This window comes from Streptosporangium sp. NPDC051023 (genome assembly GCF_040689595.1).
Lineage (GTDB): Bacteria > Actinomycetota > Actinomycetes > Streptosporangiales > Streptosporangiaceae > Streptosporangium.
On sequence record NZ_JBFBCE010000031.1, the window covers coordinates 1 to 55203 of the forward strand.

Genomic DNA, 55203 nt, shown 5'->3' on the forward strand with positions numbered 1-55203 from the left:
GTATTCCACCTCCACACGGACCACAGCGCCTCGTGGCGCACTCAACAAATGTGACAGCAACCCCGGTTCACCGGACGATTCCTACTCGGGGGCCATTGTTACGCGTGGTCTCCCTCCGGGGCACCCGGCCCACCCGTCGCGTTGTCCGGGTCTGCGAGCGGGACCGGCAAGTTTGGACGCCAGTCGGTCCACGAGCAGGAGACGGCGTTAGTTCGGAAGCAGGAGTCGGACGAGCCAATCGGCGCGGGTTCGGCGGGCCGTGGCCGAGATGTGTGCATGCGGGTACAGGGCGTCGAACCCATGAAAGCCTCCCGCCCAGACGTGGAGTTCGGCCTGGCCGCCGGCCGCCCAGATGCGGGTGGCGTAGTCGGTGTCCTCGTCGCGGAAGACTTCGGCGGAGCCGGTGTCGATGTAGGTGGTCGGCAGGCCCGAAAGGTCGTCGGCCAGCGCGGGCGAAACGTACTCGGATACCTCGTCGCCGGTGAGGTCACCGAGGACGGCACGCCATCCGAACTCATTCATCTCGCGGGTCCAGACGCCGGGCCCGCCGGAGTACTGGCGGCTGGAGGTGCTGGTGTTGCGGTGATCGAGCATGGGGCAGATCAGTATCTGCGCGGCGATCGCCGGGGCGCCGAGGTCGCGGGCCAGCAGGGTGACACCGGCGGCGAGGCCGCCGCCAGCGCTGGCGCCCGCGACGACGATCCGAGCAGGGTCGATGCCCAGTTCCTCGGAGTGTTCGGCGATCCAGAGCAGTCCCTGATAGCAGTCGTCGACGAGGGCGGTGCCGGTGGCCTCGGGTGCGAGCCGGTAGTCCACGGAGACGACGACCGCGCCGAACTCGTCGAGCCACTCCAGCGGAATGTCGATCTGCGAGAAGCGGTCGCCCATGACCATCCCGCCGCCGTGCATCCAGTAGACGCAGGGGGCGGCGGTGGTGCGATCGGTACTCGCGGGGCTGAAGACCGACAGGGGAATCGGGGCACCGTCCTTGGCGGGCACGGTGATCTCGCGCCGGTCGACCTGTCGGTGTGCGAGCAGGGACTCGATAGGTGTCGAGGGAAGCTGACGCAGTTGCGCGAGTACCTCCGAGCTGAGCTGGGACATCAGCGGCATGTCGGCCAGCAGTTCTCGCAGTTCGGGGTCCAGGTCGGGGCGTGCCGTGGTCATAGTCGTTGCCTTTCGTGGGGTGGTGCCGACGGTCGGACGAGGACGGGGGCGCCGCGGCGGCAGGCCGGGGTTCAGAAGGTGGTCTTGCCGCGGACCGGGACGTAGTCGGTGTATTCGGACTCCTTGGCCAGAAGCCCGTCGATCTGCGCCACGATGGCCTGGGCGGCCTCGCCAGCGAAGATCTGGTGGTGGTCCTCCTCTCTGGTCCATCCCTCGGTGACGTGGATGACGTCGGGGGCGGACGCGGAACGGGATACGAGGTAGACGATGCAGTGTTCGCTCGCGCCGGGGCTGCCCTCGTTCAGGCCGGTCAGCAGCAGGGCGACCAGCCGGTCGCCCATTCCGGGCTTGGCGGTCAAGGTGGCGTTGAAGCCGTAGTTTACGATCATGGATATCTTCTTCCAGGTGATGGAGTGAGGTGATTCCATTCAACCGGGATGACCTGCAGAAATGTTAGAACGATGCTCGCTTGTACTTGCACAATCCTCGTAACTGTGGGAGTTATAGCGCTGAATGGTGTTGCAATGGACGCATGTACTTCGAAGAGCTCCGCACCCTGCTGGCCCGGCACGCCCGCCCTGACTGGACCACTGCTATCGACGGCGTCCTGATCTCGAAGGTCGACCGACCGGATCCGCCGGCGCCCTCTATGTCTGGCACGGTGCTCGCAGTCATCGCCCAGGGCGCCAAACGCCTCGCGCTGGGCGAGCGGGTCTACGAGTACGGCCCCGGGCAGTACCTGGTCGCATCCGTCGACCTGCCCGTCACCGGACAGTTCACCCAGGCCGAACCCGAGCAGCCGGCCCTTGGCTTCGGTCTTACGCTGGAACCGTCCGCCGTCGCCGAACTGCTGCTGCAGGCCGGTCCCGGAGACACCCCCCGCGTCGGCGGAGGCACGCCGTCGGGGATCGCCGTCAGCGACGCCCCGCCCGCGCTGCTCGACGCGGTGGTCCGGCTGCTGCGCCTGCTCGACGAACCCCGCGACCGCGCCGTACTGGTCCCGCTGGTCAAACGCGAGATCCTGTGGCGCCTGATCACCAGCGAGCAGGGCGCGGCGGTGCGCCAGCTCGGCCTCGCCGACAGCGGCCTCAGCCATGTCTCCCGGGCCGTGCGTTGGATCCGCGAGCACTATGCGGAACCCTTCCGGGTCGAAGACGTGGCACGCCTGTCGGGCATGAGCGTCTCCGCCTTCTACCGCAACTTTCAGGCGGTGACCGCGATGAGCCCCATCCAGTTCCAGAAACAGATCCGGCTCCAGGAGGCCCGGCTGCTGCTCGCCACCCACCCGGGCGACGTCACCGGAGTCGGTCACCGCGTCGGCTACGACAACCCGTCGCAGTTCAGCCGCGAGTACCGTCGCCAGTTCGGCGCACCTCCGAGCCGGGACGCGGCCCGCCTGCGGAAGACCGTACGCACCCCCGTTGGCGTCCTTCCCTGAGCGGGCTGGATCGCAAAGGAGGATCATGCAAGAGGAAGCGAGGATAGTTCTACTGTTTCCGCAGTTCAGAGCGATTCAATGGGATCACCGGTTCTCCCGCTGAGCGGGAAAATGCCTGTCCAACCGCGGATCCCATCACATCGCAAAGGTCACAGCATGAAGACAGTTCTGATCACTGGTACCTCATCCGGATATGGGCGGGAGATCGCCCTCTACTTCCACTCGCAGGGGTGGAACGTCATCGCCACGATGCGGACGCCGCGTGCAGGTCTCCTGCCTGAGTCGGATCGGCTCCGCATCGTCGAGCTCGATGTGACCAAGCCCGAGAGCATCACCAGCGCGTTCGAGGCAGCGGGGCCCATCGACGTCCTGGTCAACAACGCGGGCGTCCCATCGATCAGCGTGTTCGAAGGCACCCCCATGGCCCGAGTGCGGGAAGTTTTCGAGATCAACACGTTCGGCGTCATGGCGACGACACAGGCGGTGCTTCCCCGGTTTCGCGAGCGCGGCTCCGGTGTAGTGGTCAATGTGACCTCCAGCGTGGTGCTGGGCCACATGCCGCTCTCGGCCGTTTACAAGGCGAGCAAGATGGCCGTTGAGGGGTTCACCGCATCTCTTGCCCTCGAGCTCGCACCCTTTGGTGTGCAGGCGAAAACGGTTGAGCCGGGCGCCTGCCTGACGACGAACTTCGCAGCCAAAGCGACGAACAGCGGGTCGCTGGAGGAGTTGGTCCCGGCGCCCTACGCACCATGGGCGAAGAAGGCCATGGACGACTTCACAGGCCAGGACCTGTTCACCAAGGAAAGCGACGTCGCCGAGACAGTGTGGCGAGCCGTACACGACACGACCGGCCAGCTGCGATTCCCGGCCGGCCCCGACGCGGTCTGGCTCGCCCAGACGAAGTAATAAACCAGCAGGTAAAGGGACGACGTACTGATGCCATGAGCTGGCCCCGCGCGCACGCGCGGGGCCAGTTCGCTGTCCGGTGCTCACCCGACGAGTAGGAACCTGACAACGACCCAGGACACGCTGATGAGCGCCGCATCCTCGCGAAACGATGAGCGGAGGGCTTCTTCGCGGCGCACAGGGACTGCTTCCTGCAACGGCCACGCCCTAACGTTCTACGTGACCACCGACACCGAGTGCCCAGTGCTGAAGCTCTCCCAGACGGGAGAGTTTCAAGCCGAGTCGTGTTTGCGGCTCGCCGTGACGTGCCCGGTCAGTTTTTCCCAGTTGCCGGATCCGATCGCGGCCTTTTCCTCGTGGGTGAAGGGTGCCTGTTCAAGGAACGAGCGAGCGACCCCGTTGGCGGTGTCGAGGAAGGGGAATCCGCCAGGTCGGGTCCCGAAGGTGTAGGGGTAGTCGGTCGAGTACATCATGCGCTCGGTTCCGACGACCTCCGACGTCCACCTCATATAGCGCTCACTGACTGTGCCGCTGCCGCAGACCCAGAAGTTCTGCATGAAGTAGTCAGCGAGCGGGCGCTCCAGCTTGGCGTTGTGCGCCATGATCCCGGTGTGGTCGAGGTAGAACAGGACGACCTCGCCCCAGTGTCCTGCGATCACCTGCAATCCGGGGTGCCGGTCGAAAACACCAGAGAAGATCATCCGCAGATACTGGATGCCCAGGTCGTAGTACCAGCCCAGGCCGGCCGTCGCGAGGCCCATCCCGGTGCTGCGTGCCAGCCCGACTCCGTCGTCGAAGCCCGAGTAGTAGGCCTTGAGGACCTCGGGGACTGGAGTTTGAGGATGGAAGTGCAGCGGCGCTTGGAGGCGTTCGGCTGCGGCGTACAGGTCATCGAACTCCGGGGCGTCGGCCAGCTTGTCCCCTGTGCGTCCGTACAGCATCGCACCGGGGAAGCCGAGCTGGGTCACCGCGCGTTCCAGTTCGGCCGCAGCGGCTTCGGGCGCCGCGGTGGGGATGGCGGCAAAGGCCTGAAACCGGTCGGGTCGCCCGGCGACGATCTCAGCTAGCGTGTCGTTGGTCTCACGGGCCACGCTGACGGCGTCTTCGGCTGCGAGGTTCTGTACACCCGGTGAGGCCAGGGACAGGACTGCGACGTCGATGCCCTGGTCGTCCATGTCGGCGAGGCGCGCCTCGCCGAAGTCCCGCAGCCGCCGCGCGAAAGGCTCGTCGCCGAAGCCGAGCTGCGGGATCTGCGGCACGCCCGCCTTGGTCCACGCATCGAGCAGCGAGGGCGGAGCGATGTGTTCCTCGAGTGCCACGATCTTGATCTTGTCTGGCATTTCATCCTCCTTCGTCCTGCTAATTCCACCGGAAACGTCGATACCGTATCACTGGAACTATCACTGGAACCATAAAAGCAGTACCGTTGGAAAATGGCATCAAGTTCACACGGCAGGGACGGCGCAGCCGCCGTCGAATCCGACACCGCAGCCATAGGCCGCGACCAGCTCCGGCAGCGGGTCATCGAGGCTGCCGCCGACCTGCTGGTGCACGAGGGGCGCGACGCAGTCACCACTCGCGCGGTCGCGGTCGCGGCAGGAGTACAACCACCGGCCATTTACCGCCTCTTCGGCGACAAGGACGGATTGCTCGACGCGATGGCCGAGTACGGCTTTGCCAGGTTTCTCGAGGCCAAGCACGTCGCCCCCGATCCGCAGCACCCCGTCGAGGATCTGAGGGCCGGCTGGGACCTAGCGGTCGAGTTCGGTCTGGCCAATCCCGCGCTGTACACACTGATGTACAGCGAGCCCACGAAAGAGACATCGGCCGCTTTCAAGGCCGGCATGAAGATCCTGATGGGCCGTATCCGGAACCTCGCCGTTGGCGGCTGGCTCCGCGTCGACGAGGAACTTGCGGCCATGCTCATCCACGCCACGGCACGCGGTGCCGTACTCACCTGGCTGACCCTGCCCAAAGACCGGCGCAACCCGGCCCTGTTGACCACGCTTCGGGAATCCATGATCGCCGCCGTAACCAACCAAGAGCCCGCCGTGCAGGACTCAGGCCCGGCCGGCGCAGCCCGCGCCTTGCGCGCCGCGCTGCCCGAACAGACAACCCTCAGTAGCGCGGAACAGCATCTGCTGACAGAGTGGCTGGACCGCCTCGCCGCCGACGGCTGAGGCGCCGTTCCTCGTGCGTTCTCACCAGTCCACCCTCTGACGGCACCGCGCCGAGGTACGACCGCAGGAGGAGTCCCGAGACCCCACCTTCCGCGGTTGCAAAGCGGCCGTTCACCTGGCGTGCTCGATTGCGACTCCGGTTGCACAGGCGAGATGCCTGGGTGCGACCCTGGTCGCACAGAGGACATGCCTCGGATTGCGACTCCGGTTGCACGCGATGGAGCCGCGGGACCGATGTGGCATCGCGTGCCCCGCCCTGAGGATGGCCGGGTGACCGAGATTATCGCGGGGCTGTACATGTCCCCTCTAGAATTTCTTGCCTTGCTAGGTGCCGTCGCGCTGGTGGTGGCGCGCTGGCTTCCCCCCGCTGCCCGCCCACGCGTCACGATTACGGCAGGGGCGGTTCTCGCGCTGTCCGCGATCGTGCTGAGTGTGGTGGGGATCCGCTGGCAGATGCTGCTGGTACTCGCAGGCGCTGCCGTCGCGTTGCCATTCGCCCTCTCTCCCCTGCTGCGACGCCGTACCGGCCAGCCGGCGTGGCGGGCCCGATGGTGGCTGGCGTTGCCGGGGTCGGTGGCCTGCGTCGGCCTGATTGCCATGGGTCCAGTGACCGCCTGGGCCTTTCCTGTACCCGTGTTCCCCGAGCCGTCGGGCCGTTTCGCGGTCGGCACCCACGTGGTGCAGTGGACCGACCAACACCGCCCCGAGAGCTTCACCGCCGATCCGCACGACCGGCGCACGGTCGTGGTCCAGCTCTGGTATCCCGCGCAGAAGAGCCCCGCAGGCGCGCAGCGGGCCCAGTACCTCGGACGCACGGAGCACGAGGCACGCACCGTTTCCGCTGCCCTCGCCCGCGAGGTTGGCCTGCCTGACTTCCTGGTCGACGGCGTCCCGCGTGCCCACACCCATTCGGTCTTCAACGCCCCAGTGGCTGGTGGGGGCGAACGGTTCCCGGTCGTGCTGTTCTCTCCCGGGTCGGGCGGAGTGCGTACCCAGAACACCGCCTGGGCGGAGGAAGTAGCCAGCCACGGCTATGTGGTCGTCGCCCTCGACCACCCGTACGACTCCGCCGCCGTCGTCCTCGCCGACGGCCGAACGATTCACGCCAAGATCGCCTCCACTGGAGACCGGGACAAGGACGACAAGCTGGCGGTTGACTGGACGGCTGTTCGGGCCGCCGACCTCGGCTTCGTCCTCACCCAGCTGGACCATCTAGACCGAGGTGAGATTACCGGCCCGCTGACCGGACGCCTGGACACCAGTCGGGTCGCGGTCACCGGCCACTCCATGGGGGGTGCCGCCGCTCTGCAGGCAGCCCGGCAGGACCGCCGGTTCGGCGCCGTCATCGATCTGGACGGCTACCCCCACGGCCCCACCTCCCCCTCCCTCCAGCAGTCGACGCTCGCGCTCACCCAGGCCATCACCCCCGGAACCGACCCGCGTTACATACCCCGCCTCACCGAGGCCCTCAAGCTCAGCACCGCGACGAGCTACCGGCTCACCATCCCCGGCGCCGCACACCTCACCTTCATAGACGGCCCCCTGTACCTGCCGCCTGTGCCCTCGATAGTCGGCTCCCTGGGCCGCACCGAGAGCCCGCACGTCGTCGCCGCAACCACTCTCGCCTTCCTGGACACCACCCTGCGGCACAAACCCGGTGACCTGGCCAGCGTTCTGTCGGCCTACGGCGACCTCAGCGTCTACCACCCGGACAACAGCCGCTGATCAGCTGTGCCGCGGCAGCCGACGGCGCTACCTGACCCCACAAATCGCCACCGACATCGCGATCGCCATTGCGAACGCGACCTTCACCGCCCGTAACGTGGAGCTGTGGGGCGAGGGGACGACCACCGTCGCTTCCGACTCCACGCACGTGCGCGCCTACGACCAGAATATTTTCACCGAGTGGCACTCCCGGTACGGAGGCCGCGGCATCCTCATCTACTGGCACATCGAGCGCGGGTCCATGGTCGTGCACTCCCAGCCCCTGCGCGGTCACCACCTCGGCGCCGATCCAGGCCTCGTCCACGTCCGGCCCGACCGACTCCACGACGCCGGCCACCTCTCCCCCGAAAATCGCCGGAAGTTCGGGAAGCGGCGGACCGATCTCCAGCCCTTGCCACATCGCGGTCTCGATCTGGTGGACCCCCGCGGCCCTCACCGAGACGCGGACCTCGCCCGGCCCCGGTACGGGATCGGGCACGGTCTCATAGCGAAGGTTTTCAGCGGGCCCGAACACATGCAGAACGACGGCACGCATGACCGTTCCTTCCGGTAGATCTACTGAAGAACACCCACCCTGCGGCCTCTACTTAACTTGAGGTCAAGTCCCGCATTCGAGCACCACGCCCCGGCGGGGATGCCCCTACGCGCCGTTTGTGACGGGGCTGCTGGTGCCCGACTGCGTCTACAGCTACGCCCGCCACGAGAGCGGTACGTCCGTGGCGTGGCTGTACAGCCTGGCGGACCGGTCGTGGGCTACGGTGTGTTTCTGGCGTACTCCGGCTGCCCCCCGGCGAGGCGGCGTCCGGGGCTGCCGTCGTGGACGAGGACGGGGTGTGAGGCGCCCGCCCCCCAGCAATGGCCTCCTCGTATTGGCGCGCTATGCGCAAGATGGTGGCCGCCGACACGGGTATCGGCCTCAGGTCAGCAGGCCGCGCAGGCCTTTGGCCAGGAACAGCATGCCGAACATCAGGATCAGCAGCAGGGAGAGGGCGCCGTTGTGCCGGATGAGCCAGCCGCGCATCCGCTGCAGACGCCGCGGGCCGTCCTTGCTGAGCGCGGTGACGTAGGGGGCGAGCACCCCGAGACTGCCGATGACGACGAACACGGCCGCGAGGACCAGCTCCCGCCCCACGGGCAGCGGCGCCCGGCCCGCGGCGATGGCGCCGCCGACCAGAAAGGCGAGGTTGACCGGGTTGGCCACGATGAGCAGGGCCGCCACACCGGCGATTTTGGGTTTGGTCATGGTGTCCATCGCGGCGATCCAGCCGGGCGCCTTCGGGCTCGTGCCCTCCTTGCGGCGTACGGCCCTGCGGATGCCGACGAAGGCCGTCAGGAACAGGAGCACACCGATGATCAGGCTGATCCAACCGGTCCAGGCGGGAGCCTCACGGCCGCCCGCACTGGCGGCGCCCAGCAGCGTCATGAGGACCAGCAGCACGACCCAGCTCATGATCAGCCAGGTGATCTCGAACAGCAGGGCCTTGGCTCGGCCGTTGGCACTGATCAGCAACGCGATGACGGCGACGACCGGGAACGGTGAGACGATCAGGCCCATCGTGTAGGGCAGCATGTCGGCGAACGCCTCACCCATGGTCGCCTTCCTGATAGGCGGCGGCCGCGGCTTCGTTGGAGTCGTAGTAGGTGAGCCCGGTCAGGCCGTAGTGGTCAAGCAGACGGCGCAGGGAGGCGGTGGCGCGGGAGACGGCGAACACGACGCCGCGTTCGCGCAGCGTGTCGGTGGTCTCGCGGAGGGCCTGGGCGCCGGTGGTGTCGACGTCGGTGATGGCCTCGGCGTCCAAGACGATCCACCGGGCGCCCTGGTCGGCCAGGTGGGTGATCTCGGAGGTGAAGGTGCCGGCATTGGCGAAGAACAGCTGGCTCTCGAAGCGGTAGACGGTGAGCGGGCCCTCGGCCTGGCCCCCGACGTAGCGGCCGTGGCCACCTGGCCGCAGGACGGCGGTGCTGGGCTGGGAGGCACGCCGTACGACGTCGACGGCCGACAGCAGGAAGGCGATGACGACCGCGGTGAGTGAGCCGAGCACGGGAACACCGAGCAGGCACACCACTGCGATGCAGAACTCCGAGCGGCGCAGCCGCCACAGTTCGGCCAGTTTGCGCACGTCGATGAGCCGGATGACGGCCACGGCGACGATACCGGCCAGGGCCGTGTTCGGCAGGTAGGCGAGCAGGTCGCTGAAGAAGGCGACCAGGACGGCGACCACGAGCGCGCAGACGACGCTGGGGATCTGGGAACGCGAACCGGTGGCGTCCATGGCGGCGGTGCGTGAGGCGCTTGAGCCGACGGTCATCGACTGGGTGAACCCGGCGGCGATGTTGGCCAGGCCGAAGGCGCGCAGTTCGGTGTTGGCGTCGAGCGGGTAGTGGTGCTGCTCGGCGTAGCGGCGGGCCGTCAGCAGGCCGTCGGCCAGGGTGACGGCGCAGATGGCGATGGCGCCGGGGATGAGCGCGGCCCACTGGCCGAGGGTGACCGACGGCCAGTGCGGAACCGGCAGCCCCGAGGGGACGTGGCCGAGCACCGAGACGCCCCGGCTGTCGAGGCCCGTCCAGGCCACCACCGCGGTCGCGGCCACCAGGGCGATCAGCGGGCCAGGCAACGCGGGGGCGATCCTGCGCAGCGCGACGATCACCAGCATGGTCGCGACCCCTACGACGACGCTCCACCTCGCGGCGTTGTCGCTGTGGGCGGTGCTGGTACCGCAGGCGTTCGCGTACGCGCAGCTGGCCGGGATGTCCTCGGCGACGGGCCTGTACACCGCGCTCGGCGCGATGATCGGGTAGCGTTCTTCGGCGGGATCCGCCTGCTGAACGTCGGGCCCGAGTCATCGGTCGCGATCGTGGTGGCCGGCACCCTCGCTTCCGTCCCCGGCTCCACACATCCGGCCTTGGCGGCGCAACTCGCCCTGCTGGTCGCCGCCTTCCTGGTGATCGGGTACGTGGCGCGCGCCGGTGTGCTGATGCGGCTGCTGTCCACTCCCGTGCTGACCTGCTACCTGGCCGGTTCCGGCGCGGTGATCATCATCAGCCAGCTGGAGAAGGTGCTCGGCGTCAAGGTCGGTGGCCGGCACCTCGGCAAGGTCACCGCCGTGCTGCGCGACCTCGCGGACCTGAACGTGTGGGCCGCGGCGGCCGTGGCGCTCACCCTGCTGGCGCTGATGCCGCTGATCGGCGACATGCCTCAGGCCGCGCTCGGCGCGATCATCATCGTCACCGCCGCCCGCCTGGTGGACCTGGCGGCCTTGCGCAGGCTGTGGCGGATTCGCCGCGCCGACTTCGCGCTCGCGGCCGTCACCGCGCTGGGCGTGCTGGGCGTGCTGGCCTTCGGCGTGCTTCAGGGCATCGCGGTCGGCGTGATCGTCTCGCTGCTGGAAGTGCTGCGCCGCGCGGTGATGCCCTACACGGCGGTGCTCGGCCGTACCGGTGAGGAACATGCCTATCGCGACGTCGCGAACTACCGCGACGCCGAGACGCTGCCCGGGCTCGTCGTGTACCGCTTCGACGCGCCACTGTTCTTCGCCAACGCCGACGTGCTCCGCACCGAACTGCGCCGCCTGATGACCGTCGGTGAGCCGCCCGTGCGGCAGATCGTGCTCGACGCCGAAGCCGTCTACGACATGGACACCACCGGCGTCGAGACTCTGCACCGCGTCGTCGACGACTGCGACCAAGCCGGTGTGCGCCTGGCGCTCGCCCGCGCCCGCACCCCGGTACGGAACCTCATGCGCGACACCGGCCTGGACCAGCGCGTCCAGTTCTTCCACCGGGTGGCCGACGCGGTCGCGGCCTACCGCGCCGACCATCCCGGCCTCCAACCGGCGCCACAACCGGCACGACCACACCGCCGCAGCCCCCTCGACCGGCTGCGCGCCCTGCTGGCCAGGCGACGCTCAGGCGTCTGACACCCTGGCCTCGCGGTCATGCAATGATCAGGGCATACAGCACCAGTACGTTTCATCGCGGTGACTGTCGGCGATCACACGGGTTCAACGTCAATCCAGTTCAGCAAGGACCACCCGTCACGCCCCCGGCGCCTGCGCCTGGGCCGTGTCATCGTTGTCGGCGCGGAGCGCAGCAGGCCGAGTGCACGGCAGGCCAAAGCTCGCCGATCATGACAAAGTTCGCCCGATATGTCGTTACTTGAGGCTTTCCTTGCCTTAGTGGTGGTGGTTGCGGGCAGCACGGTTTCATGGCAGACCTTCCCTTTCACGATCGGACCGACTTCGACAACGCGGAGCGGGGTTTCGTCGCGAAACTCACCCCCGCGCTGATCAAAGGGGCCGACGGCGAAGTCGTCTGGGACAACGACTCCTACGACTTCCTCGGCGGTGAGTGCCCGAAGGAGGCGCATCCGAGCCTGTGGCGCCAAGCGCAGCTGTGTGCCAAGCAGGGGTTGTTCGAGGTGACGAGCGGCATCTATCAGGTGCGCGGCCTGGACCTGTCCAACATGACCCTCGTCGAGGGCGAGACCGGGGTCGTCGTCATTGACCCGCTGGTCTCCACCGAGTGCGCCGCCGCAGCGCTGCGGCTCTACCGCGACCACCGGGGCGAGCGTCCGGTGACCGGTCTGATCTACACCCACTCCCACGTCGACCATTTCGGTGGCGTCCGCGGTGTCACCGACGGCGCCGGCATCCCCATCCTGGCCCCGGCCCATTTCATGGAGCATGCCGTCTCCGAGAACGTCTACGCGGGCACCGCGATGAACCGCCGCGCCCTGTACATGTTCGGCCAGCTCCTGCCGCGCTCCCCGGAGGGGCAGCTCGGCTGCGGTCTGGGCATGGGCACCTCGGCCGGCACCGTCTCCCTCATCCCGCCCACCGTCGAGGTCACCCGTACCGGGCAGGAGGAGACGATCGACGGGGTGCGCATCGTCTTCCAGCTCACCCCCGGCACCGAGGCCCCGGCGGAGATGAACTTCCTGTTCCCCGATCACCGCGCCCTGTGCATGGCCGAGAACGCCACCCACAACCTGCACAACGTGCTCACCCTGCGCGGCGCGCTGGTCCGGGACACGCGTATTTGGGCCCGCTACCTCACCGAGGCGATCACGCTGTTCGCCGACAAGGCGGACGTGGCCTTCGCCTCTCACCACTGGCCCACCTGGGGCAGGGACGACATCGTCACCTTCCTGTCCCAGCAGCGCGACATGTACGCCTACCTGCACGACCAGACCCTACGCATGCTGAATCGCGGCCTGACCGGAGCCGAGATCGCCGAGGCCATGCAGATGCCGCCCGCCCTGGAGGCGGCCTGGCACACCCACGGCTACTACGGGTCGGTCAGCCACAACGTCAAAGCGATCTACCAGCGTTACCTGGGCTGGTTCGACGGCAACCCGGCCCACCTGTGGGAGCACCCGCCCGCCCAGCAGGCCAGGCGGTACGTCGAGTGTCTCGGCGGTTCCCCGGCCGTGCGCGCCCTGGCCGAGCGGTACGTCCGGGAGGGCGACCTGCGTTTCGCGGTGACCCTGCTCAACCACGCGGTGTTCGCCGACGAGAGCGATTCGGCGGCCCGCGGGCTCTTGGCCGAGGTGTACACCCGGCTTGGCCGCGGCGCCGAGAACGCCACCTGGCGCAACTTCTACCTGACCGGCGCCACCGAGCTGACCGGCCACCCCTCGGCGGGCACGGCCGAGACCACCTCACCGGACATGCTCAGCGCGCTCACCGCGGAACAGATCTTCGGCTCCCTGGCCATCCGTGTTCACGGCCCCAACGCCTGGAACGAACGCTTCGTCATCGACTGGCACCTCACCGACCTGGACGAACACCACCGCACCACGATGTCCAACGGCGCCCTGATCCACGAGCGGACGACGCCCGGCGACAGATCCGGCGACGGAGCGGACCTGAGGCTACGGCTGACGAAACAGCGCCTGCTCGGCCTGCTCGCCGGCAGCGGCGTCGACGGCATCGATCACGACGGCGACCTCGACGTCCTGCGGCGGCTGCTCGCCGTGCTGGAGGAGCCCACACCGGATTTCGCCATCGTCACGCCCTGACCTGCCCCCGCGAGACGACAACGCTTCGGCTGGCTGGTTCCGGCTCCACGACGGGGCCCGCTTCCACCGGATGGCGCCGGTGAGGGTGAGGGCGTCGACGCGGCCGGCGGGCCTGCTGTCAGGGGTCCAGGCCATGGCCAGCACACCCCCCAGCAGGCCCGAGATCATGCCGATCAGGAAACCGCCCAGGTTGGAGTAGACGAAGGAGGCCATGGACAGCACCACGGCGACCAGGCCGAGGAAGATCCGCTGGCCGGGCTGCAGCCAGACGAGCACCCCCGCGAGCGTCAGGACCAGGGCGATCAGATAGCCCGCTCCCACCGTGCCGAACAGGACGGCCACCGGCAGAATGTTGATCGCCAGCGAGATGGACAGCAACTCCACCCCCGCCGCCACGATGAACAGGCCACCCCAGAACGGCCGCGAACGCCGCCACGACTTCATGATCCCCCGTTCGTGCCGCGCCCGGCCCCGTCGACCGGGGCCGGGCGCGCGCTAGAAGCACTCGTGCTCGCCGCGCAGCACCTTCAGCCCGAGGTCGGGCAGGCTCAACGTCGCGGCCGTCACCGCCCACGCGCTCAGCCTGGTGTTGCGCAGCGTGAACGTGCTGCTCTGGCCGCCGAAGCTGCCGGCCGGCCCGCGAGCGGCGGGAACCCCGTCCAGGGTGCTGGCGTCGCGGCCCAGCTCGACGTCTCGCAGGGTGGCCGCGCTCTGCGCCGCCGCCACGTCGATCACCAGGTCCTCGATCGTCACCTCGTTGCCGTCCCGGCCGCCGGTGATCCTGATCGTGATCGTGCCCGCGGGGGTCCTCACCAGCGCGCTCGTGCACAGGTCGGTGGCCACCGCGCGCCGGACGCCGGTCACGATGACCGGGATGACCTGGCCTTTCTTGGTGCGCACCACGCCGCCGGCCAGGGTGAAGTCCTGGCCGCGCAGCTCGCCGGTGAAAAGTTTGAAGGTGTCGCCGGAGACCACGAACGTGGCGCCGATGACTCCCTGGGCGGTGGCGCCGACCAGCAGCGACGTCACCACCGCGACGGGGGTGAAGATCAGGAAGAAGCGCTTCCAACGCACTCGTCCCCGCTCGGCCATGACCGCCTCCTGCAGCACTTCGCGCCCGGATGGGCCAGCGATTTGTTACGGAAAGCGACAGGCTGGCCTGGTGTCGATCATGGGTGGCTTCCGTGACATTTGTCGACGCACGCGCCGGGCCTGGCAGCACTTATGGCCCGTGGCTGGACAATCTTGCCGAAGACCAGAAAGACAGCCCCGCGCAGATCGATCGGATGCTCAGCGGCGCATGCACGTTGGGGGTCTGGTGATCTTGTGGCGTGACCACACTTGACCTTGACACGGTGACAAGGTCTTCACTGTTGCCGAGGAGGTGGTCCCGATGGCCATGCCGAAACAGGACACGGATACGATTCGAGCTTTCCAGGGGCTGGAGGACAGCAGCTCGTCAGTGCGGCTGAGGGCAGCGCTGGCGGTCGGCACGACCCCTGACTCGCGGTTCATCGACAAGCTCATCGAACGATGCGCGATCGAGCCCGAGTTCTATGTGCGCGACATGCTGACGTGGGCACTCACTCGCCACTCGGCATCAATGACGATCCCAAAGCTTCTCAAGGAAGTCCGCTCGGAGCGTGCGCAGGCACGAAGCCAGGCATTGCACACGCTGTCCAAGATCGGGGATCGGCAAGCGTGGCCGGCGATCACACGGGCGCTTCTGTCCGACGCCGACGATGAGGTGGCGCGGAGCGCTTGGCGGGCAGCGGTCGTGCTCGTGCCCGAAGGTGAAGAGCCCGAGTTGGCCGCGGTGTTGTCGACACAGCTCGGGCGCGGCGAACGTGAGATGCAGCTGAGTCTCAGCCGGGCGCTGATCGCGCTCGGTGAGGTGATTGTGCCAACGCTGCACGCTGCGATGATGGATCTTGACCCACGGGTGCGCGCGCACGCGATCGCCACGGAACGGCTGTCGCGCGACCCGGATGCCGGGTTCGGGTTCGCGATCGAGGAGGCGAAGCGCGTCGTGGCCCTCGGCAGCACCAGCGAGAAGGAGGAGTGATGGGCAGTGTTGATCGGTGATGTGGCACGGCGGTCCGGGGTCAGCGCCCGCATGCTCAGGCATTACGACTCGCTCGGCCTGGTGCGGCCAACGGGTCGTAGCAATGCCGGCTATCGGGAGTACTCCAGCGAGGACATCCGGCGGATCTTCCATATCGAGAGCCTGCGGTCATTGGGGCTGTCGCTGCGTGAAGTCAGGCGCGCTTTTGAGGATCCTGACTTCACGCCCTCAGAGCTCGTCGACGACCTCATCCGCCAGACACGAGAACGCATCGCAGCTGAGACGGAGCTGCTCACGCGACTGCGTCGGATCGGTGCCGCGGAACCCGCAGGTTGGCAGGACGTCCTCCAGATCGTCGCACTTCTGCAGGCGTTGGGGTCAAAAAGCGCTGGCAAGCGCCAGCGAGCGGCCTTGTCCTCAGTCGAAGAGGTTCCGGTGCCGGTAGAAGCACTGGTCGAGGCAGCGCTGAGCGAGACGGACCCGAACGTCGCCGGAGCTCTTCGATGGGCTTTGGCACAATCAGGCGATGACGGATTGGCACTGCTGGCGGAGGGCCTCGGCTCATCAATAGCCGAGGTGCGCAAACGTGCCGTCCAGTCCATCGCCGAAATTCCGAACGGTGAGGCGACCGCGCTGCTGCGGGACGCCCTCACGAACCCCGACATCGTGGTCCGCAGGTATGCGGCTTTGGCACTCGGGGGACGTGGAGTAGCCGACGCGGTCCCGACGCTCATCGATATGGTCGTCGAGGGGATGAATGACGTCGATGCAGCCGATGCACTGAGCGCGCTGGCGAGTCGTTCCGCGTTGGCGGATCAGATCGCTGCCAAGCTCGTTGACCGCCTTGCCCACGGCACCGTCGAATCGTCTGCACGTCGACGGCTGACACAGGCGCTCGCGGATATCCCGGGAACCACAGCGTCACAAGCCCTCGCGGACCTGTCACATGACGAAGACCGTGCCATTGCGCTTACTGCGACATACATTCTCGGGATCCGCGACGCGCACTATTGACTGACTACAGCTGACCGGTCCAGCCCGAGCGAAGAAGAGGGATCAGAAACATCGCATCAGGCCGCCTTCCGGCGCCGGATGCGGATGTTTCATCGTTTCATCGAGATCGAGGGCACACCCGAGAGGCGGGAAGCCCCGCGCCGAGCGGGAGACCGGCTGGGAGCAGTGGAGCGATGCTCAGCAGGTGACGGTGCCCTTGCGCAGGGCATGACCACCGGTGTTGCTGTCGTCGGCCCAGTAGACAGGCTTGGAGCCGCCGATACACTCACTGGCTCCGGCCACGGAGAAGCCCTCGTTGTTGAGGTTGCTCATGCCACTCGGGCGGTTATAGATCGCAGTGGTGGCCAAGACGCCGGATGCGTTGATCTGCATGGTCCTGTGCTGACCTCCACAGGTGTCGTCGCAGACCACCCACAGGCGCGAAGCCTGCGGCTCCCACTGCAGCTCCATGACGCCGGCCATCCCGCTGCTGATGGATGCGACGCGTGTGAAGGTGCCCGCATCCTGGAGGACGTAGCCGTAGACCATGCCGGTGCCTTCGACGCCGACGAAGAACACTCCGCCCGTGTGTGCGCCGTACCGGTTCGGGTCGTAGGCCGAGCCGGTCGACTCGTCCTCGAACCCGGTGGCGGTCAGGTAGGTGTCGGGAACCCAGGTGACTGCCTCGAAGCCGAGGTTGGAGCCGACGGACGGCAGGCCAGCGGTCAGGTTCCACTCCTTCGTAGCGGTCAGTGTGGTGCCCGTTCCACTGACGTCATACCTCAGGACGGAGAGGCGACTGGTGCCGGACGCGTCACCGTTGCGCTCGCTCGCGACGAACACGCCCCCCGCGGAACCGGCGCCGGTGAGCGTGACGCCCTCGCTGTCAGGGCTGCCGGAGCCGCCCGGGAAGCGAAGCGTCTTGCCGGAGGTCCATCCGCTGGCGGTGTCGGGCTTCCAGCCACCGGAGCCGTTGGGGACCATTCGCCAGAGCTTCCCGCTGTTCTGCGCCCCCCACATCACACTCCCCTCCTGGTAGAGGCCGCTGAGATCCGTGCCAAAGACGTTCGAGGCGTCGGCGGTCACGACGGAGCCGCTGCCGGGCCACGCCACCGGTGAGATGCCCCCGCCCCCGCCGCAGTCGTTCGGAGCGCCAAGAGTCACCTCGGCCGTGCCGAACGCGCCGGTGCCGTCGGGGCAGCGCGACCACGACGGGGCGGAGTGGTCATTCCAGCTGAAGCTGTCGACCAGGGTGCTGCCGTCCGGAAGGTACAGGCGTGCCTTGTCGGCGGAGCCCAGACCGAACTTGTCGTGAACGTCGAAGGCGCCGAACGCGCCGGGGGCCAGCGTGGTCCCGGAGACAATCTTGTACTTCGAACTGTTGTTGTCGTCCTTGAGGATCCAGCCCGAGATGTCGACGGTGGTGGTGCCCTTGTTGTAGAGCTCGATCGAGTCGTTGACGTTTCCGGTGGTCACCACCTCGTTGATCCGGATGTCGTCGGTCGGGGCGGCGTGGGCCGGGGGTGCGGCCAGAGCGCCAACGGCCAGAGTCGAGCCGGCAATGGAGACGAGGAGAAGAACGCGGCTACGATGCCACCGGAGTGCGCGCGATACGGTCACGATGTCCGCCCTGGGGTCGTTCTGACAGGCCAGCACCACGCTCCCGATACGGACCCAACGGGCGCCTTCCGATAGGTGAGTGCCTTGTGAACGGTGAACGAACCCGAGCGCACAGTAACGAATCAGGAGCCGCGCGTGGTTACGATTCGCCGTTGACGTCCCTCGTGGCGGAATGCACGGCGTGGGGAGCCTGATACTCGGCGTCGGTAACCTTGTCGCCCCACACGGTCTCGGGGCCTCCGTCCGGACCCAAGCCCTCCCACAGGGCCAGGTGCTCCATGAAACTGTCGGGGGCGGCACCGTGCCAGTGCTCCTCGCCGGGCGGAGTGTGGACCGTGTCGCCGGGCCGCGCCTCAATGATCCGGCCACCGCGCGATTGGATCAGCGCGACACCCGAGACGATGTGCAGGGTCTGCCCCATTGCGTGGGAGTGCCAATCGGTGCGGGCGCACGGCGAGAACCGCACCAGGTTGACACGCATCCGGGACGGCTCCTGCCCGGCGTAGACGACGTCCCACCACACATCCCCGGTGAACCAGTCGGCCGGCGCCTTACTGGTGGGCTGCCGCTGGAGGATCTCCATGACTTCTCTCCCTTGACGATCACGTGTGAATCACGACCCGGCACGACGGTCCCGGCCGCATGGCGACATGGACCGGCCAGGCCGCGAGCGTCCTACAGGCGGACGAGGACCTTGAGAGCCTCGCGGCGGTCCATGGCGCGGTAACCGTCGGGCACCTGCTCCAGGCCGATCTCGCGGTCGAACACCTTGCCCGGCTGGACCAAGCCGTCCAGAACGGCGGGCATGAGCTCCTCGATGTAGGCGCGCACCGGGGCGGGGCCGCCGGTCAGGGTGATGTTCGGGCCGAACAGGGCGGCGAACCCGACCGGTGCCTTCTCGTACTGCGGCACCCCGACCCGCGAGATCACCCCACCAGCCCGGACCACGCCGATCGCCTGCTCGTAGGCGGGCATGTGGCCGACCGCTTCCAGCACCTTGCGCGCGCCGTAGCCTCCGGTCAGCTCCCGAACCTTCGCGATCCCCTCCTCGCCGCGCTCGGCGACCACGTCGGTGGCGCCGAACTCCCGGCCCAGGTCGGTGCGGTCCTTGTGCCGCCCCATCAGCACGATCCGCCCGGCGCCCAGCTGCTTCGCCGACAGCACCGCCAGCAGGCCCACCGCGCCGTCACCGATCACCACGACCGAATCACCCGGACCGACGTTCGCCCGCCTGGCGGCGTGATAGCCCGTCCCGTACACATCCGACAGCGTCAGCAGTCCGGGAAGGAGTTCGGAATCCTCGCCGACGGGGGCCTTGACCAGCGTCCCGTCCGCCAGCGGCACCCGGACGGCCTCGGCCTGGCCGCCGCCGATCCCGCCCACGGCCCAGAAACCGCCGTGGAGGCAAGAGGTCTGCAGGCCTTCCCGACAGAACTCGCACGTGCCGTCCGACCACGCGAACGGCGCGATCACCAGATCGCCCCGCCTCACGGTTGTGACATCACTGCCGGTCTCCTCCACCACGCCGATGAACTCGTGTCCCATCGGGGTGGCCTCGCCGACGGGCATCGAGTGGTAGGGATGCAGGTCCGACCCGCAGATGCAGGCTGTCACCACCCGCACCAGCGCGTCCGCCGGCTGCTGGAGCGCCGGGTCACGAACCGTGTCGATCCGCACATCCCCCGCCCCGTACATGAACGCTGCTCGCATATCGCTATCCCCGTGTCGTTGTCGCTGCTGTTCAGAGCCCTGCCCCGGCCAAGACAGCGCGAGGCTTTCCAGTGGCTCATCTCCAGCAAACGCCCTTTCGCCCGGCGGCGACAGTGCCTGTCGTTCCAGGTAACGCCAGCACCTGCTTCATCGCTGGGGCGTCATACCGTGCCGATCATTGGGACGGCGTTGCGGCAGGCCGAGCAGGCACAGACCGCGCAGATCACCGGCCGGCGCCGTATCGTCGTCTATGCCGACCGTGGCACCCACGCCGCCGAGATCAACGCCACCTACTTCACCGATGGAAGGCCGTCAAGTCCGCTCTCGCCTACATCCCCCACACACCGAAAATCCCAACACCATGAAACGCTCATCCGAAGCACTCGTCGGCTACTGGGACCGGCAAGCGGCCACCTACGATAGAAGATCAGCCGGAGCCGAACGCCGCTTCCTGGCGGACAGTCGCCGCTGGGTCTGCAGCCGGGCCCACGGCGCCACCCTGGAGATCGCCATCGGCACCGGCGCCAACCTTCCCCACTACCCCGACGCCGTCGACCTGACCGGCATCGACTGGAGCACCGCCATGCTCCACGCCGCACACCGGCAGGCAGACCGGATCCACCGAGCTGTCAAGCTCCACCGAGCGGACGCGACCGCGCTGCCCTTCCCCGCGGCGACGTTCGACACCGTCGTCAGCACCTTCGCCCTGTGCTGCGTCCCCGACGAACGCGCCACTCTCATTGAGACGCTCCGCGTGCTACGGCCCGGGGGACGCCTGCTGCTGGCCGACCACGTCGCAGCGTCCTTCTGGCCACTGCGCGCACTCCAGCACGCCGCGGACGTGATCAGCATCCCCCTGCAGGGCGAGCACTACACCCGCCGCCCCATCACCACCCTGCGCGGCCTCGGTGCCACCATCGAGGAGACCGAACGCCTGACCATGGGTGCGATCGAACGCGTCAACGCCCGTAAATCCCACTGACTCGAACTCGGGCACCGACCACAGTGCCTCGGCCTCAAGGACGCGGTGCGCCACCGTACACGGCCGCCAGCGCGACATCAGACCCGGCGCAGGCCACGGATCGGCGCGATGAGCAGAAGAGCGGCGCAGACGGCGGCGGTGACGCCGGTCGAGACGAACAGCAGGTCCCGGGGCTCGACGATTGAGGAGACCGGACCGACGAGCGCCTGGCCAACAGCCACGCCCGAGACCGAGCCCGCGATCTCGTAGGCGCTCACCCGGTTGAGCACGTCCGGCGCCACCTGCGTCTGGACACTCGTCGACCACATCACCGACCAGAACGCCCAGGAGGCGCCACCGACCAGATGACCCGCCATCAACAGAGGAAACGGAAACTCCAGGGCGACCGACAGCGGAATGAAGACGAAACCAATCAGAGCACCCGCGCCCGCAGCCAGAGGGCGGACAGGCCGGAAACGAATCGCGACCAGGCCGCCGACCACAGTGCCGGTACCAAGGGCAGCCATCGCCCAGCCGTAGGCGGCCTCGCCCAAGCGGTCACCGATCAGCCGGGAGCCAAGCGGGATGAGCGGACCGAACACGAACATGCCGAAGAAGACCCAAACAAGGATCACCGACCACATCCAGCTACGGGAACGGAACTCCACCCAGCCGCGTCGCAGATCGAGCAGGACCGTCGAGGGCTCCTCGGCCTTGACCGCGGGAGCGAGCCTGATCAAAGCCAGACAGAGACCGCTGACCAGGAAGGTACCCGCATCGAAGGCATAGACGGCGCCCGCACCCGTCAGCGCCATCAGGAGCCCGGCCAGGACTGGGCCTCCCAGCTGAGTGGCCGCATCAGCGACCTTGAGAGTGCCGTTGGCCCGCTGAGGGTCCTTCGCGACCAGCGGGACCATCCCGTTGACACCGGGCTGGAACATCGCCGCGGCCGTCCCGGACAGCGCGGAGCCGACCATCAGCAGCCACAGCGGAGGGGTTCCGGCGAAGAACGCGACGGCGAGCACGCCCTGGGTGAGGATCCGAACCAGGTCAGCACTGACCATCATGGTGCGCGCGCCGATCCGATCGGCGAAGACACCCCCGAACAGAACGAACAACACGAAGGGCGCCGTCCAGACGGCAAGAACGTACCCCACGCCCGCGACCCCGTAGACGGCCCCGACCGCCAGCGCCGCCGCGACCGGCATCATGGCGTCACCCAGCAGCGACACCACCCGAGCCGCGAAATAGAGCGAGAAATCCCTGGTCCAGAGCGCCTCCGGGACGCTCGGGACAGCTTCACGATCAAGAATCGTGGTCATGCGACGAACTCCATGACCACTCATTCTGGATATCCGCGCACATCCCCACCGGCGTCCAGAATGACATCATTGAGTACATTCATGCCATGAAGCATCGCGTAGTCGCCCTGGTCGGCCCCTCACAAGAGATGTACCCGGTGACCTGCGCATCCGCCGTATTCGGCGACCACGGCCCCGACATTCCCCAGCTCTACGACTTCCGCCTCTGCACCGAACACCCCGGCCCGATCACCACCACAATAGGTGCCGACATCATCGTCAACAACGGACTGGAAACCCTCGCAGAAGCCGACACCATCCTCATCGCGGGCTGGTGCCCCGAACCGGAAATCTCCACCAAGCTCAGCGAAGCGATCCTGACCGCCCACCACCGAGGCGCCCGAATCATCGCAATCTGCTCAGGCATCCACATCCCGGCAAGCCTGGGCCTGCTAGACGGCCGTAACGCCGCAACCCACTGGGAACTCACCGGCGAACTCGGCCGACGCTACCCACGGATCCACGCCGACGCCACCGTCCTGTACGTCGACCACGGCGACGTCGCGACAGCGGGCGCCTCAGCCACCACCGTTGACCTATGCCTCAACCAAGTCAGACGCGACCACGGCGCGGCCCTCGCCATGCGAATCGGCCGCCAACTGTCAACGGCCCCACACCGGGAAGGCCGCCAGCGCCAATACCCCGCGCTACCAACAACCGGACCGATCCCCGACTCCCTCGCCCCGCTACTCGACTGGATCACCGCCAACCTCAACCAGCGACTGACCCTGGAAGACATGGCGACCCGATCCGGAATGTCACCACGCACCCTCAGCCGCCACTTCGCCGAACAACTCGGCATCTCCCCCGGCCGCTGGCTCCTCGACCGGCGCATCGCCACCACCCGCGCCCTCCTGGAGGAAACCGACCTCCCCATCGAGACGATCGCCCAGCGTGTCGGCCTCTCCTCCGCGATCAACCTACGCCGCCGCTTCCACAACGCCCTCAACACCACCCCCGCCGCCTACCGACGTTCATTCCGCTGACCATGGCAGAGCAGAAGACGACTTCGGGCTCGCCTTCCTCGGGTATGACCTCACCGTCGGCGATGGCATAGAGGTGCCCCACGCGGGTCTTCTTCGCGGCGTAGTCCGGGTCGCGGGAGGTCTTCCAGGTCTTCATGCGTTGAAACGACACGCCCTCCTCGCGGAGCAGGGCCCGAAGGCCTCTTCCCAGAACCCCGTCGAACTGGCAAATCATCACGAATCGGGCGTCAGGCGACTACGACGAACCCCCGCCCTTCGGCGCTGGAAGGACGGGGGATTTCGATGGGAGGTCACGTTCGCAGGTCGCGATCGTCGACCAAGACGGTGCGGTGCAAGTCAACCGGAATCTACCCGACGAGATCGGGACGGTTCTGGGGCACGTCATCCGCCCGCGGCGTCCTCGGCCTCCCAGCGCAGCAGGTCGCCCGGCTGGCACTTGAGCACCTCGCAGAGCGCGGCGAGCGTCGCGAAGCGCACCGCCCTGGCGCGGCCGTTCTTGAGTACCGCCAGGTTGGCGGGCGTGATCCCCACGCGGTCCGCGAGGTCGCCCACGGACATCTTCCGCCTGGCCAGCATCACGTCGATGTCGACGACGATCGGCATCAGATCACCTCGTCCAACTCGGCCCGCATCTGCGTCGCTTCGACGTCGCGCGCGACGGCCTGGGCGAGCAGCATCCGCAGCACGAGCACGATGAGCGCGACCCCCAGGATGGCCACGCCAATCCCGCCCATGATGACGGTGACGCCCGGGTCGTCCCGCTGGCCCGGCGCGTTGAGGGCCGTGACCGCGAACCACAGGAGGGCGGCCGCCACGATCGCGCCGATCACGGCGTCCACGTACCGGAAGGCGGCGTGGGAGAACACGGTTCCGCGTCGCACCATCGTCACCAGCCGCCATACGCTGACCAGGGCGACCTGGCCCGACACCATGCCCAGGATCGTGATCACGCGCAGCGGGGTCAGCGGGAGCGACCCGTCCTCCGGGTCGCTCCCGCTGACCAACACCCACACCATCGACGCCTGTACGAACACGGTGCCGGCGAGCACCACCACGAGCACGGCGCGAAGCGCACGCACTGCCAGCTTTCCCATGCCCCATCCTTCCATCGAGTTACGATGAGAATCTATCGAATTTCGATAGGTTAAGCAACGGACTGGGACGGAGGGTGGGCGGCGGTTTCGCACCATGGCGGGAGGCCGGGGTCTGAGGAACATCGGAACCGGATCGTGCGCTAAGCCGTCTCCGCGCAGGTCATCGCTGTGCAGTTTCGCGTCGTGCCTCTTCGAGCATGATTGACCGCAGATACTTGGCGAATATCTGCGGTAGTGTCGATGTCGTCCTGGAGGGATGCCCTCGCTCGGCAGGGGCCAGACTCCATGGTTATCTGCGATAGAGCGCGGAGGCGGTCGTGGGAGTGGTCCACCGGATCGGGGCCGAACGGCCTGCGCCGGTGCTCAAGGACGCGGTCAAGGGCTTCCTGGCCGGAGTGTCCAACCCCAACACCGCCCGGTCCTACGCCATGGCGCTTCGTGCCCTCACCGAGAAGTTCGGCTCCTACACCCCGGTGGGTTCGCTGGAGGGGGAAGGGGCGGCCGACCGGGTCGCCGCCTGGTTCAACGAGCAGTGGGGGGCGCGCTCGGCGGCCACCATCAACGCCCGGCTGAACGCGTTGTCCTCGGCGAGTCGGTGGTGGCGGGATCAGGGCTGGATCACCGAGGACCCGTTGCGTCGGCTCAAGCGCCGCCCGGTCGAGGTCGACCGCACGCGGTCGCTGGACCGTGCCGAGGTCGCCGAGTTGCTCGGCCGGGAAGGGATTGCGCTTCGTGAGCGGACCTTGTGGCGGCTGCTGTACGAGTCCGCGGCACGGGCGTCCGAAGTCCTGGCGCTCGATGTCGAGGAACTGGACTTGCGTAACCGAAAGGCCAGGGTGCGGCGGAAAGGCGGCGCGGTGGACGTGATCGTGTGGCGCACCGGCACCGCCCGGCTGTTGCCCCGTCTGCTGGGCGGGCGCAGGTCGGGGCCGGTGTTCACCACCGACCGGCGGGCCCGGGTGGAGTTGCCGCCGGCCGACATCGACAGTGGCGGCGGGAAGGCGCGACTGTCGTATCGGCGGGCAGCCGAGCTGTTCGAGGCGGCCACCGGCGGCTGGACGCTTCATCAACTACGGCATTCGGCGCTGACCCACGCCGCCGAGGATGGGGCCAACACCTCCACCTTGCTCGCCTTCTCCGGACACACCTCGGTCGTTTCGCTAGCCCGCTATGCCCGGGCCTCGAGCGAAGCTCTCGGGCGCTGGCAGGCTGGACGCGATCCTGCCGCCCGCAAGCGGTGAGAGCGGACCTTCGAGGAAACTGAGTGCAAGGGGATCGATATGCCTGATGGATGGCAGTGGGACAGCACCCTGTTCCAGGGACGTGCGGCCTACTACGAGCGCGGCCGGCTGCCGTATGCTCCGGGCTTTGCCGAAACGCTGGCCACGGCCCTCGGCCTGGACGGCCGGGGCAGGCTCCTCGATGTGGGCTGCGGGCCAGGCACCGTGACACTCGCCCTGGCGCGGTTCTTCACTGAGGCGGTCGGCGTTGACCCAGATGAAGAGGCCTTCGAGGAGGCTGGGTGCAGAAATCAGCGGTAGGGAGTTGATCTTCGTACCGGTTCGATGACGGCCCTCGTTCGGGTGGGTCGTGGGGCCTACGTTCCTGGGCCATGCCCTTCGGATTTCTCTCTGATGAGCAGATCGCCCGCCATGGCCGCTTCCCCGAGGAGCCATCGTCTGCGGAGCTGGAGCTGTTCTTCCGGCTGGATCGCAGTGCCTTGGATGAGCTGGCGTCGAAGCGGCGTCCGGCCACGAAGCTCGGCGGGGCCGTGCAGTGGGGCACAGTACGCATGCTGGTGGTGTTCCTGACCGACCCGCTGGCCGTTCCGCCTGAGGCGGTGGGTTCGTCGCCGAGCAGCTCGGCCTGGATCCGGCGCACTCGGCCGGCCGCGTTCGTGCTGTGCGCGCTCATGCGCTTGCACACCGCGCTGCGCCGGCGCGATGTGTTCGCCGGGGGCTCGGAGCGGTGGAGCGATCCGCGAGCCCGGCTGCTGGACGGCCAGGCGTGGGAGCAGGCGCGGCCACGTGGTGTACGGGCCAGGTCTCGCGCCCGCGCTGGACACACCTGCGGCCCCTGTCTTGGTCTCAGTTGTCAGCTACGTGGTCAGCTTCACGGGAAGGGCCTTCGGCCGGCACCGCGGAGAGTGTCGGCAGAGGCGAGGCGATCCGAGTGGCGACGGCTGCCAGGATCGCGCCTGCCACGGCTGCGACGGCGGCGGCGACGAAGGCGGAGGCGCCGGTGTCATGGGGACCGGTGAGCCGGCCGGCTACGGCGGTGCCCAGGCCGTAGCCGGCCCACATGAAGGTGTTGAGCCAGGCGAAGACCTCGGTGCGGTACTGGGCGGGGGGGTGGTCGGCGAGCAGGGCCGGCACGACCGCGTCGCGCGGCCCGGTCACCAGCCCGATCAGAGTGATCAGTACGGCGAGCGTCACGAAGCCGGGCGCCCACGCGCCGCCGAGCAGGATGGCAGCCTCGGCGAGCGAGAGCAGGACGAGCAGGCGCCGGCCGGTGATGGGCCAGGTCCGTGCTCCGTAGCCGAGGGTGCCGAGGAGGGCGCCGGCCGACAGCAGGCCCATCAGCACACCGGCGGCGGCGGCGGCTGAGCCGAAGGTGGTGGCCGAGGCGACCGTGGCGATGCGCAGGCAGCCGAAGGCGAAAGTGCCGAAGGCGGTGATGGTCAGCAGCAGGACGGTAGGCCGGTGGGTGAGCGGCCCGGCCAGGCGGAGCCTGCCCGGTGGGGTGGGCGCTGCTTGCCGTACCGCGGGGGAGGCCAGGAGGAGTGCGGTGCCGAGCAGGACGGCGGCGCCGGCGGCGGTCACCACGCCCTGGGCCGGAACGGCCAGGGTCAGGACCGGCACAAGCAGGGGGCCGGCGATGAACGTCACCTCGTTGACGGCGTTGTCCACCGCATAGGCGGCGGGCAGGGAGACGGCGGGGACGAGGTGTGGCCAAGTGCCTCTGATGACCGATCCGGCGGGTGGGGTGGTGGCGCCGAGCAGTACCGCGGCGCCGATCATCAACGCAGGCGAAGCCAGGAGAAGGAGGCCGTAGGCGAGGGCATGGGCGGCCAGGTAGCCGGTCAGGGCCGGACGGGGGCCGTACCGGTCGGCGATGCGCCCGCCGAGTGGCGCACACAGGGCCAGGGCCAGCGCGTGGCCGGTGAGTACGAGCCCGGCGTCGGCGTAGGAGCCGAGCCGGTCGACGGCGGCCAGCAGCAGGGCGAGGCTGAGCACGGGCGTGCCCAGCTTGACGACGAACCCGGTGACGAGCAGGTGAGGGACGCCAGGCTGGGCGAGCAGGCGTCGATAGAGCGCGAACATGACTGGCGGCTCCGTTACCATCTAACTGGATTACGCCTATGACACACAGAGGGGATGTTACTAGTCAAGTGCAAATAGCCTGTAACGTAACCCGGCAGGCTCCGCTGATCGCCGAGCTGGTCAACCTGGCCACGGCGCGCTGGCGGGGCGGCGCCGCGGTGCAGCCGCTGGCAGACGAGGACCTGGCCACGACGTTCGCCGCCCAGCTCGGCGATCACGCGAGTGCGGCCCTGCGCGCGATCCCGGACTCAGGACGGCGCCTAGCCGAGCTGGGCACCGAACTGCGGCAGGCGCTGCTGGCCGAGCATCCAGCGGACCAGGCGGCACGTATCAACGCCATGATCCGCAGGTACGGCGCGCAACCGTACCTGGCCGAGGATGTCGGCCAGCCGTTCCATCTGCACTTCCACGGTTCGGGCGGCACCCCGGTGGAGGCCCTGGGCGGCGAGTTCGCCACGGCGCTCGCCCTCATCGTGGACGGCTACGGCCCAGATCGCTTCGGACAGTGCGCGGCGCACCAGTGCGAGGCGGTCTACATCGACCTGACCCGCAACGCCTCGCGCCGCTACTGCAGCGCGGCATGTACGGCTCGCGCCAAGACCGCCGCCTACCGCAGTCGCCGCCAGCCCTGATCAAGTCTGGTCGTGCTCGCGCATGAGACGGCACGCCCACGCCGGATGCCGGTCGGCGGGCGCGAATTCGGCCAGGTACGGCTTGATGTCCAGGGGGTTGAGGGGGCATGGCCCCGCGGTGGGCGGAGACGCCCATGCGCGGACCTGCTGGTGGGGTTACGGCTGCTCACTACCCCAGCTCTCAAGACCGTCAACCGGTCCCCGGCCAGGAAGGGCTTCGCCTCCTGTCAGCCCGGCATGGTGTGCGGGAGGATGCCGTGTGCGGCCAGCTGCTCGGGGATGCCGGCCAGGGCCGGTAGCTGGTCGATGTGGTGGACGCCGGTGGGCAGCGTGCCGGCGAGGACTGTGCGGGTGACGTGTGCGGCGACGAGGGCGGTGGCGCGGCTCTGGCCGTTGCCGGTGAGGGCGAGCGCGGCGTGCCGGTCGCTGTTGACCGCGTCGACGCGGACGGCGAAGCCGTTGCCTCCGATGTGCACCCGCGACAGCGCGGCGGTGATGAGACGGCGCAGTGCGGGGCGCCGGTTGACGCGGAAGACGGCGAGCCGGCGCAGGCCCGCCAGCAGTCTGGTGGAGAACGCGGAGTCGAGGCACATCCGGGTGGTGACCCTGGGGACGCCGAGGGTCCGCCGCAGGCTGTGCTGGTCGGAGAAGTCCAAGGGGTAGGCGATGCGGCGGCCGTGGCCGGGCATGGCGTATCGCCGCGGGCGGGCGCCGGCGGGTTGGGCGAGCCGGGACACGGTCCAGGCCACCGCGTCCGCGCCGTGTTGTTCGCCGGCACCGAGCAGCACGGTGATGTCGATGCGCTGTGCGCCGCCGACGCGTTCGTGTACGCGCCGGGCGAGCAGGTTCGTCAGTCCTGGCGCGAGGCCGACGCTGAGGACCCCGGTCGCCCCGCTGACGGTGGCCCGGTCGGCGAGGTCTTCCACCTGGCGCAGCAGGTGGTCGGAGGCGCCGACATCGACCAGGTGGATGCCGCGGGACAGGCAGGTCTCGGCCACAGTGGCGTCGGCCGGCTCGACGCAGAGGACGACCGCTGCGATGGGGTCGAGGTCGAGAAGCCGCTCCAGGCCGCCGATGTCGGCCAGGTCGAGCCGGGCCCTTCGCACGGTGTCGGGAAGGCGGGCGCCGTCGGGATTGCGTCCGGCGGCGATGACCTGGCCGGGAAACCACCCGTCCAAGGTTGTCGAAACCTGGGCGCCGACCGCGCCATAGCCACCGATCACGAGAATCCCAGACATCAGACCAACCTCCTATATTTCGCTAGAGCATGACACTAGTCATTCGGGTCGCGCAAGCAGGGTGTCGATCAGAGTCCGGGCCGCCCAGTCGGCCCAGACGGGGTCGCTCCAGCCCCGGTGACGGGTGAGCAGGTGGTAGGTCTCCGGTGCCAGGACGGCGAGGGCCGTGTCCGCGGCGCGAAGTGCGTTGAGGTCGGCGCGCAGCGCGTTCTTGGCGGCCAGGGCGCCGGTGAACACGGCCAGGACCGTGTGCCGTTGCGTGATGTTGGTGCGCCACAGCTCGGCGATCTCCGGGTCCGTGGCGGCTGCCGAGCGGACGACCTCCAGCAGCGGCGCCACCCGGGCATGGATGTCGGCGGTGGCTTCGGCGAGCCGGCGCAGCAGCTCCGGCGGGGGTGCGGCGAGCGCTTCGGCGACCCACGGCCGGTCGAGCGTGGCGACCGGGGCGTCGTCGCCGGCCACCTCGACGTCGAGCAGCTCCTTGAGGATCGCGCGTTTGGTCTCGAAGGTGAAGTACAGCGTCTGCACGGCCACGCCGCCTTGGGTCGCGATGGCCTGCATGCTCGTGGCGGTGTAGCCGCGTTCGGCGAACAGCTCGCGGGCGGCAGCGAGCATGCGTGCGCGGGTCTGGGCCGTCTTGGTCGCGCGCACTCCGGGCTTGGGTCGTGTCACCGGCGATCTCCTCAGCTTGACTAGAGCACCACTCTAGTGCAATCTTCGCTGGAGTACCGCTCTAGCGAAAGAGGTGATGTATGGGCAACCGCACCATGACGGGTCACACGGCCGCGCTGGTGTTGATCACTGCGGTGGAGCTGGTGGTCTTCCTGGACACCACGGTCGTGAACATCGCGCTGCCGAGCATCAGCGCCGGCCTGCGACTGGACGAGGCGGGACTGGCGTGGGTCACGAACGCGTACTTGCTGGCCTTCGGCGGGTGCATGCTGGTCGGCGGACGCGCGGCCGATCTGCTCGGCGCGCGGCGGGTCTTCGCATTCGGGCTGGCCCTGTTCACCGCCGCATCGGCGCTGGCCGGATTAGCGGGCAGCCCGTGGATGCTGGTGGCCGCACGCGCGGCGCAGGGCATCGGCGCCGCCGTGACGGTCCCGGCCCAGTTGGCCCTGCTGACGCGGACGTTCACCGAGCCGGCCGCCCATCGCCGGGCGTTCGCGGTCTGGGGAGCGATGGGCGCGGCCGGCGCCGCCATCGGCACGGCGACCGGCGGCCTGCCCGCCTCGTTCGTGGGCGTCACCGCGCCCGCTGTCACCGCCGTGGACCAGGCCGATGCCGGGGTGACCGCCGGCATCGTCAACACCGCCCAACGCATCGGATCCGGCCTCGGAGTAACCGCCATCCTGGTCCTGGCCTCCATGGTTACCGGTACGGCCGGCTACCTGGCCGGACTGCGAACCGGCTTCGCCGCCGCGGCGGCCCTCGCGTTCCTCGGCTGTCTTCTCACCCTTGCCCTGCTGCGCCCGAACCCCTTGGCGACACCGGTCGCCGGTCCGGCGGAAAGGTCACACCGTTGAACACCCGCAGCTCCGCGGTCACCATGACGACCGCCATCGCTGGAGCCGTCCTGTTCCTGCTCGGCACGATCCTGCACCCGGCCCGCGACGGCCATGGCATGGCTGTCGTCGTTGACCGATACGGCATCACCCACGCCATCCAGGCCATCGGCCTGGCCCTGCAAGCAGTCGCCCTGGCGAGGCTGACCCCCGCTCGCCGCCTGTCGGCGCACCACGCCGCGCTGGCCGGCGTCCTCGCCTGGCTCGCGCTGATCGTCTACGACGGCTCCCACAACCCGGTCACCGCCCGATTCGCGCCCGAACTGGTCCACACGTCAGCCGATCTCAGCCCTGGTGGGGCGTTGTTCGTGCTGCCCGGGCTGCTGCTCTTCCCCACCGGGTACGCCATCCTCGCCACGTCGCTCGCCCGCGGTGGAGCCCGCTGGTGCGCGCTGTTGCTCGGTATCGGCGCGCTCACCTACTGGCTCGGCGGCCTTCTCATCTTCGCGGCCGGCCCGCGTTCGCCGTTCGTCCAGGTCCTCGAAGTGATCGGCGCCGGCCTGTACGCGGCCGGCTTCGCTCTGCTCGCCCGAACCAGGCTCAGCGCACCAGCCTCAGGGCGAGCGTCGTGACCCCGGCCGTCGTCATCATCGGAGCCGGTCCGGCCGGGTTGGCGGCCGCGGCCGCACTGCGGCGGCGCCGGATCGACCCGGTCATCCTCGAGCAGGGCGACGCGGTGGGCACCTCCTGGCGGCACCGCCACCAAGATCTGCGCCTGAACACCATCCGCTGGCTCTCCGACCTGCCCGGCCTGCCCATCCCCAAACGTGCCGGCCGGTGGGTCGCTCGGGACGACTACATCGACTACCTCGAACGCTTCACCCGGCACACGCGACTCCACGTACGTTGCGGGGTTCAAGCCCGCCGGATCGACCCCGTGGCCGGCGGCTGGCAGATCACGACGAACGACGGCCACTACCGCAGCCGGCACGTCGTCGTCGCCACCGGCCACGACCGCGTCCCCACAATGCCTGACTGGCCCGGGCGCGCAGGCTTCCAACGGCCGATCCGGCACGTCGCCACCTTGCGCCGCGCCGCCGACCTCGCCGGCTCCCGTGTCCTGCTCGTCGGCGCCGGCAACTCCGGCGTCGAGATCGCCGGCCACCTCGTCGACGCGGGTGTCCAACAGCTATGGATGTCGGTGCGCACCTCACCGACCATCCTGCCCCGGCACCTGTACGGCGTCCCTCTGCACCCGCTCACCCTCGCGCTGCGTCTCTTGCCAGAGCCGATCCGCGACCGCCTCACCCGCGCCGTGGCGCACCACGCGTTCGGCGACCTACGCGCCCACGGACTCCCCACCCCGAGGCAAGGCCCGTTCGAGCGCATGCGCACCGCCGGGGTCACCATCGCGATCGACCAAGGCTTCGTCGGGCATCTCACCGCCGGCCGGGTGCACATCGTCACCGTCGTCGACCACCTCGACGGCCACGATGTCGTGTTACGAGACGGCACCCGGCTACAACCGGACATGGTGCTGACCGCCACCGGCTACGACCCCGGCCTCGCCGATCTGGTCGGACACCTCGACGTTCTCGACCACGACGGCCGTCCCCACCGTGACGCGGGCAAGCACCGGCCCACCACGGGACTCTCGTTCATCGGATACCAACCGGCGATCGAAGGCAGTCTCCGCCGGCTTCCCATCGAAGCGCGGCGGATCGCCCGCGCGATCGGCAACGGCCCCAAGACACCGATCCGAACCTGACCGAGTCACCGAGACAACTCACGTCATCCCTCAACCACCCAGGAGTTCAGCATGTCCGTCCGCCACGTCGTGCCTGTGCCCAGAAGATCAGCCACCGGTCGAGTCGCCGAGGTCTACGCCCAATCGACGGCCGACTTCGGGCAGGTCGCGTTCATGATGTTGTCTCCGGCGCCCGAACTGCACGCCGCAGCCTGGGCCGTGCTGCGCGAGTCGGAACTCGCAGGACTCGCACCCCGCACCGACAAGGAAGTCGTGGCCGTGGCCGTGTCACAGGCCAACCGGTGCCGGTTCTGCATCGACGCGCACACCATCCTGATCCACGCCCTCGGCGAACACCAACTCGCCGAGGACCTGCTCAACGACCGAGTCCCGACCGACCCTCACCACGCCGCGCTGGCGACCTGGGCGAAAGCCACCCGAACCCTCGACCCGGCACATCTGGCGGCACCCCCGTTCCAGCCCGAACTCGCCGCCGAATACATCGGCACGGCCCTGTCGACCCACTTCATCAACCGCATGTTCTCCACACTCACCGACGAGCAACTGCTCCCCGGCAATCTGCAACGAGCACGGTCGGTACGCCGGGTCGGGGCCATGGCCTACACCCACACCGTCCACCAGGAACTCGCCCGAGGTGACAGCCTGCCGCTACTGGCCGGCATCCCAACGGCGTCACGGCCGGCCTGGGCCGGCGACACCCCGATCGGGGCCGCGTACGCCGCCCTGCGCAGCGCGGCCGCCGACGGCGCCGCGCTCCTGAGCGAGCAAAGCCAGAACCTTCTCCGAGCCACGGTCGCCGAACCCACCGCCACCGGCCCGCTTTCGCATGGCACGTGGCTGACACAACGCTTGACCAGGCTTCCCGAAGCCGACCGACCCGCCGCCAAACTCGCGCTGCTGGCCGCTCTCAGACCACACGACATCACCGAAGCGGACGTCACCGCATGGCGCACCACGACCTCCGCCAACGACACCCATCTGGTACGCCTGCTCGGCTTCGGTGCCATCACCGCAGTGGAGCGGATCGAGGAAGCCATCACCAGCCGAATATCAACTCGATGAGGACGAACGCACTCGCGGAGCGATATCCACCATGACGACACCGTAGAGGACGCCCGTGTCCGTCGCGCTTTCCCCGGCCGGCCCAACTCCGCCCCCGATTCGGCCACCGGCGCGACGACCGGCATGACGACGATGGTCACAGTCGACCAAGAAGTCCCAGGTCGCTACCGCTAATTTCTGCACTCAGCATCCTCGAAGGCCAAGACATGCTGGTCGAGGCCGAGCGACAGGCCAAGCGCCGCAGGGTGACCAACACGCGGTGGGTGGCTGCCCGCGCCGAGGACCTGCCCGCCGATCTGGGTGACTTCCGGGTGGTGGTGTTCGCCAACCACTGGACGGATCGGGACCGTGTGGCCGCGACCGTGCTGGAGATGCTGGAGCCGGAAGGCACCTTCGTCCACATGAGCGACCTCAAGCTCCGCCCCGCACCTGTTCGGCGACAAGCTGGAGGACTTCGAGCGGGACCCGCGCGCGGTCCTGCAGCAAACATCACCCGATAACCGCTTCGCAGAGCGTCTTCCGGCAACCGAGATCATGACCTGGCGCAAGCCGCATGGTGAGCGGTGACGGCGATCGCCGCGGCATGCCACACGTCTCAGCCGCCGATGTCGTCGTCGTGGACATCGCCTGGATCACCCAGCGGTCGCAACCCTCCCGGCAGCTCGGGCAGGGCGAAGGAGTAGCGGCCCAGCATGTTCACGTGCGCGTGGATGAAGGGGGATAGGCGGGCGACGTCTTCATCGCGCACATCGAAGCCCTGTGCCCGAAGCTGAGTCACGGCGGCGTCCATGTAGCGGGTGTTGAACAGCACCACGACGTTGAGGACCAGGCCGAGCGCACCGAGCTGGTCCTCCATGCCTTCGTGGTAGCGCTGGTACAGGTGGCCCCGTTTGCCATGGAAGATCCGCCGGGCCAGGGCATGGCGGCCTTCTTGCAGGTTGGACTGGGCCTTGATCTCACGCCGGTAGTCAGGTTCATCGGCCATTCGCAGGATGTGCGGGGTCTTGGGGATGCGTCCGTAGTGGGCGATCACGTCACCCAGCGGGGTGGGCCGGCCATCGCGTGACAGCATCCGAATGACGTCGTGGGCGCGCACCGCGCCGGTGTGGATAGAGGCGATGACGCGACAGATGTCGTCCCAGTGGCGCTCCACCTTGTCCAAGGCGATGCGCCCGCGCGCGATCTGCTGTAAGGGCCCGTACTCGGCCCGGGGATCGATGCGCCACAGCTTCTGATCGGGTAGGTCAGCCAGCTGCGGGGCATAGGAGAACCCCGCCAGAGTGAGCAGCCCGTAGACGATGTCGCTGTAACTGGCGGTATCGGTGACGATCATCTCGGGGCGCTTGCCGCCATCGCGGTCATACAGCACGTCCAGCACGTACAGCGAATCGCGCGGGGTGCTGGCCACGACCATGCCGCCCAGGCCCGAAGCCTGATCGTTCAGCATGTTCAGCCAGGTCGCGCCGCGGCCCCGGCCGAAGTACTTGGGGTTGGGCCGGGCATGGATCGTGGCCGTGGGGACGACGAAGCGCATCCCATCGACCGAAGCCACCAGCCCGCCACCCCACACCTGGGCCAGGCCGATTCCGGCCTGGGCGTCGATGAGGGTGGCGTTGGCGGCCTTGTAGGTGGCCAACCGCAGGTAGGTCTGATCGACATGGGACAACCGGTCGCGTCTCAGCGCCTTGGCGCCGCCGATGACGGGGGTCATCCCGACGTTGCAGCCGTGCGCCACCAGCAGCGCGGCGATCGAGATGGGAAGGTCGGCCAGCCGGGCCGCTTCCCGGTGATGGAGGTGAACGCGGCATCGGCGCCGGTCCAGGAGAACACCTCCAGCAGCACCTCGGGCAGGTCCACCCGGGGCATCATCGCCTCCACTGCCTCCCGCAACGCCACCAGACTGTCGGGTTCGGGGACCGGTTCCAACGCCGCCAGGTGGAGCCGCCCGTCGTCGCCCATGCCCGCGCTAGTGTTGGCCGGCAATCGCCCGGCGACCTCTCGGTAGGCCGCATCAAGCGTCTCGGCCTGCCGGGTCAGGTAGGTGCCCGGCTGCTCGGGCAGGCGCAGGCTGGCCAATACCGTGGGCCGCAGCGCCTCCCACGCCGGGCCCTGCAGGAGTTTGGCGCCCGGGTCACCCCACTTGGAGGAGTTGATCGCGAAGATCTCCCGGCGGCGCAGCAGTCGATGGAACTGCTCCAGCACACAGAACGCGTACGCCTTCCAATCCACCTGCCCTTCTTGCAAGTGCGGCGCCCGCAGCACCAGGCGCCGCCACGACCCAATCAGCAGCGACGCGTTGATCTCCTCCGGGGTGACGCGCTTGCGTCCCATCAAAGAGGGCAGCGTCCTCAGCGCGGCCAGCACCGGCCGGCCCTCGGCCGTAGCCCCGAACTGGATCACCTCACACAACTGGGGCAGGAAGGGCCGCACCATGGCGAAACGGCCCACCAGCATCGCCCGCCACGCCTCATCGGCATCCGAATCGGCCGGCGGGGTCAGCTCGATGATCGCCTCCAGCGCCGCAGTCAGCTGCTGGCGCGACACGACCGCCTCGATCGCCGCCCACACCTCATCAATCGACGCCAGCCCCGGTGCCAGGATCTCCCCGGTAGCGACATCGACCTGGTCGTCAGTCGCCTCGATCAGCACCCGCACTGCCTCCTGGCCACCGGCCCGTCCGGCGCGCCCGCGCTCGGCGCCGCCGTGGCGGCGTTCCTGGAGACCATCGCCGTCGCCAACACCGCCAAGGCCTACGCGATCGCGCTGCGCGGCCTGACCGGCGAGCTAGGCGAGCAGACCCCGCTGGCCGACCTCGAGGGCGAGGCCGGCGCCGACCGGGTCGCGGCCTGGTTCACCAGCCGGTGGGGCGGCGCGGCGGCCGCGATGTTCCGGCTGCTGTATGAGAGCGCCGCCCGCGCCCAAGAGGCCCTGGCCCTCGACGTCGCCGACCTGGATCTGCGCAACCGCCGCGCCCGGGTCCGGCGCAAGGGCGGCACCGTCGACGTCATCGTCTGGCGCACCGCCACCGCCTGCCTGCTACCGCGCCTGCTGGACGGCCGCCGTACCGGGCCGCTGTTCCTCACCGGCCGCCGCGCCCGCGTCGAGCTGCCGCCCTGCGACCTCGACCCCGCCACCGGCCAGGCCCGGCTGTCCTACCGGCGCGCCGCCGAACTCTTCGAAACCGCTACCACCGGCCTGCCCGGCGGGCCGTACACGCTCCACCAGCTCCGCCACTCCGCGCTCACCCACGCCGCAGAAGACGGCGCCAACACCTCCACCCTGCTGGCCTACTCCGGCCACACCTCCGCCGCCTCCCTCGCCCGCTACGCCCGCGTCTCACCCGAAGCACCCGCCCGCCGACAAGAAGGCCGCGACCTGGCCGGGCGTCGACCGGGGGCCAGGTAGGCGTTGAATCGGCCGCATTCATGTCAGCTGTCGATCGCGACGCGGAGGATGCGGTCGTCTCCTAGGCCGGGGGTGCCGCGACCGTCGGTGTTACTCGTCAGCACCCACAGCGACCCGTCGGGAGCGATGGCGGCGTCGCGGAGGCGCTCGTGCTGGCCAGCCAGGTGCTGGGCGGAGGTGGAGAGCCGGTCGAGCGGGATCTGCCGCAGGAGGCTGCCACGCAGGTTGGCCAGATAGATGCTCCCGTTCCCGATGGCCATACCGCTGGGACTCGCCTCGGCCGGTGTGCGGGCAGATGTGCCCGGGGCCAGGAGTGCGGTTGGCGAGGAGTCTTCATCGGCCGTCCCTGGTGGCAGCGGCCTTGCGATACCACTCCTGGGCCGCCGCAGCGTCCTGTCGTTTGTGCGTCGAGCTTCCGCGATTATCCGTCGAGCAGTAGCGCGGCGACCGCTTCTGGGGCTTCATTCATTGCGTCGTGGCCGGTTGGGAGGTCGTGGACCTGCCACTCGGGATCGGCTTGGAGTCGGGTGCGGAGTTCGGTGAACGGCGTCCGGTCCTCCCATCCCGAGCAGCAGACGAACTCCCGGCGGGGGACCTGGGCGTGCGCACCGGTGAGCCGGATCGTCTGCAGGAACGAGGCGAGGGGATGGGGACGGCGGCGGGGATCGCCGCCGTCCGGTGGTTGGACGGCGTAGCCGGTGCTCGCGGCGCCGGCCGCGATCACTTCCCGGAAGTACTCGTTCGCCAACGACCACCACGACTCGCCATTACGCGGGACGAAGGCGTCGAGATGCACCAGCCGTGAGATCCGCCCGTCGGCGCGATCGGCGGCGGCGGCGATCACCATCCCGGCATAGCTGTGGCCCACTAGCGTCGCGCTGGTGATGTGGGCACGATCGAGGAGCCGCAGTACGTCGTCGGCGTGTGTGTCGAGGTTGGCGGTCGCGACCGTCGCGTTGTCGTCGTCTGGCCGCAGACCGGTCAGGGTCAGGGCGTGAACGGTGTGACCGGCACGCTCCAGCAGCGGAATCACCGCCTCATACGCCCAGGAGCCCTTCCAACCGCCGGGTACGAGGACGAACGTCGTCATGTGTTTCTCCTTCTCTCAAGGCCTCTCAAGGCGGAGCATCGGTTGTAGGGCTTTGCTATCTCAGAGTGTCCAACACCTGGTCGGTGGTGAGGACCGAGGTCGCGTAGAGCGGCCCGTTGATCTCGTGTGCGGTGCGCATGGCCTCGTTGTTCCAGGTGGCGGTGGCGTCCTTACTGCTGGTCCAGGTTGGCGATGACGTCCCCTGGCCGGGGCCCGAAAACGGGGTGCCATTAGCGGCGGCTCGGCCAGCGCGCCGAGCTTGACCGCCGGGACCGGATCCACCGCCACCTGGCCGGTGCCGAGCGCGGCGATCTCACTGACCCGCTTCAGCTCCTCGGTCAGTACCCGGCCCGAGGCCTTGACCGGCGCGGTGCGCAGCAGCTCCAGCTCCGAACGTCTCTTACCGTCTGGCACCGCCAGCAGCCGCTCCAGCGACTGCTGCATGTCCTGCGACAGCCGGCCCGACAACAGCGCGTGCACCCGCGCCCGGTCGAACAACGCCCGCGGCTCTTCGACCGAGGCCCACACCCGAGCCGCCACGAACATCCGCACCTCGGCCTCACACCCGCCGAAGTCGCGGTAGCCCAGCAGTTCGCGGATCTCCCAGGCGTGCTCGTAGGCCGTCTTGGGGCGCTGGCCATAGTCGGCCAGGCAAAGCGGATCGAGGTCAAGCTGCTCGGCGACGAAGGCGACCGCGCCAGGCGGGACGGCGAGCGGGTCCTCGGTCAAGAACACCCCAAGCATCCGCACCGTCCCCCACTGCACCACCCATCCCAGTTTCGTCGCCGGACGCCGCTTGCTCGCCAGCGCGTCTAGGGCCGCATGATCCAGGCGGAAGATCGGTGGCGACAGCTCGCCGCGACACCGAGGAGTTCTATGCAGACATACCTTCCTGACCTGCAGCGACATTGCGGTTGGCAGCTGGTGACACGGTGGTTAACGACACCCCGACCTGCACCGCCTGGCGACATCATGACCCGCGTACGCGACCAGCCGCCGCGCTCCACCGCCCCAGCTCCACCAGCCGGAACGAAGGACTGAAATCCTCAAGGAGGCCTGGGCGTAATCCGTTCGTCCACGTCAGAACTGCCCGAACGCGCCGGACGAGTTCGCGAGGAGTGCCTCGCGGAGCTGGGAGGGCGATGGCGAACTCGTCGCCTGGGGACGCGAATCCGACCCCGTTCGGTGTGCTCGCTTACTTTGCCGGCATCTTCACCGCGTAGAAGGAGCACGGTGCTGCCCCGGTCACCTACTACGGCGGCAAGGCCAAGCTGAGCTTGTTCTTAAGAAATCTGGAGTGATCTCGCAAATGCCAAGGTTAAAGGTCAAGTTGGCGGAGCGGTGCGGCGGAGCCGTACCGCCACAAAGGCGAGCAGCCCGAGGGCGGCCAGCGCGAAGACCGCGTTGCCCATGAGGTCCACATTCGCGGGCGCTGGAAAACTCGGCGGCTGAGGGAAGCCGTGCCACGCGTAGGTGACCAGACCGGCAGCGCCCAGGCCGTGATCATCGTCCAAGTGATCTGAGCGGCCGACAACGGGTAGACGGCCGGACCTGCCAGGGCGATGGGCACCGCGCCGCCTAGCAGGAACAGGACGGCTGACACGGTGAGGCCGACCTTGCCGAGCCAGGGAGTGTCCGGCCGGCGTGAGCCCGCCTCCACGATCGAGATCGGCACCGCGATGCTCCACACCCCATGGATGGCCAGAACGAACACGGTCCAGTAGGCGCCGATGCCCAGTGCCGGAATGAACCCGTAGTCGAGCAACCGCAACCCGACATAGTCGGGATCGAACAGCGACTGGGTGAGCAGGCCCTCCTCGATCACGGCATAGGCGAGCCCGAGCAGGATGATCCCCGGCCACCCCAGCCGCCACCGGCGGGCGACCTCACGGATTAGCAGCGCGCCACCGCCATAGAGCGGAATCAGCCCGATGATCATCGGTAGGGCGTCGATGGCGATGTTGCCAAGCAGATACTCGCCGACCAGCGGCGCGAGAACCAGCAGGCCAAGCGCTGGAAGAATGCGCTTGAACACCTCCACCCTCACCGGTCGTAGAGCTCTGCGCACAGGGCTGTGCGCGAAAGGGCGGGATCGAAGGGACAGACGGGTGCGCGGTCAAGGGACGGAGTGACCGGCTCATCGCGATAGTACGTGTTCATCACAATTGAAAGCTACGTTGCTTTCAGAAGTTCTGTCAATCAATCGATGCACATAAATGCAGGCAAAAGCCAATAAACTGATACGTTGACGCTGAAGCTGAATGCAATGAAACATTGCATTGTGTGGCGCTGAACGCAATAGTGGTGTCATGTCAGAAGGAAGGTTGACCCGGCAGGACCGCCAGCGCATCGCGACCGGCCTCGCCGAAGGCCGCTCCTACGCCGAGATCGCCAGGCGGCTGGACCGGCCGACCTCGACGATCAGCCGCGAGGTCGGCCGCAACGGCGGCCCCAGCGACTACCGCCCCGAGCGGGCACACCAGGCGACAGCGCGGCGGGCGCGGCGCGGCGCCCCGGCACGTTCACCCGAGGTCGAACCCCAGGACCGCAAGGTCTTCGAGGCGGAAGAGGGGGCCGTCGAGATGGCGGTCGGGATGGGCCTGCCAAAAATGGTGGCGCGCGTGCTCATCGGCCTGTGGCTGAGCGAGGACGGCAGGCTCACCGCGGCCGAGCTGTCGCGCGCGCTAAAAGTCAGTCCCGCCTCGATCTCCATGGCGGTGGGCTACCTGACCCAGCAGGGGCTGATCAGGCGCGAGCGTGATCCGCGGCGGCGGCGCGACATCTACGTGGTCGACGACGACGCCTGGTACCACTCGACGGTGATCAGCTCGCGGCAGACGCTCGCGGCGGCGGAGATCACGAAGGCGGCGGGGCAGACGCTCGGGCTCGACACGCCCGTAGGACGCCGCCTGGCCAGGGGTGGTGCGTTCCTAGAGCGGATCAGCCTGGACGTTCTGGCGTCGGCCGAACGCTGGCGCGACCTCCCGCCGTGATCAGACCGCTGGGATTGTGCCCCGAGTCCAGGAGCCAGATTCTGTATCAGAAGAGGGTGAACGTTGCCTGATGCGGCACTAGTCACAAGAACGCGGCTGAACCAGCCCAAGATCATAAGCAAGCACAACAGCCTGAACCCGATCACGCACACCCAGCTTGCGCAACACCGCCGACACATGCGTCTTCACCGTCGCCTCCGTCACCACCAGCTGAGCAGCGATCTCCGCATTGGAAGCCGCCCGCGCCACCAACCCGAACACCTCCGCCTCCCGCTCAGTCAACTCCGCCAACGCAGCAGACCGAACAGGCCTCTCAGGAAGAGACCGAGCGAAACGATCAAGCAAACGACGAGTAACCCTCGGCGCCAACAACGCCTCACCACGAGCAACAACCCGAATCGCATCGACCAAATCAGCCGGACGCACATCCTTGAGCAAGAAACCACTCGCCCCAGCACGCAACGCCGCATACAACGGCTCATCCACATCGAACGTCGTCAAAATAATCACCCGAGGCGCATCCTCACCCCCCACCAAACACCGCGTCGCAGCGATACCGTCCACACCCGGCATCCGCACATCCATCAGCACCACATCAGGACGGAAACGCCGCGCCAACCGCACCGCCTCCTCACCATCACCCGCCTCCGCGACAACCTCAAGATCCTCACGCGCCTCGATGATCATCCGGAAACCCGCACGAACCAACTCCTGATCATCAGCCACCAACACCCTGACCGTCACGACAACTCCTTCAGCGGCAACAACACCCGCACCACGAACCCACCCCCAGGACCAGGCCCCGCCTCCAGCGAACCCCCCAACAGCGCCGCACGCTCCCGCATACCAGCGATCCCCCGCCCACCGCCCCGGCCCACCAACCGGCCACCCCCACCCCAGCCGTCATCACGAACCTCCACCAGCAACCGCCCACCCCCCGCAGAAACCAACACCTCAGCCCTCCCAGCACCGGCATGACGCAGAACGTTCGTCAACGACTCCTGCACGATCCGATAAACCGACAACTCAACCGACGAAACAGCCCGCAAACCATCCAGCCCCTCACACCTGACCACCACATCCAAACCGGCGGCACCCATGACCCCCGCCAGCCGATCAAGATCCCCCAACCCCGGCTGCGGCTCACCCCCACCACCCTCAACCCCGGCCTGCCCCCCATCGACATCCACCGAACGCAGGAAATGCCGCAACTCCCCCAACGCCCGCCGCCCGCACGCCTCCAGCTCCCGCACCGCCTGCCTGGCCTTCACCGGACTGGAATCGAAGACATCATCAGCCGCGGCGGCCTGCACCACCATCACCGAAACGGTATGAGCGAGCACATCATGCAACTCCCTCGCGATGCGAGCACGCTCCTCAAGCACCGCCCGCCTCGCCTCGGCCTGCCGCCCAGCGTCACGAGCCCGCCCAAGCGCCCCCCAACTCCAGGCCAACAATGCCCCGCACGCCCACAACAGAGCCGGAACCCGCTGCCCACCCAGCAACGGCACCGCCGCGGTCAACACCAGCGCCCCCGCCAGCCCCCACAGCGAGACCCTCGCCGGACGCAACCACGCGAACGTGCAGACCGTAACCAACGCGACTCCAGGCCCCACAGCCGGATACAGCAGGTGAATACCGGCCCCCGCCACCAATGCGGCCGCGACAGCCGGCCCAGGCCGCTCCGCCATCCACCACATGGCCGCGGCCTGCACTGACACCAGCAGCATCGCCGGCCCCCGGCCCCACACCCCCACGGAGCCCTGCGGCGGCAACAGAAACACGACGGAGCCCAGCACCATCAGCGTGCCCGCCACCAACAGCATCCGCCTGCGCGGAGACAAACGCGCCTCGAAGTTATCCCGCACGGTCTTCGACGCTATCGCAGGCCGGCCACCTCGCAGCCTCTTCTGTCGTTGGCTTTTTGCTTTGTTCATGATCGTTTTCGAACCAGAGCCGACGCCTTTACAATGTAGATTAATACAAGGCGATAGGGTCTGCCGGATGAGCGTGCCAGCCGTACCAGAACCGCCCAGGACCGCCGTCGAGCCCGCACGCGACCCCTACCGGGTCTACCTCGATTCCCTGTCCAGCCCCGAGTCCCGCCGTGCCATGCGCGGCTGCCTGGACCGTCTGGCCGCCCTCGTCTCCGGCGACGAGGTCTCCTCCGGCGCGGGCCAGCCCTGGCACCTGCTGCGTTACGAGCACACCGTACGCATCCGCGCGCTGATGACCGAGCGCGGCTGGTCCCCCGCCTACGTCAACAAGCACCTGGTCGCACTGCGCAGGGTCCTGCGCGAGGCGTGGCGCCTGGGCCAGATGACCGCGGAGGAGTACCAGCGCGCCGCCGACCTGCCGACCGTCGAGCACACCCGGCTGCCCACCGGTCAACACGTCCCGCCCGAGGTCGTGGGCGCCGCGCTGGCCGCGTGCGACGGCGACGGCTCCCCCGCGGGGGTGCGTGACGCCGCCCTGCTCGCGGTGCTCTACTCGACCGGCTGCAGGCGCGCCGAGATCGCCGGCATGACCCTGGGCGACTACGACCCGGCCTCACGCTCCCTGCGGGTACGTGGCAAACGCGACAAGGAACGACTGGCCTACCTCACGGCGGAGGCCGTCGGCCGGATGGAACGCTGGCTGGCCGTACGAGGCCGCCCCGCGGGGGCACTGTTCTGCCCGATCAGCCGGTACGGCTCGCTCAGGGGCACCGAGACAGGGCCCGCAGCCATGACCGGCCAGGCCATCGCCGACGTCCTGGCCAAACGGCTGGCGCAGGCGGGAGCCGCACCCCGCACCCCGCACGACTTCCGGCGCACCTTCATCGGAGAGCTACTCGACGCGGGCGTTGACCTGGCCACGGCCCAGGCGCTCGTCGGCCACTCCTCCCCCGCGACCACGGCCCGCTACGACCGCCGCCCGGAACGGCGCCGCCGCGAGGCCGTCGACAGGATCCCCCTGCCTCCCGCCAAACCACTGTGACCCCGTCAGGGCGACGGCGTGACTCCCCGCCGCCGTCGCCAGGCGTCACGGCCGACGCGGTACAGGACGTGCGCGCGCAACGGATGCCCCTCAGGAACCAGGGGGTGCTCGAAGTCATCGGCCGGATCCCTCGTCATGCCCAGGCGTTCCATCACCGCGCGGGAACGCCGGTTGCCCACAGCCGTCAAGGAGACGATCTCCTGCCGGCCTGCCACGTCAAACCCGTGGTCGAGCGCCGCCGCGGCCGCCTCGCTCGCGTATCCGTGCCCCCAGGCCTGGCGGGCCAGGCGCCAGCCGATCTCGAGCGCCGGGGTGAAACGCGCCTCGAAGGTCTGCCAGGCCAGCCCGGCGAAGCCGATGAACTCCCCCGTGGCACGCAGCTCAAGCGCCCACAGCCCGTAACCGTGCTCGCCGAACGCCGACTCGATCCGGTCGACCATGGCGTCGGACCGCCCCCGGTCGAGCACGGCGGGGAAGTGCTCCATCACCTCGGGGTCGGCGTTCAGCGCCGCGAACGGCCCCCGATCGTCCTGCCGCCACCTGCGCAGGATCAGGCGCTCGGTCTCCACGAGGCTCTCTCCTGTCCGTCGGCGTGATCACGGGCCTCGCCCCGAGCATAGGGCGTCGGGACTCCGGAACGGAGACGATCACGCAGGAGCCTGACCGCGGCGAGCGGCCCGGCGCCGGACCCCACTGACACGCCGGGAGCCGGATGCGGAATAACCACCGGCCCGCGTCCGTTAGAGTGATCGTGCCGATGTGGTTTGTGTCCCCCGGGCCGCAAATTACCGCCTTCACGGAATACCGTTCGGCTGGAGCCGTGTTGTGCCTCTCGCCGAGGAGGCGACCGCCACATCGGCACCTAAACACTCCGCCCCGCGGGAGCTCAGGCCCCGCGGGGCGTTTCGTTTTTTGAGGTTTCGCCCTGAAAGAAGCCCCTGGCTTTGGAGAAGGGCTACAAACATGAAGGCACCGCTTGTGCGGGTGCGCACACCTGCAGGCCACCGGGCCACCACCTAGTGTGGTGAACCCATCTCACGAGGAGAGCCCGTGCTCTATCGCCTGACCAAGATCGTCAGCGCCCCTTTCCTGCATCTGCTGTGGCCGACCAGGGTCACCGGAGCCGAACACGTGCCGGGCTCGGGACCGGCCATCCTGGCCTCCAACCATCTGTCCGTCCTGGACTCCACCTTCCTGCCGCTGGTGCTCCCCCGCCAGGTGCGCTTCGTCGCCAAGGCGGAGTACTTCACCGGCAACCCCGTCACCGCGGCCTGGATGCGGGCCACGGGACAGGTCCCCATCGACCGGCAGAGCCCGACCGCCGCGCAGGACATGCTGGACGCCGCCGCGCAGGTGCTCAAGGACGGCGAGCTGTTCGGCATCTACCCCGAGGGCACCCGCTCCCCCGACGGGCGCCTCTACCGGGGCAAGATCGGAGTCGCCTGGCTGGCCCTGGCGACCGGGGCCCCGGTCGTCCCGGTGGCGATGAGCGGCACGGACGCGGTGCTGCCGATCGGCTCCTCCGTGCCCAGGCTCGGCAAGGTCGGGATCCGGATCGGCAAGCCCCTGACGTTCACCGGCTCGCACACCGACGCCCGCGACCGCCGCCGGGTGACCGACGAGATCATGGACGCGATCCAGGCCCTGTCCGGGCAGGAGCGCGCACCAGGCTATGCCCCCAGCCGCAGTAAGGACAACTGACTATTCGGTGTCACATTTCAGGCTGATCACGCTAGGCTGCGATCCTTGAGGCACGGAGAACTGGGGGTAATCAGGTGCCGCGTGGCAAGACGATCGCGATCACATCGACAGCCGTCGTGCTGGTCGCCGGGGCGGCGGGCGCGGGGGCCTGGTGGTTCCTGCACACCAGGGGCACTCCCCAGGAGACCGCCCAGCGGTTCGCCGCCGCCTGGCAGGCGGGCGACCTGACCGCCATGCGCGCCGAGCTGGGCACGGGGCAGGGCGCGGCCGACCCGGCGTTCGCCAAGACCTACGAGGACATGCGCAAGAACCTTGCGGTCGAGGCGACCTCGGTGCGCCTCGACTCGGTGCGCGAGACCGGCGACGGAACCGGCCAGGCCAAATACACCACCACCCTGAAGCTGCGCGACATCGGCGAATGGCATTACTCCGGCACCTTGGACCTGGCGGTCGTCGAACACTACTGGCGGGTCAAATGGTCGCCCTCCGCGGTGCATCCCGCCCTGACCGCCGGTGGCGCGTTCGCGCTGAAGACCCAGTGGCCGCGGCGGGCGCAGATCACCGCGGCCGGCGACGAGCCCATCGACGGCGGCGACGTCGGCGGCTCGGTCCAGCAGCTCGCCGGCTACCTCGACAAGGCCACGGCCAAGGATGTGAAATCCCTCGGCGCCCCCTACAAGGTAGGCGACGCGATCGGCAGGGGCGGGCTGCAGGAGACCTTCCAGCAGCGCCTCGCGGGCACGCCCGCCACCGAGATCCAGCTCGTGGGTCCCGACAAAACCGTCAAGTCTCTCGGCAAGATCGAGGGCAAGGACGGCGAGGGCGTGAAGACCAGCCTCGACCTGCGGATCCAGCGCGCCGCCGCCGACGCGGTCCGTGACCTGAAGCAGACCGCCTCCCTGGTGGCCATCAAACCCTCCTCCGGCGAGATCCTCGCCGTGGTCAACAACCAGGGCGGCTTCAACCGCGCTCTGGACGGCAACTACCCTCCCGGCTCGACCTTCAAAGCGATCACCGCCGTCGGGCTGCTGGCCGGTGGGATGACCCCCGGAGAACAGGTCACCTGCCCCAAGGACGTCACCATCGGCGGCCTGCCCATCCGCAACTCCCACCACGCGGGCTACGGGTCGGTCTCCTTCTCCGACGCCTTCGCCTACTCCTGCAACACCACCTTCGCCCCGCTGGCCCAGGACCGCCTCGGCGCCGACAAGCTGAGCCACGCCGCGGAGCTGTTCGGCTTCAACAAGCCGCTCGACATCGGCGTCCCGGCGACCAAGGGAAGCTTCCCCAAGGCACAGAGCGATGCCGAGCTCGCCGCCGAATCCTTCGGGCAGGGCCGGATCACCGCCAGCCCGCTGATGATGGCCTCGGTCGCCGCCGCGCTGGCCGACGGCACCTGGCGCCCCCCGACACTGGTGCCCGCCATCGAGCAGAAGTCCGAACCGCAGGAGCTCCCCTCCGGCGTCACCCCCAAGATCCACCAGATGATGTCCGCGGTGGTCACCAAGGGCACCGCCAAGGACGCGGGCCTGCCGTCCGGCACGCGCGGCAAGACCGGCACCGCCGAGTTCGGCGCACAGGACAACCTCAAAACCCACGCCTGGTTCATGGGTTTCCGAGGGGACCTCGCCTTCGCGGTGATCGTCGAAGAGGGCACGGGAGGCGGCGCGGTCGCCGCCCCGGTGGCCGCGACCTTCCTGCGCGCCCTGGGCTGACCTTCCGCGGCGAAACGGGCGGCGCCCGCTCCTCAGAGCGGAAGCGCGGCGGCCGCCTCGTGACGTAACACCAGGACGAGCAGCATGGCGATCAGGGTCGCGATCAGCATCCAGCTGATCATGATGATGATCGTCGCCCTGCGCGGGCTCCCGACCAGGCTCCTGTCTCCCCGCACCCGGCGTTTGCGCCGGCCCCGCTCCTTGCGCTGGACACGCTCGTTGAACGACTCCAGTCTCGCTGCCAGCCGCGGGTCCTCATCGGTGAGGTGACGCTCGATCTGCAGCAGCATTCGCTCCTCGTCTTGCGACCAGGCCATGCCGTACCTCCCCGGGACGCAAGGCGTGTGCCGATTTCCTGCCCAATCATAAAGATCGTTATCCATTTCCATGGTGGCGATTTACCGCTTCTTTCCCAGCAGGCCATCTGGGCGGCCACACGACCCCGGAAAGGGGCCTCTACCTGCGGCGTCCCTCCGCTGCCCGGTTCGGGGCGATCTTCCCGAACCGGGCAGCGGAGGGAGGGCGGGACCGGCGGGCCCGCACCCGCCACAGGCGTGAAATCATGATCGGAAGACCGGGACGAGCCAACGGTCAATCGATCACGGAGTGAGCACGATGTCCGCCTACCTGCGATTCCCGACGATCTTCGGCGACACGGTCGTCTTCGCCGCCGAGGACGATCTGTGGATGGTGCCCGCCACCGGCGGACGGGCCTTCCGGCTGACCGCCGGGGTGGCGGAGGCGGCCTACCCCCGCTTTTCTCCGCACGGCGACCGGCTGGCCTTCGTCGGGCGGGAGGAGGGCCCGGAGGAGGTCTACGTGATGCCCGCCGACGGCGGGGCGACCCGGCGGGTCACCTATCACGGAGCCCGCTCGACCGTCACCGGCTGGGACCCCGAGGGCGCCATCCTGTACGCCAGCGACGAGTCACAGCCCTTCGACGGCCACAGATGGCTGCACCGGGTCACGCCGGACGGCGTCCCCGAGCGCCTGCCGTACGGCCCGGCCAACTCCATCTCCTACGGCCCGCAGATCGTGCTGGGCCGCAACACCGCGGACCCGGCCCGCTGGAAGCGATACCGGGGCGGCACCGCGGGCGATCTGTGGATCGGCACCGAACGATTCAGGCGGCTCATCACGCTGCCCGGCAATCTGGCCTCTCCCTGCTGGGTCGACGACCGCGTCTACTTCATCTCCGACCACGAGGGCGTCGGCAATGTCTACTCCTGCACCGCCGACGGCGGCGACCTGCGCAGGCACTCCGACCACGGCGACTACTACGCCCGCAACCTGTCGGGAGACGGCGACAGGCTGGTCTACCACGCAGGAGCCGAGCTCTACCTGGTCGAGAACGGCGAGTCGCACCACGTCGAGGTGCGCCTGCACAGCTCCCGCACCCAGCGCAACCGCCGTTTCGCCCCGGCGGAGGACTTCCTCGACAGCGCGACCCTCAGCCCCGACGGCACGGGCCTGGCCGTCACCACCCGCGGCAAGGCCTTCTCTTTCGCCGCCTGGGAGGGGCCCGCACGCCAGCACGGCGCCCTGTACGGCGTCCGCTACCGGCTGCTCACCTGGCTGAACGACGGTGACCGGCTCATCGCGGCGGCCAGCGACGACGGTGACCGGGAGGTGCTGGTGCTGCTCACCGCTGACGGCAGCGCCGAACCGGTACGGCTCGACCACCTCGACACCGGGCGGGTCACCGCCTTGGAGGTCTCCCCCAAGGGCGACCGGGTCGCCGTCGCCAACCACCGCAACGAACTGATCATGATCGACCTGCCCGGGGACGAGGCGGCCCTCGCCAGGGGAACCGTGATCGACAGCAGCAGGTTCGGCGGCATCGAGGACCCCGCCTGGTCGCCAGACGGCCGCTGGCTCGCCTACGCCTGCCACGACACCGCACAGACCATGGCCGTCAAACTGTGCCGCGCCGAGACCGGCGAGACGTTCTTCGCCACCCGCCCCGTGCTGTGGGACTCCAGCCCCTGCTTCGACCCCGGTGGCGACTACCTCTATTTCATCGGCCAGCGCGTCTTCAACCCGGTCTACGACGAGCTCCAGTTCGCCCTGGGCTTCCCCCTCGGCTCACGCCCCTACGCCATCGGGCTGCGCGCGGACGTCGGCTCGCCGTTCGTCCCCGAGCCCCGCTCCCTCGAGGACGAGGACGAGGACAAGAGCTCCGAGAAGGGCGGCGACGAGGACGAGGAGCAGCTCGAGATCGTCATCGACCTCGACGGCATCGAGAACCGCGTCGTCACCTTCCCCGTCCCCGAGGGACGCTACGACCGCATAGCCGGCATCAAAGGCAAAGCCATCTACCTGGCCTTCCCCGTCGAAGGCAGCCTCGGTGACGACTACGCCGACTCCTCCGACGGCACGCTGCACGTCTACGACTTCGCCACGCAGAAACAGGAGACACTGGTCGGCGATGTCTCGGAGTTCCAGCTCGGCCGGGACGGCCTCACCCTGCTCTACCAGTCCGGCAAACGCCTGCGCATGATCAAGGCCGGAGAGACGCCGGAGGAGGACGAGACGCCGAGCCGTGCCAGTGGATGGATCGACCTGTCACGGGTCAAGGTCTCCATCCGTCCCGAGGCAGAATGGCGGCAGATGTTCCGCGAGGCCTGGCGGCTGCAGCGCGAGAACTTCTGGGCACAGGACATGGCGGGCATCGACTGGGACGGCGTCTACGAGCGCTATCTGCCGCTGGTCGACCGGATCACCACCCGGGGAGAGTTCTCCGACCTGCTGTGGGAGGTGCTCGGCGAGCTGGGCACCTCCCACGCCTACGAGAGCGGAGGCGCCTACCGCTCCCGCCCCCACTACCGGCAGGGCAAGCTCGGCGTCGACTGGTCCTACGAGGACGGCCGTTACCGGATCGCCGCGATCGTTGGCGGTGACCGCTGGGACCCCGAGGCGACCTCACCGCTCAACCGCCTCGGGGTGGACGTACGGCCAGGCGACACGGTAATCGCCGTCAACGGCCAGCCCGTCGGCCCGTCGGCGAGCCCGGACGAACGATTGGTCAACCAGGCCGACCAGGAGGTCCAGCTCACCGTCATGCGCGACGGTGACAAACGGACCGTCACCGTCAGGGCCATCGGCGACGAGCAGCCGGGCCGCTACCGCGACTGGGTCGAGGCCAACCGGGCCCGCTGCCACGAACGCAGCGGAGGCAGGATCGGCTACCTGCACATCCCCGATATGAACCCCGAAGGTTATGCGGAGTTCCACCGTGGCTTCCTCACCGAGTACGACCGCGAGGGCCTGGTCGTCGACGTGCGTTTCAACGGCGGCGGCCACGTGTCCGCACTCCTGCTGGAGAAGCTCGCCCGCCGCCGCCTCGGCTACAACTTCCCCCGCTGGAGCGTGCCCGAGCCCTACCCCGACGAGTCCCCGCGCGGCCCGATGGTCGCCATCACCAACGAGTGGGCGGGCTCCGACGGCGACATCTTCAGCCACACCTTCAAGCTGCTCGGGCTCGGCCCGCTGATCGGCAAGCGCACCTGGGGCGGAGTGATCGGCATCTGGCCCAGGCACCAGCTGGCCGACGGCACGGTCACCACTCAGCCCGAGTTCTCCTTCGCCTTCGACGACGTGGGCTGGCGGATCGAGAACTACGGCACCGACCCCGACATCGAGGTGGACATCACCCCGCAGGACTATGCGCGGGGCGTGGACACCCAGCTCGACAAGGCCATCGAGGTCGCCATGGAACGCCTCGTCATGTACCCCCCGCACACGCCCGACCCCGCCGACCGTCCCCGGTTCACGGTCCCCCGCCTGCCCCCACGCTGACAGGGATGTTGGCGGTAGCGGAACTGATGTAGTAGCGGAACGGAAAGTCACGGCAGGGAGGTAGATCCCGTGGCTCGGTGAACAATTTCGCGCTACCTGAACAGCATCGGCCGCGTGGTGTCCAACCTTGATCATTCATGGGGTGGGCATGTAGTTACCTGGGGTGCCGAGAAGACGTCAGGCATGTAAGGCAAGCGCGTTCCCGACGAACATGCCTGACAAGTTATCTGGGGTTGTCAGGCATGCTCGAATCCGAGCCGGCCGCGCTGGAGAAGTCAGTCCAGCGCGGCCGCCTTGCGCAGCAGCACTGAGCGTTCGCGCTGGTTGGCGCACAGCCGGGCGGCCAGCTCCAGCTCGGCGCGCGCCTCAGGTCGCCGGCCGAGGCGGGCCAGCAACTCCCCGCGTACGGTCGGAACCAGATGCGAACCGGGGAGCCGGTCCGAGGCGATCAGCTCGTCCACGATGGCCAGGGCCTGCGCCGGACCCGAGGCCATGGCCACGGCGACGGCCCGGTTGAGCTCGACCACCGGCGAGGGCGCGACCCGGCCGAGCGCCTCATAGAGCAGCACGATCCGGTCCCAGTCGGTCGCCTCGACCGAGGGCGCCGACGCGTGGACGGCGGCGATCGCGGCCTGCAGGCCGTAGGGGCCGAGACCGCGGGTCGATGCCCTGGCCAGCGCGGCCAGCCCCCGGCGGATCGCCGAGAAGTCCCACAGCCGCCGGTCCTGGTCCTCGAGCAGGATCGGCGTGCCGCCCGGGCCGGTCCGGGCCGGGAAGCGCGCGGCCGTCAGCTCGCACAACGCGAGCAGGCCGTGCACCTCTGGCTCGTCAGGCTGCAGCGCGGCCAGCGTGCGGGCCAGCCGGATCGCCTCGTACGCGACGTCGGGGCGCAGCAGCCGGTCGCCCGACGTGGCCGTCGCCCCCTCGGTGAAGATCACATAGAGGACGCTGAGAACACCGCCCAGCCGTTCCCGGCGCTTACTGGCCGGCGGCAGCTCGAACGGCACCCCGGCTGCCGCGATCGTCTTCTTGCCCCGGGTGATGCGGGCCTGCACGGTCGGCACGGGTACCAGGAACGCGCGGGCGATCTCCTCGCTGGACAGGCCACCGACCACGCGCAGGGTCAGCGCCACCCGGGCCTCACGGGAGAGCACCGGGTGGCAGCTGACGAACATCAGCGCCAGGACGTCGTCGTCGATCTTGTCGGGGTCGATTTCTTGATCGACCGCGGGGTCAGCCGCCAGCAGGGCGTATCGGTCCTGGAGGGCGGTCCGGCGGCGGATCGCGTCGATCGCCCGCCGCCGGGCCGTGGCCATCAGCCAGCCGGCCGGATTGGCCGGAGAGGCATGCGACCACGACACCAGCGCCTCAGCCACCGCCTCCTGGGCCGCGTCCTCGGCCAGCCCGAAATCGCCGGTGAACCGGGTCAGCGCGGCGATGATCCGGGCCGACTCGATCCGCCAGACGGCCTCGACGTCGGCCCTACCCATCAGATCTGGCCGTTGCTCTCGCTGCCCTGCGGCACCTCGTCGGCCTCGGCCACCCGCCGGACCTCGATCTTGGACCCGCGGACCGCCGGGACCCGCTTGGCCCACTCGACCGCCTCCTGTTTCGTGGCGACATCGAGCATGAAGTAGCCACCGAACAGTTCCCTGGTCTCGCCGTACGGCCCGTCCGTGACCATCGGCGCCTCGCCGCTGAAGTCGACCACGACGCCCCGGCCCGGATCGTCCAGCCCTTCGGCTGCGACGAGAACCTCGGCCTTCATCATGTCCTCGATGAACTGGCGGGTTGTGGCCATCATCTCGTCGATGTTGGCCATCATGGCCGCGTTCGTCTCATCGGTGCCTCGCATGATCAGCAGGTATTTCGACATCGTGTTCTCCTCGTCCGGCGGGGCCGTCCCTCGGCCCTCGCGCCTACACGTCGAACGAGCGGCCCGCTGATCGACACGGCCCCGGAGAAATCTTTCGCCGCGACGCAGCCGATCCTGTCAGATCGGCCCCTGAGCGATGGTTGACGCGGACGCCCTGATGATGATGCTGGTCAGCTCAGTAGCGCTATTGACCAGGATGCCCTCGCACGACGGATCCAGGGAAACTCAAGTGGCTGGTGGACGACCCAATGCTGGCACGGTCGCGCAGGCCGGGGGCGGCGGGAACGCCGGGAGGTCGCCGCCGAGGCGCTACTGAACGGCCAACAGCAGCCGGACCGCCGGCGGAAGCGGCATGCGGACGGGGTCGGCACGGAACGACTGGATCATCAGGGCTGCGAAACGGCGCGACGCCGCCGCTCGCTGCTCAAGTGACTCGGCGCGGATGCCCTCGTTCGCCATCATCGCCAAGATGAAGTCCTCCAGGACGAAGTCCGCCCGCAGGCCTCCCGCCTCCTTAGCACGCCGGATGAGTTGGAGCAGTAGCCGGATCGTACGGTCGCGGTCCGCGGTGAAGTACGGCAGCCGTGAGGTGAACGCGCCAGACAGACCCCGGTCGAGGGCGTGCGCCTCCATGAGCTTCTCGATCACCAGGCAGAACCCGCGCCACGGGTCGGCCTCCGCCAGCCCCTCCTCGACGACCGCCGAGCACATGGCCATCGGCTCGGCGAAGACCTCGCTGAGCAGCGCTTCCTTGGTTGGGAAGTGCCGGTAGACGGTGGCCGCACCAACCTGCGCGCGCCGTGCGATCTCCCGGATCGGCACATGAAGGCCCTCAGTGGCGAAGGCCTTGCGGGCGACCGCGAGGATACGCGCGCGGTTGTCGCGGGCGTCCGAGCGCAGCTTCTGACTCACTTCGGCCGTCACCGCTCTCACTTTAATCAAACGGACGGGGTGTTCCGTTACGGTGCGGCACATGAGAGCTGTTCAGTTTTCCGAGTACGGCCCGGCCGGCGTGGTGCATGTCGCCGAGGTCGAAGAGCCGCATGCCGGGCCGGGGACGATCCGCATCACCGTACGGGCGTCCGGATTATCGACAGGAGAGACGTTCATCCGCTCAGGGAAGATGCGTGACCTGGTGCCCGTGACGTTCCCGTACCGGACCGGGTTCGACGCTGCCGGCGTGGTGGACGAGGTCGGCGACGGTGTCACGGATGTTGGGGTCGGCGACGAGCTGTTCGGCATGACCGCGACGACCGCGCGCGGCGCCAACGCCGATCACGCGGTCCTGGTCGCCTGGGCGCCGAAACCGGCCGCGTGGAGCTGGGAGGAGGCCGGTGGTGCCGCGGGCAGCGTCGAGACGGCCACCCGGGTGCTCGACCGACTCTCGGTCGACGCCGGACACACCGTGCTGGTGCAGGGCGCGGCAGGCGGGGTGGGCTCAGTCGCCGTGCAGCTCGCGGTCGCCCGTGGCGCCACCGTCATCGGTACGGCCGGGGAGCACAACCACGACTTCCTGCGCTCGCTCGGCGTGGAGCCGACGACGTATGGGGCGGGCCTGGTCGAAGGGGTCCGCACGCTGGCACCGGACGGGGTGGACGCGGTGTTCGACTGCGCAGGAGGGGCACTGCCCGACCTGATCGCCATCGCCGGGAACCCGGCGCGCGTGGTGACCATCGCTCCCGACCTCATCGCGGCGGCCCTCGGCGTGCACCTGTCGCACGGCGTGCCGACCGCCGACACGGCGACGGCCGTTGGAACCGCCGACCCGCTGGCGGTGCACGGCCTCGGCATCGCGGTCGAGCTCGCCGGGCAGGGCCGGCTGCGGGTGCCGGTCGCGGCGGCGTTCCCACTCACCGAGGCTGCGGCCGCGCACAAGCTGAGCGAGAGCCGTCA

56 protein-coding genes and 5 pseudogenes (1 of these 61 only partly in view) are annotated in these 55203 nt (G+C 68.7%); 30 read left to right on the forward strand and 31 right to left on the reverse strand.

Annotated elements, in window-relative coordinates; genetic code table 11:
• Positions 1 to 207: 207 nt before the first annotated feature.
• Positions 208 to 1167 (reverse strand): alpha/beta hydrolase, encoded by a 960-nt coding sequence (locus tag AB0395_RS21165; RefSeq protein ID WP_366282896.1) that lies wholly within the window; start codon positions 1165 to 1167, stop codon positions 208 to 210.
• A gap of 71 nt (positions 1168 to 1238) precedes the next feature.
• Positions 1239 to 1556, reverse strand: a complete 318-nt coding sequence (locus AB0395_RS21170; RefSeq protein WP_366282898.1) for an antibiotic biosynthesis monooxygenase — start codon at positions 1554 to 1556, stop codon at positions 1239 to 1241.
• A gap of 143 nt (positions 1557 to 1699) precedes the next feature.
• On the opposite strand from AB0395_RS21170, the gene AB0395_RS21175 reads away from it, so the two are divergent.
• On the forward strand, positions 1700 to 2605 hold the full coding sequence (locus tag AB0395_RS21175; protein WP_366282900.1) for an AraC family transcriptional regulator: 906 nt from the start codon (positions 1700 to 1702) through the stop codon (positions 2603 to 2605).
• Positions 2606 to 2761: 156 nt separating this feature from the next.
• On the forward strand, positions 2762 to 3511 hold the full coding sequence (locus AB0395_RS21180) for an SDR family oxidoreductase (protein WP_366282902.1): 750 nt from the start codon (positions 2762 to 2764) through the stop codon (positions 3509 to 3511).
• 272 nt (positions 3512 to 3783) lie between these two features.
• On the opposite strand, the gene AB0395_RS21185 is transcribed toward AB0395_RS21180, so the two are convergent.
• On the reverse strand, positions 3784 to 4851 hold the full coding sequence (locus AB0395_RS21185; protein WP_366282904.1) for an amidohydrolase family protein: 1068 nt from the start codon (positions 4849 to 4851) through the stop codon (positions 3784 to 3786).
• 93 nt (positions 4852 to 4944) lie between these two features.
• On the opposite strand from AB0395_RS21185, the gene AB0395_RS21190 reads away from it, so the two are divergent.
• The 3 genes and pseudogenes from AB0395_RS21190 to AB0395_RS21200 all read left to right on the forward strand — a co-directional run.
• Complete coding sequence (locus AB0395_RS21190) at positions 4945 to 5691, forward strand: TetR/AcrR family transcriptional regulator (RefSeq protein ID WP_366282905.1); 747 nt, start codon at positions 4945 to 4947, stop codon at positions 5689 to 5691.
• Positions 5692 to 5961: 270 nt separating this feature from the next.
• The gene (locus tag AB0395_RS21195) at positions 5962 to 7416 is read left to right on the forward strand and encodes a dienelactone hydrolase family protein (protein ID WP_366282906.1); all 1455 of its coding nucleotides are present in this window, start codon (positions 5962 to 5964) and stop codon (positions 7414 to 7416) included.
• Positions 7417 to 7435: 19 nt separating this feature from the next.
• Positions 7436 to 7675, forward strand: a pseudogene (locus AB0395_RS21200) (Tn3 family transposase); the annotation flags it as partial.
• Positions 7676 to 7693: 18 nt separating this feature from the next.
• On the opposite strand, the pseudogene AB0395_RS21205 reads toward AB0395_RS21200, so the two are convergent.
• From AB0395_RS21205 to AB0395_RS21215, 3 genes and pseudogenes are all read right to left on the reverse strand, one after another.
• Positions 7694 to 7951 (reverse strand): annotated as a pseudogene (locus AB0395_RS21205) (alcohol dehydrogenase catalytic domain-containing protein); the annotation flags it as partial.
• Between the two features lie 381 nt (positions 7952 to 8332).
• The gene (locus tag AB0395_RS21210; protein ID WP_366282908.1) at positions 8333 to 9007 is read right to left on the reverse strand and encodes a GAP family protein; all 675 of its coding nucleotides are present in this window, start codon (positions 9005 to 9007) and stop codon (positions 8333 to 8335) included.
• Positions 9000 to 10070, reverse strand: coding sequence for a SulP family inorganic anion transporter (locus tag AB0395_RS21215; RefSeq protein ID WP_366282909.1), 1071 nt, complete (start codon positions 10068 to 10070; stop codon positions 9000 to 9002). Before AB0395_RS21215 ends, AB0395_RS21210 begins: the two co-directional genes overlap by 8 nt.
• On the opposite strand from AB0395_RS21215, the gene AB0395_RS21220 reads away from it, so the two are divergent.
• The 4 genes and pseudogenes from AB0395_RS21220 to AB0395_RS21235 all read left to right on the forward strand — a co-directional run bounded on the left by AB0395_RS21220 (position 10069) and on the right by AB0395_RS21235 (position 13435).
• Positions 10069 to 10215, forward strand: coding sequence for a SulP family inorganic anion transporter (locus AB0395_RS21220; RefSeq protein WP_366282911.1), 147 nt, complete (start codon positions 10069 to 10071; stop codon positions 10213 to 10215). The genes AB0395_RS21215 and AB0395_RS21220 overlap by 2 nt on opposite strands.
• 11 nt (positions 10216 to 10226) lie before the next feature.
• Positions 10227 to 10490 (forward strand): annotated as a pseudogene (locus AB0395_RS21225) (SulP family inorganic anion transporter); the annotation flags it as partial.
• A gap of 57 nt (positions 10491 to 10547) precedes the next feature.
• The gene (locus tag AB0395_RS21230) at positions 10548 to 11333 is read left to right on the forward strand and encodes an STAS domain-containing protein (RefSeq protein WP_366283035.1); all 786 of its coding nucleotides are present in this window, start codon (positions 10548 to 10550) and stop codon (positions 11331 to 11333) included.
• Between the two features lie 287 nt (positions 11334 to 11620).
• Complete coding sequence (locus tag AB0395_RS21235; RefSeq protein WP_366282913.1) at positions 11621 to 13435, forward strand: alkyl sulfatase dimerization domain-containing protein; 1815 nt, start codon at positions 11621 to 11623, stop codon at positions 13433 to 13435.
• Positions 13436 to 13570: 135 nt separating this feature from the next.
• Here AB0395_RS21235 and AB0395_RS21240 read toward each other — a convergent pair.
• Positions 13571 to 13879, reverse strand: a pseudogene (locus AB0395_RS21240) (DUF6114 domain-containing protein); the annotation flags it as partial.
• A gap of 51 nt (positions 13880 to 13930) precedes the next feature.
• The gene (locus AB0395_RS21245; protein ID WP_366282915.1) at positions 13931 to 14527 is read right to left on the reverse strand and encodes a DUF6230 family protein; all 597 of its coding nucleotides are present in this window, start codon (positions 14525 to 14527) and stop codon (positions 13931 to 13933) included.
• 92 nt (positions 14528 to 14619) lie between these two features.
• Here AB0395_RS21245 and AB0395_RS21250 point away from each other — a divergent pair, with 92 nt between their 5' ends.
• From AB0395_RS21250 to AB0395_RS21260, 3 genes are all read left to right on the forward strand, one after another.
• Positions 14620 to 14757 (forward strand): hypothetical protein, encoded by a 138-nt coding sequence (locus AB0395_RS21250; RefSeq protein WP_366282917.1) that lies wholly within the window; start codon positions 14620 to 14622, stop codon positions 14755 to 14757.
• A gap of 77 nt (positions 14758 to 14834) precedes the next feature.
• On the forward strand, positions 14835 to 15500 hold the full coding sequence (locus tag AB0395_RS21255) for a HEAT repeat domain-containing protein (RefSeq protein WP_366283037.1): 666 nt from the start codon (positions 14835 to 14837) through the stop codon (positions 15498 to 15500).
• A gap of 6 nt (positions 15501 to 15506) precedes the next feature.
• Positions 15507 to 16514: a HEAT repeat domain-containing protein gene (locus AB0395_RS21260; RefSeq protein WP_366282919.1), complete on the forward strand. Its 1008-nt coding sequence runs from the start codon at positions 15507 to 15509 to the stop codon at positions 16512 to 16514.
• A 177-nt stretch (positions 16515 to 16691) separates the two neighbouring features.
• Here the strand turns inward: AB0395_RS21260 and AB0395_RS21265 are convergent, their stop codons facing one another.
• The 3 genes from AB0395_RS21265 to AB0395_RS21275 all read right to left on the reverse strand — a co-directional run bounded on the left by AB0395_RS21265 (position 16692) and on the right by AB0395_RS21275 (position 19823).
• A complete protein-coding gene (locus tag AB0395_RS21265; RefSeq protein ID WP_366282921.1) occupies positions 16692 to 18113 on the reverse strand; it encodes a lamin tail domain-containing protein in 1422 nt (473 codons plus the stop codon).
• A 139-nt stretch (positions 18114 to 18252) separates the two neighbouring features.
• Positions 18253 to 18696: a cupin domain-containing protein gene (locus AB0395_RS21270; RefSeq protein ID WP_366282923.1), complete on the reverse strand. Its 444-nt coding sequence runs from the start codon at positions 18694 to 18696 to the stop codon at positions 18253 to 18255.
• 92 nt (positions 18697 to 18788) lie between these two features.
• Positions 18789 to 19823: an alcohol dehydrogenase catalytic domain-containing protein gene (locus tag AB0395_RS21275; RefSeq protein WP_366282925.1), complete on the reverse strand. Its 1035-nt coding sequence runs from the start codon at positions 19821 to 19823 to the stop codon at positions 18789 to 18791.
• A 361-nt stretch (positions 19824 to 20184) separates the two neighbouring features.
• On the opposite strand from AB0395_RS21275, the gene AB0395_RS21280 reads away from it, so the two are divergent.
• On the forward strand, positions 20185 to 20805 hold the full coding sequence (locus AB0395_RS21280) for a class I SAM-dependent methyltransferase (protein ID WP_366282927.1): 621 nt from the start codon (positions 20185 to 20187) through the stop codon (positions 20803 to 20805).
• A 77-nt stretch (positions 20806 to 20882) separates the two neighbouring features.
• Here the strand turns inward: AB0395_RS21280 and AB0395_RS21285 are convergent, their stop codons facing one another.
• Positions 20883 to 22106, reverse strand: a complete 1224-nt coding sequence (locus tag AB0395_RS21285; protein WP_366282929.1) for an MFS transporter — start codon at positions 22104 to 22106, stop codon at positions 20883 to 20885.
• Between the two features lie 86 nt (positions 22107 to 22192).
• Here AB0395_RS21285 and AB0395_RS21290 point away from each other — a divergent pair, with 86 nt between their 5' ends.
• Positions 22193 to 23131, forward strand: coding sequence for a helix-turn-helix domain-containing protein (locus AB0395_RS21290; protein ID WP_366282930.1), 939 nt, complete (start codon positions 22193 to 22195; stop codon positions 23129 to 23131).
• On the opposite strand, the gene AB0395_RS21295 is transcribed toward AB0395_RS21290, so the two are convergent.
• The 3 genes from AB0395_RS21295 to AB0395_RS21305 form a co-directional block, all read right to left on the reverse strand.
• Positions 23091 to 23267, reverse strand: coding sequence for a hypothetical protein (locus AB0395_RS21295; RefSeq protein ID WP_366282932.1), 177 nt, complete (start codon positions 23265 to 23267; stop codon positions 23091 to 23093). The genes AB0395_RS21290 and AB0395_RS21295 overlap by 41 nt on opposite strands.
• 245 nt (positions 23268 to 23512) lie before the next feature.
• The gene (locus tag AB0395_RS21300) at positions 23513 to 23734 is read right to left on the reverse strand and encodes a helix-turn-helix transcriptional regulator (protein ID WP_366282934.1); all 222 of its coding nucleotides are present in this window, start codon (positions 23732 to 23734) and stop codon (positions 23513 to 23515) included.
• Entirely contained in the window at positions 23734 to 24225 is a 492-nt protein-coding gene (locus tag AB0395_RS21305) for a DUF2975 domain-containing protein (protein ID WP_366282936.1), read from the reverse strand. Before AB0395_RS21305 ends, AB0395_RS21300 begins: the two co-directional genes overlap by 1 nt.
• 317 nt (positions 24226 to 24542) lie before the next feature.
• Between AB0395_RS21305 and AB0395_RS21310 the strand changes: the two genes are divergently transcribed.
• The 3 genes and pseudogenes from AB0395_RS21310 to AB0395_RS21320 form a co-directional block, all read left to right on the forward strand.
• Positions 24543 to 25466 (forward strand): site-specific integrase, encoded by a 924-nt coding sequence (locus AB0395_RS21310; RefSeq protein WP_366282938.1) that lies wholly within the window; start codon positions 24543 to 24545, stop codon positions 25464 to 25466.
• 39 nt (positions 25467 to 25505) lie between these two features.
• Positions 25506 to 25766 carry a class I SAM-dependent methyltransferase gene (locus AB0395_RS21315; RefSeq protein ID WP_366282939.1) on the forward strand — a complete coding sequence of 87 codons (261 nt, stop codon included), beginning with the start codon at positions 25506 to 25508 and terminating at the stop codon, positions 25764 to 25766.
• A 71-nt stretch (positions 25767 to 25837) separates the two neighbouring features.
• A pseudogene (locus tag AB0395_RS21320) lies at positions 25838 to 26056 on the forward strand (DUF4158 domain-containing protein); the annotation flags it as partial.
• A gap of 256 nt (positions 26057 to 26312) precedes the next feature.
• Here the strand turns inward: AB0395_RS21320 and AB0395_RS21325 are convergent.
• Positions 26313 to 27548 carry an MFS transporter gene (locus AB0395_RS21325; protein ID WP_366282941.1) on the reverse strand — a complete coding sequence of 412 codons (1236 nt, stop codon included), beginning with the start codon at positions 27546 to 27548 and terminating at the stop codon, positions 26313 to 26315.
• A gap of 68 nt (positions 27549 to 27616) precedes the next feature.
• Between AB0395_RS21325 and AB0395_RS21330 the strand changes: the two genes are divergently transcribed.
• Positions 27617 to 28180, forward strand: a complete 564-nt coding sequence (locus AB0395_RS21330; protein ID WP_366282943.1) for a CGNR zinc finger domain-containing protein — start codon at positions 27617 to 27619, stop codon at positions 28178 to 28180.
• 227 nt (positions 28181 to 28407) lie between these two features.
• On the opposite strand, the gene AB0395_RS21335 is transcribed toward AB0395_RS21330, so the two are convergent.
• Positions 28408 to 29418, reverse strand: coding sequence for a saccharopine dehydrogenase (locus tag AB0395_RS21335; protein WP_366282945.1), 1011 nt, complete (start codon positions 29416 to 29418; stop codon positions 28408 to 28410).
• 39 nt (positions 29419 to 29457) lie between these two features.
• The gene (locus AB0395_RS21340) at positions 29458 to 30090 is read right to left on the reverse strand and encodes a helix-turn-helix domain-containing protein (RefSeq protein WP_366282947.1); all 633 of its coding nucleotides are present in this window, start codon (positions 30088 to 30090) and stop codon (positions 29458 to 29460) included.
• A gap of 80 nt (positions 30091 to 30170) precedes the next feature.
• Between AB0395_RS21340 and AB0395_RS21345 the strand changes: the two genes are divergently transcribed.
• The 5 genes from AB0395_RS21345 (at position 30171) to AB0395_RS21365 (ending at position 34253) form a co-directional block, all read left to right on the forward strand.
• A complete protein-coding gene (locus AB0395_RS21345) occupies positions 30171 to 30944 on the forward strand; it encodes an MFS transporter (RefSeq protein WP_366282948.1) in 774 nt (257 codons plus the stop codon).
• Positions 30941 to 31555 (forward strand): hypothetical protein, encoded by a 615-nt coding sequence (locus AB0395_RS21350; protein WP_366282950.1) that lies wholly within the window; start codon positions 30941 to 30943, stop codon positions 31553 to 31555. The genes AB0395_RS21345 and AB0395_RS21350 overlap by 4 nt, the downstream gene beginning before the upstream one ends.
• Positions 31552 to 32691 (forward strand): NAD(P)/FAD-dependent oxidoreductase, encoded by a 1140-nt coding sequence (locus AB0395_RS21355; RefSeq protein ID WP_366282952.1) that lies wholly within the window; start codon positions 31552 to 31554, stop codon positions 32689 to 32691. The genes AB0395_RS21350 and AB0395_RS21355 overlap by 4 nt, the downstream gene beginning before the upstream one ends.
• Before the next feature lie 51 nt (positions 32692 to 32742).
• Positions 32743 to 33753, forward strand: a complete 1011-nt coding sequence (locus AB0395_RS21360; protein ID WP_366282954.1) for a carboxymuconolactone decarboxylase family protein — start codon at positions 32743 to 32745, stop codon at positions 33751 to 33753.
• A 206-nt stretch (positions 33754 to 33959) separates the two neighbouring features.
• Complete coding sequence (locus AB0395_RS21365; protein WP_366282956.1) at positions 33960 to 34253, forward strand: class I SAM-dependent methyltransferase; 294 nt, start codon at positions 33960 to 33962, stop codon at positions 34251 to 34253.
• Between the two features lie 95 nt (positions 34254 to 34348).
• Here AB0395_RS21365 and AB0395_RS21370 read toward each other — a convergent pair whose 3' ends face one another.
• Together AB0395_RS21370 and AB0395_RS21375 are read right to left on the reverse strand one after the other, a co-directional pair.
• Positions 34349 to 35488 (reverse strand): transposase, encoded by a 1140-nt coding sequence (locus AB0395_RS21370; protein WP_366282958.1) that lies wholly within the window; start codon positions 35486 to 35488, stop codon positions 34349 to 34351.
• A complete protein-coding gene (locus AB0395_RS21375) occupies positions 35461 to 36402 on the reverse strand; it encodes a hypothetical protein (protein ID WP_366282960.1) in 942 nt (313 codons plus the stop codon). The genes AB0395_RS21370 and AB0395_RS21375 overlap by 28 nt, the downstream gene beginning before the upstream one ends.
• 54 nt (positions 36403 to 36456) lie before the next feature.
• On the opposite strand from AB0395_RS21375, the gene AB0395_RS21380 reads away from it, so the two are divergent.
• On the forward strand, positions 36457 to 37158 hold the full coding sequence (locus AB0395_RS21380) for a site-specific integrase (RefSeq protein WP_366282962.1): 702 nt from the start codon (positions 36457 to 36459) through the stop codon (positions 37156 to 37158).
• A 23-nt stretch (positions 37159 to 37181) separates the two neighbouring features.
• Here the strand turns inward: AB0395_RS21380 and AB0395_RS21385 are convergent, their stop codons facing one another.
• The 4 genes from AB0395_RS21385 to AB0395_RS21400 form a co-directional block, all read right to left on the reverse strand.
• A complete protein-coding gene (locus AB0395_RS21385) occupies positions 37182 to 37418 on the reverse strand; it encodes a PQQ-dependent sugar dehydrogenase (RefSeq protein ID WP_366282964.1) in 237 nt (78 codons plus the stop codon).
• Positions 37419 to 37579: 161 nt separating this feature from the next.
• The gene (locus AB0395_RS21390) at positions 37580 to 38248 is read right to left on the reverse strand and encodes an alpha/beta fold hydrolase (RefSeq protein WP_366282966.1); all 669 of its coding nucleotides are present in this window, start codon (positions 38246 to 38248) and stop codon (positions 37580 to 37582) included.
• Positions 38249 to 38308: 60 nt separating this feature from the next.
• The gene (locus AB0395_RS21395; RefSeq protein WP_366282968.1) at positions 38309 to 39157 is read right to left on the reverse strand and encodes a DUF4158 domain-containing protein; all 849 of its coding nucleotides are present in this window, start codon (positions 39155 to 39157) and stop codon (positions 38309 to 38311) included.
• Positions 39158 to 39566: 409 nt separating this feature from the next.
• The gene (locus AB0395_RS21400) at positions 39567 to 40289 is read right to left on the reverse strand and encodes a hypothetical protein (RefSeq protein WP_366282970.1); all 723 of its coding nucleotides are present in this window, start codon (positions 40287 to 40289) and stop codon (positions 39567 to 39569) included.
• A 268-nt stretch (positions 40290 to 40557) separates the two neighbouring features.
• Between AB0395_RS21400 and AB0395_RS21405 the strand changes: the two genes are divergently transcribed.
• A complete protein-coding gene (locus AB0395_RS21405; protein ID WP_366282971.1) occupies positions 40558 to 41241 on the forward strand; it encodes a helix-turn-helix domain-containing protein in 684 nt (227 codons plus the stop codon).
• Positions 41242 to 41319: 78 nt separating this feature from the next.
• On the opposite strand, the gene AB0395_RS21410 is transcribed toward AB0395_RS21405, so the two are convergent.
• Positions 41320 to 41985: a response regulator transcription factor gene (locus AB0395_RS21410; RefSeq protein WP_366282973.1), complete on the reverse strand. Its 666-nt coding sequence runs from the start codon at positions 41983 to 41985 to the stop codon at positions 41320 to 41322.
• Complete coding sequence (locus tag AB0395_RS21415; protein ID WP_366282975.1) at positions 41982 to 43109, reverse strand: histidine kinase; 1128 nt, start codon at positions 43107 to 43109, stop codon at positions 41982 to 41984. The genes AB0395_RS21410 and AB0395_RS21415 overlap by 4 nt, the downstream gene beginning before the upstream one ends.
• Positions 43110 to 43245: 136 nt before the next feature.
• Here AB0395_RS21415 and AB0395_RS21420 point away from each other — a divergent pair, with 136 nt between their 5' ends.
• Positions 43246 to 44220, forward strand: a complete 975-nt coding sequence (locus AB0395_RS21420; protein WP_366282976.1) for a tyrosine-type recombinase/integrase — start codon at positions 43246 to 43248, stop codon at positions 44218 to 44220.
• 5 nt (positions 44221 to 44225) lie between these two features.
• On the opposite strand, the gene AB0395_RS21425 is transcribed toward AB0395_RS21420, so the two are convergent.
• Complete coding sequence (locus AB0395_RS21425) at positions 44226 to 44789, reverse strand: GNAT family N-acetyltransferase (protein WP_366282978.1); 564 nt, start codon at positions 44787 to 44789, stop codon at positions 44226 to 44228.
• A 481-nt stretch (positions 44790 to 45270) separates the two neighbouring features.
• Between AB0395_RS21425 and AB0395_RS21430 the strand changes: the two genes are divergently transcribed.
• Both AB0395_RS21430 and AB0395_RS21435 read left to right on the forward strand, forming a co-directional pair.
• A complete protein-coding gene (locus tag AB0395_RS21430) occupies positions 45271 to 45921 on the forward strand; it encodes a lysophospholipid acyltransferase family protein (RefSeq protein ID WP_366282980.1) in 651 nt (216 codons plus the stop codon).
• 74 nt (positions 45922 to 45995) lie between these two features.
• Complete coding sequence (locus tag AB0395_RS21435) at positions 45996 to 47636, forward strand: penicillin-binding transpeptidase domain-containing protein (protein ID WP_366282982.1); 1641 nt, start codon at positions 45996 to 45998, stop codon at positions 47634 to 47636.
• Between the two features lie 32 nt (positions 47637 to 47668).
• On the opposite strand, the gene AB0395_RS21440 is transcribed toward AB0395_RS21435, so the two are convergent.
• Positions 47669 to 47953: a DUF3040 domain-containing protein gene (locus AB0395_RS21440; RefSeq protein WP_366282984.1), complete on the reverse strand. Its 285-nt coding sequence runs from the start codon at positions 47951 to 47953 to the stop codon at positions 47669 to 47671.
• 298 nt (positions 47954 to 48251) lie between these two features.
• Between AB0395_RS21440 and AB0395_RS21445 the strand changes: the two genes are divergently transcribed.
• Positions 48252 to 51434: a PDZ domain-containing protein gene (locus AB0395_RS21445; protein WP_366282986.1), complete on the forward strand. Its 3183-nt coding sequence runs from the start codon at positions 48252 to 48254 to the stop codon at positions 51432 to 51434.
• A 275-nt stretch (positions 51435 to 51709) separates the two neighbouring features.
• Here the strand turns inward: AB0395_RS21445 and AB0395_RS21450 are convergent, their stop codons facing one another.
• From AB0395_RS21450 to AB0395_RS21460, 3 genes are all read right to left on the reverse strand, one after another.
• A complete protein-coding gene (locus AB0395_RS21450; protein WP_366282988.1) occupies positions 51710 to 52924 on the reverse strand; it encodes a sigma-70 family RNA polymerase sigma factor in 1215 nt (404 codons plus the stop codon).
• Positions 52924 to 53310 carry a YciI family protein gene (locus AB0395_RS21455; RefSeq protein WP_366282990.1) on the reverse strand — a complete coding sequence of 129 codons (387 nt, stop codon included), beginning with the start codon at positions 53308 to 53310 and terminating at the stop codon, positions 52924 to 52926. Before AB0395_RS21455 ends, AB0395_RS21450 begins: the two co-directional genes overlap by 1 nt.
• Before the next feature lie 309 nt (positions 53311 to 53619).
• On the reverse strand, positions 53620 to 54234 hold the full coding sequence (locus tag AB0395_RS21460) for a helix-turn-helix domain-containing protein (RefSeq protein WP_366282992.1): 615 nt from the start codon (positions 54232 to 54234) through the stop codon (positions 53620 to 53622).
• A gap of 49 nt (positions 54235 to 54283) precedes the next feature.
• On the opposite strand from AB0395_RS21460, the gene AB0395_RS21465 reads away from it, so the two are divergent.
• Positions 54284 to 55203 carry the 5' portion of an NADP-dependent oxidoreductase gene (locus tag AB0395_RS21465; RefSeq protein WP_366282993.1) on the forward strand. 31 nt of this gene lie beyond the right edge of the window, so only the first 920 of its 951 coding nucleotides appear in the window; its start codon is at positions 54284 to 54286; the stop codon falls past the right edge of the window.

What these genes read in the sequence shown, in the direction of transcription:
- AB0395_RS21165 (WP_366282896.1), bottom strand. Translation starts at nt 1,167, where the DNA reads ATGACCACGGCACGCCCCGACCTGGACCCCGAACTGCGAGAACTGCTG.
- AB0395_RS21170 (WP_366282898.1), bottom strand. Translation starts at nt 1,556, where the DNA reads ATGATCGTAAACTACGGCTTCAACGCCACCTTGACCGCCAAGCCCGGA.
- AB0395_RS21175 (WP_366282900.1), top strand. Translation starts at nt 1,700, where the DNA reads ATGTACTTCGAAGAGCTCCGCACCCTGCTGGCCCGGCACGCCCGCCCT.
- AB0395_RS21180 (WP_366282902.1), top strand. Translation starts at nt 2,762, where the DNA reads ATGAAGACAGTTCTGATCACTGGTACCTCATCCGGATATGGGCGGGAG.
- AB0395_RS21185 (WP_366282904.1), bottom strand. Translation starts at nt 4,851, where the DNA reads ATGCCAGACAAGATCAAGATCGTGGCACTCGAGGAACACATCGCTCCG.
- AB0395_RS21190 (WP_366282905.1), top strand. Translation starts at nt 4,945, where the DNA reads ATGGCATCAAGTTCACACGGCAGGGACGGCGCAGCCGCCGTCGAATCC.
- AB0395_RS21210 (WP_366282908.1), bottom strand. Translation starts at nt 9,007, where the DNA reads ATGGGTGAGGCGTTCGCCGACATGCTGCCCTACACGATGGGCCTGATC.
- AB0395_RS21220 (WP_366282911.1), top strand. Translation starts at nt 10,069, where the DNA reads ATGGTCGCGACCCCTACGACGACGCTCCACCTCGCGGCGTTGTCGCTG.
- AB0395_RS21215 (WP_366282909.1), bottom strand. Translation starts at nt 10,070, where the DNA reads ATGCTGGTGATCGTCGCGCTGCGCAGGATCGCCCCCGCGTTGCCTGGC.
- AB0395_RS21235 (WP_366282913.1), top strand. Translation starts at nt 11,621, where the DNA reads ATGGCAGACCTTCCCTTTCACGATCGGACCGACTTCGACAACGCGGAG.
- AB0395_RS21245 (WP_366282915.1), bottom strand. Translation starts at nt 14,527, where the DNA reads ATGGCCGAGCGGGGACGAGTGCGTTGGAAGCGCTTCTTCCTGATCTTC.
- AB0395_RS21255 (WP_366283037.1), top strand. Translation starts at nt 14,835, where the DNA reads ATGCCGAAACAGGACACGGATACGATTCGAGCTTTCCAGGGGCTGGAG.
- AB0395_RS21270 (WP_366282923.1), bottom strand. Translation starts at nt 18,696, where the DNA reads ATGGAGATCCTCCAGCGGCAGCCCACCAGTAAGGCGCCGGCCGACTGG.
- AB0395_RS21275 (WP_366282925.1), bottom strand. Translation starts at nt 19,823, where the DNA reads ATGCGAGCAGCGTTCATGTACGGGGCGGGGGATGTGCGGATCGACACG.
- AB0395_RS21280 (WP_366282927.1), top strand. Translation starts at nt 20,185, where the DNA reads ATGAAACGCTCATCCGAAGCACTCGTCGGCTACTGGGACCGGCAAGCG.
- AB0395_RS21285 (WP_366282929.1), bottom strand. Translation starts at nt 22,106, where the DNA reads ATGACCACGATTCTTGATCGTGAAGCTGTCCCGAGCGTCCCGGAGGCG.
- AB0395_RS21290 (WP_366282930.1), top strand. Translation starts at nt 22,193, where the DNA reads ATGAAGCATCGCGTAGTCGCCCTGGTCGGCCCCTCACAAGAGATGTAC.
- AB0395_RS21295 (WP_366282932.1), bottom strand. Translation starts at nt 23,267, where the DNA reads ATGAAGACCTGGAAGACCTCCCGCGACCCGGACTACGCCGCGAAGAAG.
- AB0395_RS21300 (WP_366282934.1), bottom strand. Translation starts at nt 23,734, where the DNA reads ATGCCGATCGTCGTCGACATCGACGTGATGCTGGCCAGGCGGAAGATG.
- AB0395_RS21305 (WP_366282936.1), bottom strand. Translation starts at nt 24,225, where the DNA reads ATGGGAAAGCTGGCAGTGCGTGCGCTTCGCGCCGTGCTCGTGGTGGTG.
- AB0395_RS21315 (WP_366282939.1), top strand. Translation starts at nt 25,506, where the DNA reads ATGCCTGATGGATGGCAGTGGGACAGCACCCTGTTCCAGGGACGTGCG.
- AB0395_RS21325 (WP_366282941.1), bottom strand. Translation starts at nt 27,548, where the DNA reads ATGTTCGCGCTCTATCGACGCCTGCTCGCCCAGCCTGGCGTCCCTCAC.
- AB0395_RS21335 (WP_366282945.1), bottom strand. Translation starts at nt 29,418, where the DNA reads ATGTCTGGGATTCTCGTGATCGGTGGCTATGGCGCGGTCGGCGCCCAG.
- AB0395_RS21345 (WP_366282948.1), top strand. Translation starts at nt 30,171, where the DNA reads ATGGGCAACCGCACCATGACGGGTCACACGGCCGCGCTGGTGTTGATC.
- AB0395_RS21360 (WP_366282954.1), top strand. Translation starts at nt 32,743, where the DNA reads ATGTCCGTCCGCCACGTCGTGCCTGTGCCCAGAAGATCAGCCACCGGT.
- AB0395_RS21365 (WP_366282956.1), top strand. Translation starts at nt 33,960, where the DNA reads ATGCTGGTCGAGGCCGAGCGACAGGCCAAGCGCCGCAGGGTGACCAAC.
- AB0395_RS21385 (WP_366282964.1), bottom strand. Translation starts at nt 37,418, where the DNA reads ATGGCCATCGGGAACGGGAGCATCTATCTGGCCAACCTGCGTGGCAGC.
- AB0395_RS21390 (WP_366282966.1), bottom strand. Translation starts at nt 38,248, where the DNA reads ATGACGACGTTCGTCCTCGTACCCGGCGGTTGGAAGGGCTCCTGGGCG.
- AB0395_RS21395 (WP_366282968.1), bottom strand. Translation starts at nt 39,157, where the DNA reads ATGTCGCTGCAGGTCAGGAAGGTATGTCTGCATAGAACTCCTCGGTGT.
- AB0395_RS21405 (WP_366282971.1), top strand. Translation starts at nt 40,558, where the DNA reads ATGTCAGAAGGAAGGTTGACCCGGCAGGACCGCCAGCGCATCGCGACC.
- AB0395_RS21420 (WP_366282976.1), top strand. Translation starts at nt 43,246, where the DNA reads ATGAGCGTGCCAGCCGTACCAGAACCGCCCAGGACCGCCGTCGAGCCC.
- AB0395_RS21440 (WP_366282984.1), bottom strand. Translation starts at nt 47,953, where the DNA reads ATGGCCTGGTCGCAAGACGAGGAGCGAATGCTGCTGCAGATCGAGCGT.
- AB0395_RS21445 (WP_366282986.1), top strand. Translation starts at nt 48,252, where the DNA reads ATGTCCGCCTACCTGCGATTCCCGACGATCTTCGGCGACACGGTCGTC.
- AB0395_RS21450 (WP_366282988.1), bottom strand. Translation starts at nt 52,924, where the DNA reads ATGGGTAGGGCCGACGTCGAGGCCGTCTGGCGGATCGAGTCGGCCCGG.
- AB0395_RS21455 (WP_366282990.1), bottom strand. Translation starts at nt 53,310, where the DNA reads ATGTCGAAATACCTGCTGATCATGCGAGGCACCGATGAGACGAACGCG.